Annotated in this window: 54 protein-coding genes, 1 pseudogene and 1 riboswitch; of the genes and pseudogenes, 37 read left to right on the top strand and 18 right to left on the bottom strand. The window is 40.4% G+C overall.

The features are described from left to right. Positions 1–504: 504 nt before the first annotated feature. Entirely contained in the window at positions 505–816 is a 312-nt protein-coding gene (locus tag MKY71_RS14340; protein WP_339173127.1) for a hypothetical protein, read from the top strand. Between the two features lie 103 nt (positions 817–919). On the opposite strand, the gene MKY71_RS14335 is transcribed toward MKY71_RS14340, so the two are convergent. Beyond that, a complete protein-coding gene (locus MKY71_RS14335; RefSeq protein ID WP_339199732.1) occupies positions 920–1222 on the bottom strand; it encodes a YunC family protein in 303 nt (100 codons plus the stop codon). Positions 1223–1418: 196 nt separating this feature from the next. Between MKY71_RS14335 and MKY71_RS14330 the strand changes: the two genes are divergently transcribed. The 14 genes and pseudogenes from MKY71_RS14330 (at position 1419) to MKY71_RS14265 (ending at position 13944) form a co-directional block, all read left to right on the top strand. Beyond that, positions 1419–2975 (top strand): sensor histidine kinase, encoded by a 1557-nt coding sequence (locus MKY71_RS14330; protein WP_340733062.1) that lies wholly within the window; start codon positions 1419–1421, stop codon positions 2973–2975. 4 nt (positions 2976–2979) lie between these two features. Further along, positions 2980–3675 carry a response regulator gene (locus MKY71_RS14325; RefSeq protein ID WP_340733061.1) on the top strand — a complete coding sequence of 232 codons (696 nt, stop codon included), beginning with the start codon at positions 2980–2982 and terminating at the stop codon, positions 3673–3675. A 94-nt stretch (positions 3676–3769) separates the two neighbouring features. Next, positions 3770–5083, top strand: a complete 1314-nt coding sequence (locus MKY71_RS14320) for a CitMHS family transporter (RefSeq protein WP_340733059.1) — start codon at positions 3770–3772, stop codon at positions 5081–5083. Positions 5084–5203: 120 nt separating this feature from the next. Next, positions 5204–5503, top strand: a pseudogene (locus tag MKY71_RS14315) (peptide ABC transporter ATP-binding protein); the annotation flags it as partial. 126 nt (positions 5504–5629) lie between these two features. Next, positions 5630–6469, top strand: a complete 840-nt coding sequence (locus tag MKY71_RS14310) for an NERD domain-containing protein (RefSeq protein ID WP_340733058.1) — start codon at positions 5630–5632, stop codon at positions 6467–6469. A 63-nt stretch (positions 6470–6532) separates the two neighbouring features. Beyond that, positions 6533–8173 (top strand): DUF2075 domain-containing protein, encoded by a 1641-nt coding sequence (locus MKY71_RS14305; protein WP_340733057.1) that lies wholly within the window; start codon positions 6533–6535, stop codon positions 8171–8173. A 188-nt stretch (positions 8174–8361) separates the two neighbouring features. Continuing rightward, entirely contained in the window at positions 8362–8832 is a 471-nt protein-coding gene (locus MKY71_RS14300) for a peptide-methionine (S)-S-oxide reductase (RefSeq protein WP_340733056.1), read from the top strand. A gap of 156 nt (positions 8833–8988) precedes the next feature. After that, positions 8989–9180, top strand: coding sequence for a hypothetical protein (locus MKY71_RS14295; RefSeq protein ID WP_340718477.1), 192 nt, complete (start codon positions 8989–8991; stop codon positions 9178–9180). Next, positions 9177–9530 (top strand): IS66 family insertion sequence element accessory protein TnpB, encoded by a 354-nt coding sequence (gene tnpB, locus MKY71_RS14290; RefSeq protein WP_340732394.1) that lies wholly within the window; start codon positions 9177–9179, stop codon positions 9528–9530. The genes MKY71_RS14295 and tnpB overlap by 4 nt, the downstream gene beginning before the upstream one ends. A gap of 53 nt (positions 9531–9583) precedes the next feature. After that, positions 9584–11146, top strand: coding sequence for an IS66 family transposase (gene tnpC / locus MKY71_RS14285; protein WP_340732393.1), 1563 nt, complete (start codon positions 9584–9586; stop codon positions 11144–11146). 221 nt (positions 11147–11367) lie between these two features. Further along, complete coding sequence (locus tag MKY71_RS14280; protein ID WP_340733055.1) at positions 11368–12531, top strand: endonuclease; 1164 nt, start codon at positions 11368–11370, stop codon at positions 12529–12531. Positions 12532–12623: 92 nt separating this feature from the next. Then, on the top strand, positions 12624–12836 hold the full coding sequence (locus tag MKY71_RS14275; RefSeq protein WP_339173103.1) for a phosphoglycerate mutase: 213 nt from the start codon (positions 12624–12626) through the stop codon (positions 12834–12836). A 97-nt stretch (positions 12837–12933) separates the two neighbouring features. After that, a complete protein-coding gene (locus MKY71_RS14270; protein WP_339173101.1) occupies positions 12934–13248 on the top strand; it encodes an excinuclease in 315 nt (104 codons plus the stop codon). Positions 13249–13323: 75 nt separating this feature from the next. Further along, positions 13324–13944, top strand: a complete 621-nt coding sequence (locus MKY71_RS14265) for an NAD(P)-dependent oxidoreductase (RefSeq protein ID WP_340733054.1) — start codon at positions 13324–13326, stop codon at positions 13942–13944. Here MKY71_RS14265 and MKY71_RS14260 read toward each other — a convergent pair. Together MKY71_RS14260 and MKY71_RS14255 are read right to left on the bottom strand one after the other, a co-directional pair. Next, positions 13941–14216, bottom strand: coding sequence for a CC/Se motif family (seleno)protein (locus MKY71_RS14260; RefSeq protein WP_340733053.1), 276 nt, complete (start codon positions 14214–14216; stop codon positions 13941–13943). The genes MKY71_RS14265 and MKY71_RS14260 overlap by 4 nt on opposite strands. A gap of 446 nt (positions 14217–14662) precedes the next feature. After that, the gene (locus tag MKY71_RS14255; RefSeq protein ID WP_339195763.1) at positions 14663–15043 is read right to left on the bottom strand and encodes a PH domain-containing protein; all 381 of its coding nucleotides are present in this window, start codon (positions 15041–15043) and stop codon (positions 14663–14665) included. A gap of 174 nt (positions 15044–15217) precedes the next feature. Between MKY71_RS14255 and MKY71_RS14250 the strand changes: the two genes are divergently transcribed. Further along, positions 15218–15622, top strand: a complete 405-nt coding sequence (locus tag MKY71_RS14250; protein WP_339173090.1) for a DUF2512 family protein — start codon at positions 15218–15220, stop codon at positions 15620–15622. Positions 15623–15705: 83 nt separating this feature from the next. Here the strand turns inward: MKY71_RS14250 and MKY71_RS14245 are convergent, their stop codons facing one another. Next, entirely contained in the window at positions 15706–16158 is a 453-nt protein-coding gene (locus MKY71_RS14245) for a HEAT repeat domain-containing protein (RefSeq protein WP_340733052.1), read from the bottom strand. Between the two features lie 201 nt (positions 16159–16359). Beyond that, positions 16360–16599 carry a hypothetical protein gene (locus MKY71_RS14240; RefSeq protein WP_340733051.1) on the bottom strand — a complete coding sequence of 80 codons (240 nt, stop codon included), beginning with the start codon at positions 16597–16599 and terminating at the stop codon, positions 16360–16362. A gap of 83 nt (positions 16600–16682) precedes the next feature. Between MKY71_RS14240 and MKY71_RS14235 the strand changes: the two genes are divergently transcribed. The 7 genes from MKY71_RS14235 (at position 16683) to MKY71_RS14205 (ending at position 23509) form a co-directional block, all read left to right on the top strand. Further along, positions 16683–17420 (top strand): SDR family NAD(P)-dependent oxidoreductase, encoded by a 738-nt coding sequence (locus tag MKY71_RS14235; RefSeq protein WP_340733050.1) that lies wholly within the window; start codon positions 16683–16685, stop codon positions 17418–17420. A gap of 247 nt (positions 17421–17667) precedes the next feature. Then, positions 17668–18468, top strand: coding sequence for a transporter substrate-binding domain-containing protein (locus MKY71_RS14230; protein WP_339173086.1), 801 nt, complete (start codon positions 17668–17670; stop codon positions 18466–18468). Between the two features lie 62 nt (positions 18469–18530). Next, positions 18531–19190: an amino acid ABC transporter permease gene (locus MKY71_RS14225; protein ID WP_339173084.1), complete on the top strand. Its 660-nt coding sequence runs from the start codon at positions 18531–18533 to the stop codon at positions 19188–19190. 54 nt (positions 19191–19244) lie between these two features. Next, positions 19245–19967, top strand: a complete 723-nt coding sequence (locus MKY71_RS14220) for an amino acid ABC transporter ATP-binding protein (RefSeq protein ID WP_340733048.1) — start codon at positions 19245–19247, stop codon at positions 19965–19967. 15 nt (positions 19968–19982) lie between these two features. After that, positions 19983–20453, top strand: a complete 471-nt coding sequence (locus MKY71_RS14215) for an S-ribosylhomocysteine lyase (RefSeq protein WP_079524304.1) — start codon at positions 19983–19985, stop codon at positions 20451–20453. Between the two features lie 605 nt (positions 20454–21058). Beyond that, entirely contained in the window at positions 21059–22996 is a 1938-nt protein-coding gene (locus tag MKY71_RS14210; RefSeq protein ID WP_340733046.1) for a methyl-accepting chemotaxis protein, read from the top strand. A gap of 117 nt (positions 22997–23113) precedes the next feature. Then, the gene (locus tag MKY71_RS14205; protein ID WP_339195738.1) at positions 23114–23509 is read left to right on the top strand and encodes a VOC family protein; all 396 of its coding nucleotides are present in this window, start codon (positions 23114–23116) and stop codon (positions 23507–23509) included. 447 nt (positions 23510–23956) lie between these two features. Here MKY71_RS14205 and thiW read toward each other — a convergent pair whose 3' ends face one another. The 4 genes from thiW to MKY71_RS14185 all read right to left on the bottom strand — a co-directional run bounded on the left by thiW (position 23957) and on the right by MKY71_RS14185 (position 27186). After that, entirely contained in the window at positions 23957–24457 is a 501-nt protein-coding gene (thiW, locus tag MKY71_RS14200; protein ID WP_339173071.1) for an energy coupling factor transporter S component ThiW, read from the bottom strand. A 93-nt stretch (positions 24458–24550) separates the two neighbouring features. After that, positions 24551–24639: riboswitch (TPP riboswitch) on the bottom strand. Positions 24640–24748: 109 nt separating this feature from the next. Beyond that, positions 24749–25321, bottom strand: a complete 573-nt coding sequence (locus MKY71_RS14195) for a cupin domain-containing protein (RefSeq protein WP_340733045.1) — start codon at positions 25319–25321, stop codon at positions 24749–24751. Between the two features lie 56 nt (positions 25322–25377). Further along, positions 25378–26160, bottom strand: coding sequence for a nucleotidyltransferase (locus MKY71_RS14190; RefSeq protein WP_340733043.1), 783 nt, complete (start codon positions 26158–26160; stop codon positions 25378–25380). Between the two features lie 270 nt (positions 26161–26430). Then, positions 26431–27186, bottom strand: a complete 756-nt coding sequence (locus MKY71_RS14185) for a 3'-5' exonuclease (protein WP_340733041.1) — start codon at positions 27184–27186, stop codon at positions 26431–26433. A gap of 205 nt (positions 27187–27391) precedes the next feature. Between MKY71_RS14185 and MKY71_RS14180 the strand changes: the two genes are divergently transcribed. From MKY71_RS14180 to MKY71_RS14140, 9 genes are all read left to right on the top strand, one after another. Then, positions 27392–28642, top strand: a complete 1251-nt coding sequence (locus MKY71_RS14180; protein ID WP_340733040.1) for a cytochrome P450 — start codon at positions 27392–27394, stop codon at positions 28640–28642. A gap of 177 nt (positions 28643–28819) precedes the next feature. Then, positions 28820–30067: an FG-GAP repeat domain-containing protein gene (locus MKY71_RS14175; RefSeq protein ID WP_340733039.1), complete on the top strand. Its 1248-nt coding sequence runs from the start codon at positions 28820–28822 to the stop codon at positions 30065–30067. A 12-nt stretch (positions 30068–30079) separates the two neighbouring features. Continuing rightward, positions 30080–30778, top strand: a complete 699-nt coding sequence (locus tag MKY71_RS14170) for a response regulator transcription factor (protein WP_339173051.1) — start codon at positions 30080–30082, stop codon at positions 30776–30778. Next, positions 30775–32157: a sensor histidine kinase gene (locus MKY71_RS14165; RefSeq protein WP_340733038.1), complete on the top strand. Its 1383-nt coding sequence runs from the start codon at positions 30775–30777 to the stop codon at positions 32155–32157. Before MKY71_RS14170 ends, MKY71_RS14165 begins: the two co-directional genes overlap by 4 nt. Positions 32158–32173: 16 nt before the next feature. Next, positions 32174–32962 carry a lysozyme inhibitor LprI family protein gene (locus MKY71_RS14160; RefSeq protein WP_340733037.1) on the top strand — a complete coding sequence of 263 codons (789 nt, stop codon included), beginning with the start codon at positions 32174–32176 and terminating at the stop codon, positions 32960–32962. Between the two features lie 539 nt (positions 32963–33501). Further along, on the top strand, positions 33502–34020 hold the full coding sequence (locus MKY71_RS14155) for an acyl-CoA thioesterase (protein WP_340733036.1): 519 nt from the start codon (positions 33502–33504) through the stop codon (positions 34018–34020). A gap of 227 nt (positions 34021–34247) precedes the next feature. Continuing rightward, the gene (locus MKY71_RS14150; RefSeq protein WP_340733035.1) at positions 34248–34994 is read left to right on the top strand and encodes an amidohydrolase family protein; all 747 of its coding nucleotides are present in this window, start codon (positions 34248–34250) and stop codon (positions 34992–34994) included. Positions 34995–35127: 133 nt separating this feature from the next. After that, positions 35128–36708, top strand: a complete 1581-nt coding sequence (locus MKY71_RS14145; protein ID WP_339173040.1) for a BCCT family transporter — start codon at positions 35128–35130, stop codon at positions 36706–36708. Positions 36709–36877: 169 nt separating this feature from the next. Then, the gene (locus MKY71_RS14140) at positions 36878–37183 is read left to right on the top strand and encodes a DUF3243 domain-containing protein (RefSeq protein ID WP_079524255.1); all 306 of its coding nucleotides are present in this window, start codon (positions 36878–36880) and stop codon (positions 37181–37183) included. 83 nt (positions 37184–37266) lie between these two features. On the opposite strand, the gene MKY71_RS14135 is transcribed toward MKY71_RS14140, so the two are convergent. From MKY71_RS14135 to MKY71_RS14125, 3 genes are all read right to left on the bottom strand, one after another. After that, positions 37267–38952 (bottom strand): methyl-accepting chemotaxis protein, encoded by a 1686-nt coding sequence (locus MKY71_RS14135; protein ID WP_340733034.1) that lies wholly within the window; start codon positions 38950–38952, stop codon positions 37267–37269. A 595-nt stretch (positions 38953–39547) separates the two neighbouring features. Continuing rightward, positions 39548–41197 carry a methyl-accepting chemotaxis protein gene (locus MKY71_RS14130; RefSeq protein WP_340733033.1) on the bottom strand — a complete coding sequence of 550 codons (1650 nt, stop codon included), beginning with the start codon at positions 41195–41197 and terminating at the stop codon, positions 39548–39550. 19 nt (positions 41198–41216) lie between these two features. Continuing rightward, entirely contained in the window at positions 41217–42191 is a 975-nt protein-coding gene (locus MKY71_RS14125) for a BMP family lipoprotein (RefSeq protein WP_340733032.1), read from the bottom strand. Positions 42192–42785: 594 nt separating this feature from the next. Between MKY71_RS14125 and MKY71_RS14120 the strand changes: the two genes are divergently transcribed. From MKY71_RS14120 to MKY71_RS14105, 4 genes are all read left to right on the top strand, one after another. Continuing rightward, a complete protein-coding gene (locus MKY71_RS14120; RefSeq protein ID WP_340733031.1) occupies positions 42786–44054 on the top strand; it encodes a histidine--tRNA ligase in 1269 nt (422 codons plus the stop codon). Between the two features lie 20 nt (positions 44055–44074). Next, positions 44075–44596 carry a GNAT family N-acetyltransferase gene (locus MKY71_RS14115; RefSeq protein ID WP_340733030.1) on the top strand — a complete coding sequence of 174 codons (522 nt, stop codon included), beginning with the start codon at positions 44075–44077 and terminating at the stop codon, positions 44594–44596. Positions 44597–44810: 214 nt separating this feature from the next. Further along, on the top strand, positions 44811–46514 hold the full coding sequence (locus MKY71_RS14110; protein WP_340733029.1) for a sensor domain-containing diguanylate cyclase: 1704 nt from the start codon (positions 44811–44813) through the stop codon (positions 46512–46514). A gap of 156 nt (positions 46515–46670) precedes the next feature. Further along, positions 46671–47627 carry an ATP-grasp domain-containing protein gene (locus MKY71_RS14105; RefSeq protein ID WP_340733028.1) on the top strand — a complete coding sequence of 319 codons (957 nt, stop codon included), beginning with the start codon at positions 46671–46673 and terminating at the stop codon, positions 47625–47627. 55 nt (positions 47628–47682) lie between these two features. On the opposite strand, the gene MKY71_RS14100 is transcribed toward MKY71_RS14105, so the two are convergent. After that, positions 47683–48210: a DUF2179 domain-containing protein gene (locus MKY71_RS14100; RefSeq protein WP_340733027.1), complete on the bottom strand. Its 528-nt coding sequence runs from the start codon at positions 48208–48210 to the stop codon at positions 47683–47685. 458 nt (positions 48211–48668) lie between these two features. On the opposite strand from MKY71_RS14100, the gene MKY71_RS14095 reads away from it, so the two are divergent. After that, positions 48669–49802 (top strand): fused response regulator/phosphatase, encoded by a 1134-nt coding sequence (locus MKY71_RS14095; protein WP_340733026.1) that lies wholly within the window; start codon positions 48669–48671, stop codon positions 49800–49802. Between the two features lie 131 nt (positions 49803–49933). On the opposite strand, the gene MKY71_RS14090 is transcribed toward MKY71_RS14095, so the two are convergent. From MKY71_RS14090 to MKY71_RS14070, 5 genes are all read right to left on the bottom strand, one after another. After that, positions 49934–50749 (bottom strand): CheR family methyltransferase, encoded by an 816-nt coding sequence (locus MKY71_RS14090; protein ID WP_340733025.1) that lies wholly within the window; start codon positions 50747–50749, stop codon positions 49934–49936. After that, the gene (locus MKY71_RS14085) at positions 50742–53447 is read right to left on the bottom strand and encodes an ATP-binding protein (RefSeq protein ID WP_340733023.1); all 2706 of its coding nucleotides are present in this window, start codon (positions 53445–53447) and stop codon (positions 50742–50744) included. The genes MKY71_RS14090 and MKY71_RS14085 overlap by 8 nt, the downstream gene beginning before the upstream one ends. A 121-nt stretch (positions 53448–53568) precedes the next feature. Beyond that, complete coding sequence (locus MKY71_RS14080; protein ID WP_340733022.1) at positions 53569–54741, bottom strand: endonuclease Q family protein; 1173 nt, start codon at positions 54739–54741, stop codon at positions 53569–53571. Between the two features lie 195 nt (positions 54742–54936). After that, the gene (locus MKY71_RS14075) at positions 54937–55392 is read right to left on the bottom strand and encodes a helix-turn-helix transcriptional regulator (RefSeq protein ID WP_340733021.1); all 456 of its coding nucleotides are present in this window, start codon (positions 55390–55392) and stop codon (positions 54937–54939) included. Between the two features lie 114 nt (positions 55393–55506). Next, on the bottom strand, positions 55507–57594 hold the full coding sequence (locus tag MKY71_RS14070) for a DUF2339 domain-containing protein (RefSeq protein ID WP_340733020.1): 2088 nt from the start codon (positions 57592–57594) through the stop codon (positions 55507–55509). Positions 57595–57671: the final 77 nt, after the last annotated feature.

The following is a 57671-nucleotide window of genomic DNA, read 5'->3' as shown; positions in this document are numbered from 1 at the left end:
ACTACTTTTGATGGGGCCTTTTTCTATGAATAAAGGACTGACAGAAAATAAGTACAATTTTTCAGTCTATTCCATTTGTTTTACCAGTAAAATACCAATAAGCGGAACTTTATCGTTTCTTCTGGTAAAGACAGTAACGATAAAGAAAAGCCCTGAACACAACGCGTAAATGTAATGTGCAATGATAACATTACAGGTAGGGAATGAATCTGATTTAATTTTACAGAAAATTCAGTGAAATTCAAGCGATTGTCCTGTCAAAACCCTTTACTCTGTAATATCCTATATTAACTAAATGTAAAAACATCTCCGAACTGTTAATAATCGCTAAAAAAGTGCTTATTTAATCGGTCTTGGAATAAAGTAACCGGTAAATAGGGTAAGGAAGGGTAAGACCAATAAAGAGGAGAGGCGGGAGGGGCATTAAAGGGAACGGGGTGATCACTATTTCTCCGTATGTGAAAGGTCGTTTTTGAATATATTCGAGAAAAGGATGAAGATAATATGAATCAAATTTTTAAAAAAGATGAGTTTATTATTATTCCTTTTTATAAAGGGCGAAAGCAGGAGTATATGGTCGTCAATACGAAGAAGGAATTTAAAAATGGACATACGCACTTGAAGTCATTTAAGATGGCCAAGTATTTGATCAATCTTGCGCGATGCCAAAAAATTAATTCCGGGTTAAGACCATATTTATTAACAAGCCTTACAAGAATATCAGCAGATCGTGAATATATTCAGAAATTGGAAGAGCTTCTAGCCGTGAAAAGAAGTAAAGGTTCCAAAGCGTCTTATTACAATAAAGCCATTTAATTTGTACCTAAGTATGGACAATAAAAATATAGACCGCTTTTTCAAGAAATTGAAAGAGCGGTTTTTTGCATGGAGCTCCTAATTTAAGAGCGCCCATATGGAACTAAATCATTTTAAGTAATGCTTCTTCACCAATCATACCTTCTTCAATGCCGCATGCTCTTGCCTCGTATGTGATGGATTCCAGTGGAGCTTTAAGTAAGTCATCGATCGTTCGAACCCCAACTGCACGCCCGGCAATGATTTTCCGATCAGCCAATTTTTCATTCAACAGTCCGACATCGAGTGCACCACACATAATATACCCACGCTCATTCGAAATAGTCAGCAATGTTGTTTTAGGCAAATTAACCGTTACAGCAGTAAATAAATGACCTTGAAGATCAATCGTTTCCGTATAGACGATAACCTTCTCCCCCTTTCATATAAATCATATGAAACAATTGAAAAATGGTACTTGTTTTCGGGGAAATTGTGGGGGATGTTTTGAAATTTAGATGGGGAGGCTTAAGATTGGATTGAAAAACCTTTAATTTTCAAAGCTCTCCGCCAAACTCCCATGTTAAACTAATAAAAAACCACATCCAAAAGGAGGTCCTCCGATGCTAACCCGCCTAAAACAATCACTTACTTTCCGTCTTCTTATCACAATCAGTGGGATCGTTTTTACGATTTGTGTGATGTTTTTATTGTTGATCAATCATTATTTGGATGAATCGGTTCTGGAAGAGATGGGAGAAAAGGCGTTGTCGAGTGCGTACTTGATTGCGGATCGGCCGGACGTCGTCGCTGCATTTTCTGCAGAAGATCCGACATCCATTCTTCAGCCGATTGCAGAACATATCCGTGTCCAGACCGGTGCGAATTTCGTCGTCATCGGAAATGAGCAGGGAATCCGCTACACCCATCCGAACCCTGAAAAGATTGGTCTGTCGATGGTCGGCGGGGATAATGATTCGGCGCTTATAAACAAAGAGTCCATTGTTTCTGTTACGACCGGTTCACTTGGGGAATCGATCCGCGGGAAAGTTCCGGTCCTCGTTGACGGCAATGTAGTCGGGGTAGTTTCGGTCGGATTTTTAACAAAAGATATACAAAGAACAATTGATACCGCCTTTTTCGGCTGGCTTCAAATCACGCTCCTGCTCGCGGTTTTCGGGATTGTCTGTGCGGTGCTGTTATCGCTTTATGTAAAAGATCAGCTGCTCGGTATGCAGCCGGCACAAATCGCCAAACTTTATTCGGCGTATCATACAATCCTCGAGGAAACGACAGATGGGGTCATCTTGACGACATTGAATAATGAAGTGGTAATCTCCAATTCACGTGCAAACGAACTCCTTTCACCACTGGCAGAAGGTATCTCATTACATAAGCTGTTACCGGAACGGCTCTTTAAAGAAGAGGTCATCCAGGCACTGGAAATTCCGTTACAGCAGCAGGAAATGATTATTTCCAAAACACCTTTGAAGCTCGAGAAGCAGCTCGGTTATTTATATATTTTACGGGCTAAGCTTGAGTACGAAACGGTCATTAATGAGCTGACACTGGTGAAGCAGCAGGCACGGATGCAGCGGGCAAAAACACATGAGTTTGCCAATAAATTGCACGTGATTCTAGGCTTGTTAAAGCAATCCCATATTGATGAGGCCATTGCTTTCATTAGGCAGGAGCAGCAAGATTCATCAAAACAGCAGCAGGCACTGGCCACACAGCCTTCAATATTGCTGCAGGCGTTACTCGAAGGGAAAATATCCGAAGCGAAAGAGCGCGGCATTACGATTATGATTGAAACAGAGGACGTCTTAATCGATTATAATGATGAAGAAGTGGATGCACTGCTGACCGCATTAGGGAATGTCCTGCAAAATGCGATGGATGCATTGGATCAAACAAATACACAAGACAAGCAAATTAAGCTGTTTATTCATCAATACCGCCATGAACTGATCATTGAAGTGCATGACAATGGACCAGGAATCGATGAAGAAACGGCAAATCATATATTTACCCTCGGATATACGACAAAGGATGGGTATGATCGGGGTTACGGCCTGGCAATTAGTGAACAGGCACTTGAAAAAGTCGGAGGTTCCCTGTTGATAGAAGAAAGCGATTTAGGCGGGGCCTGCTTTTTAATTATTTTACAAAGGAAGTGATTCAATGGATATTTGGTTACTGGAAGATGATTTCCGCATTGCGGCGATTCATGCAGACTATATTAAAACGCTTTTGCCGAATGCACAAGTACAGCAATTTCTTACGGGTGCTTCTTTAAAGGAAGCACTCCAACAGCAAACACCACCAGCCATTCTGTTGATGGATTTATATATTCCGGATGTTAAAGGCTATGAACTGGTTGCCTATGTGCGGACACACTTCCCGAATATCCGTATCATTATGGTGACGGCAGCGGCCGAACGTAGTCATGTGGAAGCATTGTATGCATATGGGGTGTTCGACTATATTGTAAAACCGTTTGAGGAAGCGCGACTGCAAAAATCATTTCAGCGCTATCATCACATGCAATCTGCATTTCATAAGAAAACACACTTCTCGCAGCAAGACGTGGATATGCTGTTTTACCGGCAAAATCATCAGGCGACAAATGAAAAGGCACTGCCGAAAGGAATCGATACGTTTACGCTCGATCAGGTCATTCACATATTTAAGGACCAAAAGTACACTACGTTGACGGCGACACAGTTAAGTGAAGTGATAGGGACAAGCCGCTCGACAGCACGACGCTATTTAGAGTACTTAGTGGAAATGAATATTCTCGAGACGAAGCTGCTTTACGGAACGGTAGGTCGTCCGGAACGTAATTATGTCCTCCGTGGAACTTATGAACAAAATTAGCTTAATTGTTTTTATCCAATAAATGAGCACATTCTTCCTCCTAACATAGAATTGTCATAAGATTAGAAGAATTCTAAGCAATGGGGGTTGTTGAATGTTAAGTATTATTGGTATTATTACGATTTTAGTCATCGTCGCGCTGTTAATTAGCGGGCGTGTCTCACCAATTGTTGCGATGGTTATTCCGCCAGTAGTGGCGATGTTTATTGCAGGCTATTCGTTTGATGATTTAGGGGTATTCTTCAATGATGGAATCAGTTCTGTAATCAGTGTTGCCATCATGTTTATTTTTGCAATTATCTTCTTCGGAATTATGCAGGATGTCGGTTTATTTGAACCAATTATCAATAAAATGGTAGCGCTCTCAAAAGGGAATGTCGTGCTTGTCGCGATTGTTACGGTTATTGTCGCGGTCATTGCACAGCTTGACGGTTCAGGTGCTTCTACATTCTTAATTTCGATTACGGCTTTATTGCCATTATATGTTCGTCTAGGAATGAACCCGTATTTACTTTTACTATTAGTCGGCGGTTCTGCGGCGATTATCAATATGATTCCATGGGGCGGTCCATTAGGGCGTGTCGCTTCTGTTCTTGAAACAGATGTAACAGAGCTATGGCATCCGTTAATTAAAATTCAGGTCATCGGTGTTGTGCTGATGCTGTTACTTGCAGTCTTTATGGGCTTCCGTGAAAAACGCCTTATAGCGAAACGAGCGCAAACAGGGGAAACGTTAAAATTTGATTTAAGCAACAGTATTTTAAATGCTGAAACAGATGATACATTAAAACGTCCAAAACTTATTTGGGCGAATGCGATTTTGGCCATTGTTGTTCTTGCGGTATTAATGTCGGGACTTTTACCGGCGGGCTTGGCATTCCTAATCGGTGTCGCGATTGCTTTACCATTGAACTACCGTACACCAAAAGAGCAGATGGGACGTATTCAGGCACACGCATCGAACGCATTGACGATGGCTTCGATCATTATTGCTGCAGGTCTTTTTTTAGGAATTTTAAACGGGACAGGCATGTTAACGGCTATCGCGAATAATGCCGTAAATATTTTACCAAGCTTCTTAGCACAGTACTTACATATTATCATTGGGGTACTGGGTGTACCGTTTGACTTGCTGTTAAGTACGGATGCGTATTACTTCGCATTGTTCCCGGTTGTTGACCAGATCGGTTTAACATACGGCATCGATTCATTATCGACTGCATATGCGATGATCATCGGTAACATCGTCGGTACATTCGTATCACCACTTGCACCAGCAGTATGGCTGGCACTTGGTCTATCAGGCCTGGAAATGGGTAAACACTTGAAGTTCTCATTCTTCTGGATGTGGGGATTAAGTATTACACTACTGATCATTGCGGTTTTAATAGGTGTTGTACAAATATAGATCGCTATTTTTAAAGAAGCTCCCTTTAATAGGGGGCTTCTTTTTTGATAGATTGGCGTTGTGTTGGTTTTCGTAGCATCCTTCTCTCTATCACGGCCATATCACTTAATAAATTGGTAACAACAGCGTGTAGCGTTCGCCCGTGCGCTTGCTATGCAACCGAAAATCATGTTATTTGATGAACCAACAAGTGCACTTGACCCTGAAATGGTTGGGGATGTACTTGATGTAATGAAAGACTTGGCAAGAGAAGGTATGACGATGATTGTCGTAACGCATGAGATGGGCTTCGCGAAAGAAGTAGCAGACCGTGGTATCTTTATGGATGGCGGTTACATCGTTGAAGAAAACAACCCAATAGCGTTGTTTGAATCACCACAAGAAGAAAGAACAAAATCGTTTTTAAGTAAAGTATTATAGACAGGTGATAGAAACCGGTTCGTACAGGATTTGTACGGACCGGTTTTTGTTTGCGTTAATTTATTGATTTTATTGTAAAAAAATGGAGAATAGGATATAGATTGGGACTTTTTAAGGGGGAAGGGTATGTTAGTTTTCAGTTTATTTTCATACATAGTGTTCGGTATTATTTTTGTAGCAGGAATGATTTGTCTAGCCTATTTACCACAGCTGAAAGGATATGTTGGGGAACGGCGTATTCAAAAGTTACTGAAAAGTTTAGGGGAGGACGTGAAGGTTTATAATGATTTGTATGTCCCGAAAAAGAATGGGGAAATGACGCAGATCGATCATGTATTACTTTTGCCGAATGGCATTTTTGTGATTGAGACGAAAAATTATACGGGATGGATTTTTGGTAGTGAAAATCAAAGAAACTGGACTCAAACAATTTATAAGAAAAAATCACGTTTCTACAATCCGGTCATGCAAAATAACACGCATATTAAAGCATTGCAGAACTACTTAAATATGGAAGTGCCAATGCATTCGATAATCGTTTTTTCAAATGCGGCAACATTTAAATTTAATGAACCTTTTCAACAAGCTCATGTAATTCAAACAAAGCATTTAAAACGAACAATTAAACAATATACAACACAGGAAATTTCAGGCGAACAACTTGGTAAGATTTCGCAGATGCTTCACGCACTAATTCCTGAAACGAAACAGCAAAAGAAGGAAATTAAAAAGCGCCATCTGGAGCATGTAAAAGAGATCGCCAAACCTAAACCTTCAAAGAAAAGTGTGAGTAAGGTGAAGGTAGAGCCTGTAATTGCGGGACCAGTCATTGTCGAGCCCGTCAGTGTTACTACAGATGTTACTTGTCCGAAATGCGGCAATAATTTGGTAGTTCGCAATGGTAAGCGCGGGTCATTTTATGGGTGTCAGAGCTTTCCGAAGTGCCGGTTTACGAGGGATTTATGATTATCCTTTATGCTAATATGTAACTAATAATTAGCAATGATTCAAAACAAAGAAGGTGGCAATTTGTCAGCAATCGAAATACTATCCTGGCCGTTCAAGCAAGAAAGCATCAACAAAATTAATAACAATGAACACTATCTGAACTACCCCGTCATCTATGTATTAAATGGCAATAAGGAAGCTTACATAGGGGAGACGGTGTATTTTAAAAGCCGGATGAAAGCTCATTTAAGTGCCCGAAAAAACGTCAGTCAGATTAACCTCATCAAGCATGAAAAGTTCAACCGTTCCGCAACCTTTCATTTAGAAACGAAGCTGATCAATTATTTTCTTGGTGATGAAAAATATACACTGCAAAACAAAAGTAAAACGGCGAGCGATTTTACGCATAACTATTACGACAAACCGTATTACGATCAGCAGTTGTTTAAAGAAATCTGGCAGAAGCTGCACGAGCAAAAGCTGGTCGATCATGAACTGCATGTCATCGAAAACAAAGACATATTTAAATTGTCGCCATTTAAAGAACTATCGATCGAGCAACTTGAACTGAAAGAAAAGGTACTTGAGTTTTGTGAGAAGCAGGTCAATGCCAATCCTGAAGAATACGGCAGTTTACTGGTCATTGAAGGAGAAGCCGGTGTAGGAAAAAGTGTTGTATTAAGCTCGATTTTCAACACGATTCAAGAACGGGCGGAAGAAGCTTCGTCACCGCTTTATCAAACGGAAAATTACTTGGTTGTCAATCACGAAGAAATGTTCAAAACGTATAAGGGGATTGCAAAACAGGTGAAACACTTAATGGCGAAAAACTTTGCCAAGCCGACACCCTTAGTGAACTCATTGCAAAAAGACAATAAAAAGGCGGACATCATTTTTGTGGATGAAGCGCATTTATTACTTACAAAGCCAGATACGTATAATAACTTCCATGGCAATAATCACTTGGAGGAACTGTTAAAGCTGGCAAAAGTCGTCGTCATTATTTACGACCAAAATCAGGTGCTTAAAATGAAGAGCCTATGGGGAGCGGCAACACTTGAACAATTAAAGAAGCGAAGCACGTACAACGAAGAATATCAGCTGACAAACCAGTTCCGGATGCAGGCAAATGATGAGGTCATCAACTGGATTAATGCATTCAAAACGAAGCAGCTACTGCCTTTGCCTCTTGACGATAAATATGAATTCAAAGTGTTCGAAACGATGAAGGATATGCACGATGCTATAAAAATGCGTAACAGTGAATTCGGTTTGAGCCGGGTCGTCTCAACATTTGATTATTTGCATAAAAAAGATGGCGGAACGTATTATGTGAACGAATCCAATGGCGAATACAAAATGCCGTGGAATACGACGAGTACGAAATATACGTGGGCGGAAAAACCGGAGACGGTGCATGAGGCAGGCTCGATTTATACGATTCAAGGGTTTGATTTAAATTACGTCGGCGTTGTGCTCGGACCATCTGTTAGGTACGATGCGGTGCGGGACGAAATTGTTATTGACCCGAGCAAGTATATGGATAAAGGGGCATACTCAGGCACGGAAGGTATTGCGGATGTGAGCGAGGCGAAGGAAAAGATTGTGCTGAACTCGATTAATATTCTAATGAAGCGCGGCATTAAAGGGCTGTACATTTATGCAAGTGATGAAGCGTTAAGGAATAAGTTATTGGCCGGTCAAGTTCGCGACTTTAGATAAATCAAAGCCCGGTACACACGAGTTACTGTTGTGTGTATCGGGTTTTTATTCCTCAATCGGTATAGTCCAGTTTGTACGGAAATAGAAAAAGAGTAGTCTAAAAATAGTCACGTTAAAATGATATACTTATAGTGGAGAGTAATGAACGATATACATTTCACAGAAGTTTACATAGGGGAGTGACCGAGATGGAAACCGTGTATTTTGCAGGCGGCTGTTTATGGGGTGTACAGGCGTTTATAAAAACATTGCCAGGTGTGACGTTTACAGAAGCGGGAAGAGCGAACGGAACAACGAACACTTTGGACGGCGATTATGATGGGTATGCCGAGTGTGTCAAAACCGAATTTGATCCGAATGTTGTATCGATGCAGGAACTGATGACGTACTTCTTTGAAATCATCGATCCGTACAGTGTGAACAAACAAGGCGAGGATGTCGGCGAGAAATACCGAACAGGTGTATACAGTGAAAACGAAACACATTTGACTGAAGCAAAAGCATTCATTACAGCAAGGCCGGATGCTGGGCAAATTGTAGTCGAAGTGATGCCTTTGAAAAACTATGTAAGAAGTGCGGACGAACATCAGGACCGGTTAACAAGATGTCCGGATGATTACTGCCATATTCCAGAAGCATTATTAACGAAATATAAATGAAAAAGGAACCTTCCATCTCAAGCTTGATGGAAGGTTTTTTTCGGTCTTACTGCTGATTCAATCACATTCTTAACGTAAGCCCGTAATCAAACAACGCATATAAAACAGCAGGCACCTCCGGTACGATAAATGTATCAATCAAAGGAGGTGCCATTTATGTCTAAAAACAAATTAACCATTGTTCCCGTCAAACTCGATCCTCTTCCAGTTGAAACTTCTTCGAATCATTCTCTTCAATACACTGCTGAGCCAAGTTGTGTAATTAAAACCGCTGTGGCTGAAATTTCCTTCTTCAATGGCGTAGATGAGCGCATTATTCAAACCATTATGAAGGAGCTGAAGGGATGAAACAGGATTTTACGAGCGTGCAAAACATCTACATCATCTGCGGCAAGACAGACATGCGTAAAGGAATTGATGGTCTCGCAACGCTCATTCAAGATTCTTTCGAATTGGATCCGTATAGTGATTCTATCTTTCTGTTTTCTGGATGGAGCAAGGATCGTTATAAATGTTTGTATTTCGATGGAGATGGCTTCGCCATGCTTTATAAACGATTAGATAATGGGAAATTACAATGGCCAAAAGATGAAAATGAGGTACGCAAACTTTCGCAACAAGAGCTTCGTTGGTTATTAGAAGGATTATCTCTGCAACAGCCAAAGGCGATTGCAAAATCTACAAAAGGTATCTTTTAATAGCCCTATTTTAAGTGGTATAATCATTCATAACTTAAATTGAACGAAATGTGGTGAATGATTTGGGAAACGCTTCAAATGAAAAAGTGATTCAATTATTGGAAGAACAATTAGCCTACACAAAAGAACAAAATAAAAATTTAACCAAACAAATTGAAGCATTGACTGAACAAATTCGCCAATTAACAAAAGCTTTATACGGTTCTAAATCAGAAAAATCAAAGTATCAAGCACCAGATGGACAAGGCTCATTATTTGAAGACGATCCGTCTTTTAACGAACCTGAGCAAACAGAAGAACAAAGCACCGAAACGGTTAGTTATACGGTTACTCGTAAAAAGACAAATAAAAAACGAAATGACTCGTTTCATGAGGATATAGAAATTGAAGAAATTCATCATCACCCAGCCAACTTAGCTTGTGACTGCTGTCTTGGGGAGATGGTAGAGTTCAGTTCAACGTTGATACGTGAAGAGGCAAAATTTATTCCAGCCTCCCTGAAGCGTGTGCAACATTTTGAACATGTGTATGAGTGCAAAACGTGTAAAAACGATGCCCTACTAAAAGCTCAAATTAAACGAGGTAAAGCACCGCAAGGTCCAATCCAAAGAAGCATTGCCGGTCCTACTGTTTTGGCAAAGCTTATCTACGATAAGTTTATCCAGTACTTACCTCTTTACCGTCAGGTAAATGAATGGGAGCGCCATGGACTACATACAAATGATAAAAATCTATCCAATTGGGTAATACGTGTGGCAGAGGATTGGCTTCAACCGCTTTATAATTTGATGAACCAATTATTAACGGCAAAATCTGTGTTGCATATAGATGAAACCTATGCACAAATAATTAAGCGTTCAGATGGAAAGCCAGCTCAATCAAACGCTTATAACTGGGTATGTCGCAGTGTACAAAGTGAAGGTCCCATTATCGTTCTATTTAAGAGCGCTCTTTCTCGAGGGCGCGCTGTATTAGAAGATTTAATTAAGGGATTCAAAGGCACTGTGATCTGTGATGGGTATTCAGCTTACGGTCAATTACCTCATGTTCAATTCGCCAACTGTTGGGCTCACGTACGCCGTTATTGGCTAAAAGCCGATAGTAAAAATGGACGAATAGGCGTGCAGTATTGCGATCGGCTGTTTCATATCGAACGAAAAATCAAACATCTTTCACCGGAAGAGCGCGTGCAAGTTCGCCAACAGGAAGCAAAACCGATCGTCGATGAATTTATGGATTGGATTGATCGTTCGCCTTTCTTCGGTAAAAATGCCATTGCGAAAGCAGCTGAATATACATTAAGCCGTTCATCGGAGTTAAAGGTTTTCCTTGAAAATGGGTATGTCGCCATTGATAACAATCCCGCTGAAAATGCCATTCGTCCAAATGTCATTGGTCGCAAAAACTGGCTCTTCTCCGTGAGTGAAGCAGGTGCTAATGCGAATGCCATTTGTTTGAGTTTGGCTGAAACGGCCAAAGCAAACGGAATTGATTTTTATCAGTACTTGGTAAAGCTGATGACGGAATTACCTAATATATCGTTTCATCAACAACCTGAGATTTTACATAATTACATGCCATGGTCAGAAAATATTCAAGCCACATGTGCAAAATAGCCAGCTAACTGAAAAAAATTTCAGTTAGCTGGCCGTTCGTCGTGCGTACCGTGAAGGTGCGCTATTTTTTATATTTCGGGCTTACTTCTTAACAAGTAAATTATGAATATATCCATTTTCCGTCACATTTTTACAGAATATTAACAAAATTATGATATTATAAAAGGAAGTTGGTTAGCCTTTGCTGATTGACCATAAATTGAATGTCTAGGAGGAGAATAATGCTTAAAAATCGAAATTTACGTCTTCAGTTTTCTTGGGTACTCATTGTTTTCATTTTAATTTTACCTCTTCAATCCACTGTCACAAATGCAGCTACCGGGGACGGTTCATCGTCGGCACCATACTCGGTTTCACAGGCAATCAGCAATCAAAATAACTCCGTAAAAACAGTTCAAGGCTATATCGTAGGTCAACCGACAGCAACAACGACCGTCCTAAAAAGCAATTTTCCAAATGACTATGCATTGGCCCTAGCGGACAGTGCGAACGAAACGAATACCGCTAAAATGATCTATGTCCAAATACCAACCTCTTTCCGCACTTCTTACGGCTTAAAATCCAACCCTTCTTTAATGGGAAAAAGCATTAAAATAACAGGGTCTCTATCAGCCTACTTTTCACATCCAGGATTAAAAGATGGAACTGCCTTTACGATGGTAGGAGGAAATCCGGTCACACCGGAACCGAATCCATCAACAGATGGCTATTATGATGCGGCAATCGGAAAAACGGGTGCTGCTTTAAAAACAGCTTTGCATAATATTATTGATGATCATACAGAAATTTCGTACGCCAATGTGTGGACAGCCCTTCGCGAAACAGATGAGGATCCGAACAATCCGAACAATGTTATCCTTCTTTACACAGGGCGTTCTCAAAGCAAAATGTCAAACGGCGGAAATGCGAATGACTGGAACCGCGAGCATGTTTGGGCAAAATCCCACGGTGGGTTTGGCACATCAATGGGTGCGGGGACAGACTTGCACCATTTACGTCCAACCGATGTCAGTGTCAACAGTACGAGAAGCAATCTTGATTTTGACAACGGCGGGAACGAACATTCAGAAGCATCCGGAAACTATTATGACTCCGATTCATGGGAACCAAGAGACAGTGTGAAAGGTGATGTCGCGCGCATGCTGTTTTATATGGCAGTTCGCTATGAAGGGGACAGCGGGGAAGTGGATTTGGAACTGAACAATAAAGTGAACAACGGCACAGCGCCTTACCACGGAAAACTCTCGGTGCTGCTTCAGTGGCACAAACAAGACCCGGTCGACAATTTCGAACGGAACAGAAATGAAATAATTTATACAGATTATCAGCACAACCGCAATCCCTTTATTGATCATCCCGAGTGGGCATCAGCTATTTGGGAATAAAATAACAAACAACACTCCCCTTTAAGTAAATTGAGTAAAGGGGAGTTTTTTTCTGCTTCATGTTATATAATTTGTGGAAGGGAGTGTTATAAATGGGCGAAATAGACATAAGTAAAGAGGCGATCGAAAAGGATTTGGCGTTGATTAAAACGTGTTTAAGACTCATTAATCAAGCGGTGGTTTTACGGGAACGCAGTGGCGAAACCTTCACCCCTTCTGAAAATGAAGAGTTACATAGATTAATATCCAAAATTGCTAAGGACTTAAATGAACTGAAAGTGAACATAAATTATGATACAAGGTAATGGAAGGACTTGGAGCGGTCTGAAATCCAGTCTTTTGCCTTAACGACGGCAACCAACTATAATGAAACGATAGATGGCTTTTAAAGGAGATTTTTTAATGAATACAAAAATGAATACACGATATAAAATTACACGTCATGACCAAGAAGGGAACCCGACGCTTAGCCTGCAGGAATGCCAAAACTTCTTTGCGACAAAATCGGATTTTGTCTATAGAGATTACTACAGTGTCACTCAAGACGGCGTTAATATGAAGATTAACGGCTACTTCTTTATGTGGCAAATAGAAGGTCTGGAAATTCCATTCCGTTTTTACGAGAACGAACTCTATGTTGCCGTATCACACCCGGCAGTAATGGATAAGACGAAGGAAGTAGCGCGCGGCTTGGAAGCGAATTACATTGAGGGGTAAATTCTAAAACAGACAGTGGGGACCGGGAATACGGGACCGACTGTTTATTTTATTTTGAAAAGGTAGGTTTTACAAATGAAGTTATTAATTTTAGGCGCAACAGGCCGGGTCGGAAGTCATTTAGTTAAGAACGCGCTTCAGGACAACCATCATGTAACGGTTCTCGTTCGCACACCCGAGAAAATCCAAATCGAGCATCACAATTTAACGGTTGTCCAAGGGAATGTGCTTAATAAGGAAAGTATTGAGCAGGCGATGCATGGGGCAGATGTGGTAATGAGTGCACTGAATACTGATGGCGGAACGACGCTGACAGAAAGCATGCCGTTCATTATCGATGCGATGAAAAAGGAAGGGGTTAAACGGGTCATCACAATCGGAACTGCCGGCATACTGCAAAGTCGCGTAAGTCCTGAACTGTTGCGCTACCAGTCTAGTGAGTCAAAGCGGAAAATCACTCGCGCTGCAGAAGAACATCATAAAGTGTATGAGTTGCTGGAGCAGTCGGGACTTGACTGGACAATTGTCTGCCCTACCTATTTGCCTGACGGGGAACGGCTCGGGAACTACCGGACAGAACGAGATTTATTGCCGGTAGACGGAAGCCAAATTTCAGTCCCGGATACCGCAGACTTTGCCTATAGTTTATTGCAAAGCGGCGACTTTATAAAAGCACGTGTAGGGATTGCGTACTAACCTAATTTAGCTGAAATCATTTTGAAAATGCCGATGCCTGTAAGCTTCAATGTCATTTTTTCATTATGTGACAGGTTTTTCTCAACATAAATGGACAGGTTGTCGATTTGGAATTCCTTATAGTTGTGCACGTCTTTCGGCTTTCCTAAATGGGTCATCAATTCCTGGACGGGCGGGGCGCAGCAAGCGTTCACCGAAATAGTTTTTACGGAAACAGGCTTGCCTTTAGACTGCATCCATTTTTTCGTATTTACATCGAGTTCGATTTGCATGAAAGGTTCCTCGCTTTCGTAGAAAAGTTCTAATATCACGGTTTAATGTTCTAATAAACTTAAAAATGTTCTAATAAAACTGCGATCTTCTAATATATATGTACAATCTTCTAATAAGTGTTCCCGATGTTCAAATATGTGCGGCGGATGTTCTAATAAACCTCAGTGATGTTCTAATATAGCGAAAAATCTTCTAATATCCACCATATTCGATTCAAGTATCGCTGCTTCAATTTCTTCTAAGTTTAGGTTAAGATTAATTTGAGTCATATTAATTCCTCCTAATGTTTTGGTCGCACAATACATTTACCCAGGAATTGATATGACTTTTCACTTTTACACAATTATATATACATATTCAAAATCTTCTAATATCCACCATATCATAAATCCCAAAATATAAAAGAAACAAAAAACGAACGATTCGCACTCGTTCGTTTTAGGCTTTATGAAGACAAAATATTTTCAGCCAAAACGCGCTGCACCGCATAAATATTTGTCGCTTTGTTAAACTTCTTTTGCAGAGGAACACTATTGCCCGAAATCCAAATTTTCAGCTCTGCATCCAAATCGAATGTTCCGGCTGTTTCAATCGAAAAATTCGTAATGCTTTTATACGGAATGGACATGTACTCCGTTTTCTTGCCGGTCATCCCTTGCTTATCAACGAGGATCAAGCGTTTGTTTGTAAAAATAAACGTATCGCGAATTACTCTAAAAGCGTGCTGGACCACTTCATTACTCGTAATAATTTCGGCTACCTCTTTTTGAACATCTTCTGGCTTCAATTCACTTGCATTGCCCATCAACCCATCAAAAATACCCACTCTAATCACCTCATCTGTTTATCTCCAATATTTTTACCATTGCGTTAAAAGATATACTTAAAAACGATTGAGTTTATACCAAAATATTAATTTTGACAATTTTCTATTAAAATGAGTAAAAATATGTGAGTTGGGTATTAATGCTGTATACCAAATTTAAAGGAGGTATTCTATATGAATCACTTGAAAGCTTTGGTTATTAAATTTGTGATGATTGCGGCGGTTTTAGGTATTATTCTTGCAGGGATTTTTGATTTCGCATTTAGCGATACTTTAGTAATCAGTTTAGTGTTAACACTTTTGGCTTATGTTGTAGGGGATTTAGGAATTTTCCAAAATGCCGGTGCCCGCGCAGATCAGGATAAAAGAAATATCGTCGCAACGTTATCGGATGTACTTCTAGCAGCGATTGTTATTTACTTTATGGGGCTAAGCTTTGCTGAAAACAGTGAAAGTATTGTAGCAGCAGCGATTGTATCCGCTGTAGTCATTGGTTTAGGGGAATGGTTCTTCCACAAATATATTGATCGACATGTATTTGATCGAGCCGATGCAACAGATGCTCAAAGAGAATATTAATAGTTTTGTAGTAGCGCTTTCCAATAAGGAGAGCGCTATTTTTACATAATAAAAACACGGAAATTAATCCGTGTTCAATGGCTTTATTTTCGAGTTGTCGTTGTTTCCCACATATCTTTCAGCCAAGCGTCAAACTGTGCGCCTTTTTCGCCTTCGTATGTGTTGTAAATATCGATACGCATTTTTTCTAATTTCACTTTGAAGTCTTCGTACGTATGGTCCGCAGGTAAGCTCTTCTTAATACGTTTGAAAATTTTGCGCAAGTCTTTAAATAATTCGCCTTTAGGTGCTTCCGACGGCTCAACTTGCTGACCCATTTTCTTTAATTGTTTCGCAGCAGCATCACGAACTTTCGTTACTAAATCCGCTTTTGCCACATATTGCAATATTTTGATTGATTCATCCGCTTTAATTTTCGCAAGTTCCTGAACTGCTTCTAAACGTGCTTCCCAGTCTGCTGTACGATTTACGGCCTTCTTTAATTCACTGAAGTTCTCAGGTAATTGTTGTGCTGATTCTTGATTTTGTTGACTCATTATTTTATCTCCTTTGTCATTGCCTTACTAGCAATGATCCGCTCCGTCTATTATAGCATGAAAGCGAGGCAATTACTCGTTCTAGTAGATTGCGGATCCGATGGCAGTGAGGCTGATTTTCTAATAAAGTTCTCCATTGTTCTAATATCCTAAAAAATGTTCTAATAAAAGTAAGATGTTCTAATATAAATCTTATTTTTTCTAATAAGTGCTCCAATATTCAAATAAAGCACGCAAATGTTCTAATATCCAGTATAACTCTTCTAATAAGTACCCAAACTTTTCTAATAAAACCCGCACCCGCGTGCAAGCAAGCCAAAAAAACAGAGCTTTCCCCTCAAAAATGCCCGGCAAACCAAGATTTTCTAATAAAGCACCCCGATGTTCTAATAACCGACCCATCTCTTCTAATAAGTACCCGAACTTTTCTAATAAAACCAACCCCCCCGCAACCTCAAACACGAAATCTCAGCCCATTTCAGTTAAACTCTTACTAAGCAATAGACAAAGGAGGAGTTCAACCAATGTTCCAAAATAAAACCGTAATCGTAACAGGGGCCGCGCAAGGAATCGGGCGCGCCGTCGCAACCCATTTTGCTATGGCCGGAGCCAACGTTGTCATCGCAGATATTGGACACGACTTAGGTGTCCAGCTGGCAGGCGAACTTCAAAAAGAAGGCTACTCCGCCATTTTTGCTGAGACGGATGTGCGCAGTGAAGAGAGCGTGCGTCAATTGATGGATATGGCAGCAGCCCGTTTTGGCGAGATTCATATTCTGATCAATAATGCGGGAAAAGGAAAATGGATTTCTCCGCTGGAATTATCGCTCGAAGACTGGGATGACGTCATCAATACGAATTTGCGCAGTGTCTTTTTATGCTCGCGTGAAGCGGCAAAGCGGATGAACAATGGCGGAGCGATCATCAATCTCGCTTCAACGCGTGCGGTCATGTCCGAACCGAATTCCGAAAGCTATGCGGCATCAAAAGGCGGGATCCTCGCCCTGACACATGCATTGGCAAGTTCGTTCAGTGAGCTGAACATTACAGTAAACAGCATTTCACCGGGCTGGATTGAAACAGGGGATTATGATGCCCTTAGACCGGTCGACCATAACCAGCATTTTTCCAACCGTGTCGGCAAACCGGATGATATTGCCCGTGCCTGTCTGTATTTAGCGAATCCGGAGAATGATTTTATTACCGGAACGGATCTGACAATCGATGGCGGCATGACGAAGAAAATGATTTATGAAGAATAATAGATGAACCCTAATGGCGCTTTCCTGCAAGAAGGAACAGCGCCATTTCCATTAATAACATATTCATGTCAATTTCCAATTAAGGAAATTGGCATTTTTTATCTGCAATTTACAAGATTTCTAGCTGTTATTAACTAATAGTTCTAAATTTAAAAATAGTTCAGAAAATAAAGATTGTTTTTATAATTACCCTGTTATAATATAAAACGTATTAAATAACTAGGGATTAATAGTGGAGGCATTTAGCATGAAAAAATTATTATCAATCGTTACATTATCAGCACTTGTTTTAGCAGCATGCGGTGGCGATAAAACAGAGGAAAACGCAAGCGAGGCAAAAAATAAATTAGAGGAAATCCAGGCAGATGGCAAAATTCAAATCGGTCTTGAAGGAACATTTCCTCCATTCAGCTTCCATGATGAATCAGGTGCACTAACTGGCTTTGAATATGAAATTGCTGATCAAATCGCAAAAGACCTTGGTGTTGAAGCAGAATATGTGGAAACAAAATGGGATTCATTGATTGCAGGTTTAGATACGGATAAATACGATTTCGTTATTAACAATGTATCGATTACAGATGAGCGTAAAGAAAAGTACGATTTCTCAACGCCGTATATGAAATCAGAAGCGGTTGTTGCGGTACATACAGACAACACGGAAATTAAAGAGCCGGCTGACATGGACGGCAAAAAATCTTCACAAACAATTACAAGTAACTTTGCCCGCGATGCAGAAGCGCTTGGTGCAGAAGTTGTTGCAACAAATGATTTGATGAGTTCAATCGAGCTTGTTGTACAAGGCCGTGCAGATGGAACAATCCATGACCGCGTGACATTCCTGACATACTTGCAGGAACAGCCGGATACAAAATTGAAAGTGCTGGACGGTGCGATCAATTCAACTGATATCGCATTAATTTTAAATAAAGAAAACGATGAGTTCCGTGAGAAGTTAAATGAAATTATTAAAGAACGTACAGAAGACGGTACATTCGAAGCAATTTCGGAAAAATATTTTGGTGAAAATGTTATTTCAAACAACTAATGGAAAGGTCGTTTCGGCGGCCTTTTTTACATGGATTGAACTTTAGAAAGGGGTGTTAGTGGATGAGTAGAGAAATGGATATATTACTGAACTCGATCTGGCCGATTTTAAAAGCAGGACTTCTTGTTACCATTCCGCTATCGCTCATTGCCTTTGCCATCGCATTAGTCATCGCAGTCGTAACGGCACTGGCGAGAATCTCGAACTACAAAGTATTGCGCTGGATTTTCGGTACGTATGTCTGGGTATTCCGTGGTACGCCACTATTGGTGACATTGTTTATCGTATTCTTCGGGCTTCCGAAAGTGGGGATTACCCTTGATGCATGGACAGCGGCGATTATTACTTTCTCACTGAATACAGGTGCCTATGCATCCGAATCGATCCGGGCTTCGATTTTGGCTATTCCAAAAGGACAATGGGAAGCAGCGGAATCTCTCGGGATGACGTACTGGCAAATGATGCGACGAGTAATCGCACCGCAGACCGTCCGAATTTCATTGCCGTCAGTGGCCAATGATTTTATCGATTTGGTGAAAGGGACATCTTTAGTTGCAAGTATCACACTTGCCGATCTATTCATGGTCGGACAGCAAATTACCGCACGTACATATGAGCCGCTTATGATTTATTCACTTTGTGCGGTCATCTATTTAATTTTCATTAGTATTCTGATGGTCATTCAAAGCCGCCTGGAAAAATACGCATCGAAGTATGTGTAAGAGTGGCAAATGAAGCGCTAGAAGGGAGGGCTTATTATCGTACAATTTCAGCAAATGTCGAAATTCTTTGGTGAGAACGAGGCATTAAAAAATATCAATTTAACATTTCATGAAGGCGAAACAACGGTTATTTTAGGTCCATCCGGTTCAGGGAAATCAACGCTGCTGCGCTGTATCAATTTATTGGAGCGACCTGAAAAGGGAATTTTGACAGTCGGCAACCAGACAGTGGATCTGAGTAAGCCGATTTCCCAAAAGAACCTGCTTTCGATTCGCCAAAATACGGCGATGGTATTCCAAAGCTTCAATCTGTTCCCGCATATGAAAGTGCTTGAAAATGTGATGGAAGGGCCGGTTACCGTTTTAAGAAAAGACAAAGCGGCCGCAAGACAAAAGGCACAGCAATTATTGGAGAAGGTTGGCCTGAGCCATAAAACGGACCAGTACCCATCACAACTTTCCGGCGGGCAGCAGCAGCGTGTCGCCATCGCACGGGCATTGGCAATGGAGCCTCAGTTTTTACTGTTCGATGAGCCGACGAGTGCACTGGATCCCGAGCTTGAGGGGGAAGTGCTGAAGGTGCTGAAAAATTTGGCCGAAGAAGGCAAGTCGATGATTATCGTGACGCACAACCTGAATTTTGCGCGCGAAGTGGCAGACCGGATTTTATTTCTGGAAAACGGTGAAATCGGCTATGACGGCGTAACCGAAAACTTCTTTACAGCGAACAACAATGATCGGATTCAACAATTTATCAAATCTATGCAATTTATCTAACTAGGGGGATTCAACATGACAACAGAGAAAACGAATGTAGAGAGCTTTGATTTAGACCATACGAAAGTAGTGGCACCATACGTACGACTTGCCGGTACGAAAACAGGAGCGAAAGGCGATGTCGTAACAAAATACGATATCCGCTTCAAACAGCCGAACAAAGCACATATGGAAATGCCGTCATTGCACTCTTTAGAGCATTTAATGGCTGACCGTATCCGCAATCATAGTGAAGATGTCGTTGATTTATCACCGATGGGCTGTCAAACAGGCTTCTACTTGGCATTACTGAACTACAATGACTATGACGGTGTCTTAACAATTATCGAAAATACGTTGCAAGATGTGCTGAAGGCAGAGTCTGTTCCGGCATGTAATGAAGTGCAATGCGGCTGGGCAGCAAGCCATAGCTTGGAAGGCGCAAAAGCATTGGCTGAAGAATTTTTAGCCGGCCGCGCTGAGTGGCATATCGTGTTCGGTGAATAATTGATGAAGCAAGTCTCCTGTGAGCGTAATCTCGCGGGAGGCTTTTTAATGTTCTAATAAAAGGTCAAATTGTTCTAATATATCTTGGAAACTTCTAATAAAAGTGCGATCTTCTAATATAACGGATAGATGTGCTAATAAGTCCTCCAGTTGTTCTAATATCCCCCGCAGAAGTTCGAATACTTTCCCCGAAGTTCTAATATATGTCCCAACTGTTCTAATAAAATCCAAAACCGCCCCCAGGCAACCGGAAAAGCATCCACCTAACTCGGGTTATTCTAATAAACCCCGCCAAAGTTCTAATAACCGATCTAACTCTTCTAATATCCATCCCTAATCTTCTAATAAAACCAGCAACCCGAACCCGACCTATGAATTTCAGGAATGTAACGTATTCTTTTTCACTATTTTATTTAATGAAAGGAAAATTGTATACTGACATAGGAAATTTGTATCTGAATTTTGTTTATTTTAGTGAGTATTATTTCATGGGAATTTTATAAAACTGAACGAGTCTTTAGTAATTACTTGAAAGGATGATTTAAGAAACAGTCTGCAAAAAATGAAATACATTTTACAAACTTAATAAGGAAGGAACATGTAATTTGTTTAACTTTAAAAATCTCAAACCAAAACTCATATTTGCATTTGCATTATTTTTATTAGTACCATCCATTGCGATTGGTGCGACTGCCGCATTTATAGCAAAAGGTACTATCAAGGAAGAGTATTACAATACGATCGACAAAAACTTAGGATTACTCAATACAACGATTAACAGTTTAATGGAAGATAAAATGGAGAATGTCGACTTTTTATCGAACGAAATCCGAAGCAGTGAAGAGATTGAAAAAATCTTGAATCAATATGTTGAACTGAACGGAGACGTGGAATCAGCCTTTCTTGGCAGAGGAGATGGATCGGTGACAATTGCGCCGTACATGGCAATGGATAAAGACTTTGATGTTACGGACCGCGCCTGGTATCAGGATGCCATCGCCAACAATGGACAGGCGGTAATTTCAGATCCCTACATTTCTACGAGCAGTAATAATGTAGTTGTAACAATTTCGAAAAGCGTTGCCGGCGGGGTAGTCGGTATTAACTTGAAATTGAGCCATATTGCCGAAATTACAGGCCAGATTAATGTCGGTGAAGAGGGCTATGCAGTACTGCTTGATAGAAACGGAGAATATATCGTTCACCCGGAAGAGGAGACAGGTACTGCCTTAGGTGAATCGTTTTACGAAGTATTTTACAATAATGACGCAAGTATGATTGAGTACGATTATTTCGGTGATGAAAAAGTAGTCCGCTTTATTACGAATGAACTGACGGGCTGGAAATTAGGCGGCAACATGTATCTTCAGGAAATTGATGATGCCGCAGCCCCGATTGTTAAAGCAACCATTATCGTTATTATAATAACGGTTATTGTCGGTGTGCTATTCATCTTTATTCTGATCCGTTCGATTATTAAACCGATTGCGGAATTAAAAGAAAAAGCGATGATGATCAGTGACGGCGATCTGACGCAAACGATTGAAGTGAAAACGACTGACGAAATTGGACAGTTGGGACAAGCGTTCGCGGATATGCAGGAAAGCCTGAAATCCCTCATCCAAAAAATTGAGCAAAATGCGGAACTTGTCGCTGCCTCAGCAGAACAGTTGTCGGCGAACTCTGAAGAGACGACTGCTGTGACACAGGAAGTTTCTACTTCGATTCAGCAAGTATCGGTAAGCGCGGAAAAGCAAAAGGACAGTGTCGATACAAGTGTCCATGCATTCGAGGAAATAACGGAGGGTGCGGTACAAATCGCGAATTACTCGGCGCAAGTTTCAGCCCTGACAAACGAAACGACGAAACAGGCCTATGATGGCGGTCAGTCTGTTGAAAATATCGTCAATCAGATGAAATCGATCCATCAGTCGGTCATTGCATCCCATCAAACGATCCAGTCATTAAATGAACGTTCAAAACAGGTAAATTCGATTTTAAATATTATTACAGGAATTGCTGAACAGACAAACTTGCTTTCATTAAATGCCTCGATTGAAGCGGCACGAGCAGGCGAACACGGGAAAGGTTTTGCGGTTGTCGCCAATGAAGTGAAACAACTGGCAAACCAGTCCCATCAGTCAACGAAGGATATTTATGAAATCATTTCAGCAATTCAGAATGACACGGGAAATACGGTCTCGATTATGGACCGCATTTCGCACGAAGTAGAAAACGGTGTGGAAGTTTCCAACGAAGCATTGGCGAAGTTCTCTACGATTATCGAAAGCATGGAGCAAGTAACACCGCAAATAGAGGAAGTATCGGCAACAGCACAGCAAGTGTCTGCGTCGATTCTCGAAACATCTTCCAGCGTAAAAGAAATGGCATTATTTGCGCAAGACAATGCTGCGATTTCAGAAGAAGTAGCCGCATCTTCGGAACAGCAGCTCATCGCCATTGAAGAAATTTCATCATCAGCACAAGCTTTAACGGAACTGGCACAGGAATTACAGCTCGTTATCGCGAAATTTAAATATTAAACAAAAGGCATCTTCTAGTTGGGAGATGCCTTTAAATAGGTAGAAAAGTTCGCGGAAAAGGTTAAAATAGGCTAAATTGAAGTGGAGTAAATTTGATTTCAGAAGGGGAAGGGTACAATGAAAAGCGCAAAACCATTTTTAATGTTTCAAGGCGGTGTTGCAGAAGAAGCAATGAACTTCTACACATCCGTGATCGAGGACGCGGAAATTACGAGCATTGTCCGCTATGGAGCAAATGAAGGCGGAGACGAAGGAACAGTCATGCAAGCGACTTTTTCGATTAAAGGCCAGGAATTTATGTGCATTGACAGTAATTTGAAACATGAATTTGACTTCACACCGTCATTTTCTATTTTTATTACATGTGATACAGAAGAGGAAACCGACTATCTGTATGAAAAACTGCTTGAAGGCGGCCATCCGCTAATGCCAATCGGGGATTACGGGTTCAGTAAGAAGTTCGGCTGGCTCAATGACCGTTACGGCGTGTCATGGCAGATTAATTTAGCTTAATGAAATGAGCCGGGTGTCATGCGTTGATTGATACCCGGCTTTTCATTTTCTAATAAAGGTCTGAGTTGTTCTAATATATTTTAAAATCTTCTAATAAAAGTGAGATGTTCTAATATAAGTATCGGTTGTTCTAATAAGTCTGTCATATGTTCTAATATCGTCCACTGATCTTCAAATATCCTGCCCGGATGTTCTAATAAACGCTCAAATCTTCTAATAAAATCGGTAAGCCGGTGAAAACAGTTCTATATAAATAAATTGTTCTAATATAACCCGCGAAAGTTCTAATATCCGCACCAATTCTTCTAATAAAATCGATATACCAATACAAAAAATTCTCTAGCAAAAAATTGTTCTAATAACCACCCCAGAAGTTCTAATAACCCGCCCAAATGTTCTAATAACTACCGAAAATCTTCTAATAAAACCGCCCCCAACCCCAGCGACTCACCCCGCATTAAGCATCCCGCCAAACGCCCGGTTTCTCACCATCACTTTCAGCAAACCATAGCCTAAAATTGCACCCGCAAACGAACTCATCATAAAGGCCGGGACAAAACCGAACAGCGCCGCTTCCTGACCTAAAAATAATATCGCAATCGGATAAGTAGCCATTGCACCAAGCAACCCTGTCCCGACTACTTCACCCAAAGCGGCAAACGCCAGCTTCTTCGTTTTCGCAAACAACAATGCCGCGAGAAGAGCACCAATCATGCTTCCAGGGTAAGCAAATAGACTGCCTGTCCCCATCAAGTTTCTTAACGTCGATGTAAGAAACGCCTGCAATACCGCATACCATGGACCGAGAAGTACGGCCGAGACGACATTGGCAAAATGCTGTATCGGAAAAATTTTCGCGAATCCTAATGGGATATACACCATACTGCTGAGAATCGTTGTAATCGCTGCTATAATCGCGGAGTATGTAAGCTTTCTCGTTTTATTCATTTCAACCATCCACCCTTTACAAATAAATTTTTGCAACAAAAAAACCACTTTCAATGAAGAAAGTGGTATCGTAGCCTATAAAAAAATAAAAATAGGGAATCGACACTACTTTCCTACGCTAGTATTACCTAGATCAGGTGCAAAGGGTACTTCTCAGCCAAAAGGCGCCCCTAGTAGTTTGACGAGCAGATTATCTGCTTCCAATATTAGGTTAATTTCACAATAATCATAACATGACCACTTCACAATGCAAGCACTTTTTTGAAACTTACTCCCTTTGACCGAGTGCATTCACTGCTCATATCCGCCGCCATAATTAGCGGGCTGGGCGTGCTGCCAAGGGTTTGGCGGACCGATGAAAGTATTAGGTCGGACAGGTGCAACTGCCTGCTGCCACAGATTTTCATTCATGCCATAAGTATGGGCCATAATATTTGCCGGTGTCAGCTTAAGCAGGTCGGAACCTAAAATCACTTCCGGTGTCGGAGCATTAAAAATGGCTAGCAGATGCGTATTATTTTGCGTAGCAACTTCATAATGCCACCAGCCTTGAGGAACGTTTGCCACTTGACCGGGGCCAATCGGAAAATGCAACAGCTGTTTCGTGAATGGATTCAAGATCGAAACAATCGCCCTTCCCGTAATACAGTAAACAAGTTCCGCCGCATTTTGATGATAGTGCGGCTCAATGACATTATTGGCACTCAAATAAATATCGAGCAGCGATATATTATCCAGCGTATTCAACTGGTTCACGCCAAGCAGGTTGATAAAATTATGCTGATCTTTAACAAACAATGCATTTTTATTAATATCGAATGTAAACTGCGGTTGCGCCGCTGTATAATCATGATTCGAATTCAATCGTTCACCTCTTTTATTATTGCTGTTAAAGTATGCAAAAAATTACCTTTTCGTGCCTATAAGGAAATAATCCAAGTGAAAATTAACAGACACAATGTAGGACCACACATAAAAATTTCTCCAAAGTGGGCAGCCATGACTCGTTCATAACTTAGCTCAGCTTTACGGAAACCGAAGAAATCCCCATGATTAATTATATAAATAAACGTACTCATCACCATGAGTGCGGACATAACAGATGCACTGATCGGCAAAGTAGTGACGTAGTACGGATTGCCGCCAACATCCATATGGAGTGGAATATTCCACTGCTTACTCAAAATAAAACTTCCGATGACGAGAATAAAAAGAATAAGCGAAATATTAAACGGATGTTTCCGGTAATCGATCAGCTCCAGCATTTTCTTTGTTTTCCCTTTATACTGCCAATCTGCATCATCTTCTACCCGTTCACCTTGCAGAATGAAAATGATGCCGGCTATCATGCTCCCCGCAAGTATATACCACTTCAATAACTTAAAAAGCAGCGACCAGCTATAAAACGGTGCAAGCAAAAGAGGAAGAATGATGAGGACGATTAACCATTTATTAACCGGATAATTCGCCATAAGCCATCTGTTCAAAGCGTCTCGATTATCAACTGTCCGTGAAGTTTCACGGTACGCAGTGAAACGGCTCATGACAAATGCGCCTGCTACAATGACTAACCCGATTGCGAAAATTACATAAGAAGCCTTCGGATAAATCGTGACATTATCATAATTAAAGATGATCCAGTTCCCGCTGATGGCGGTAATCAATATCCCGATAAACATCATATATAAAGCGAAGTTCCTCATCCATCCACCTCCAATTTATATATTCTACGACGACAGGCTGGAAATAGTTTCAATACAATGCATCTCGAAAACTTCTAATATCGTCCTGCATTGTTCTAATAAATAAAAAAATGTGCTAATAAAAGTGCGAACTTCTAATAAATCAGTGAGTAGTTCTAATAAACAGCCGCCATCTTCAAATAAAGCACTCCGATGTTCTAATACCCTGCGAACATTTTCTAATAACCATCTCAACGATTCTAATAAAAGCACAAAAGCGACCACACACTCCTACTGTGCAGTCGCTTTTTTCAAAATAAGCTGCAGTATTTCATTGGCACAAATCGCATCCGCATCAGCTGTATGATGGTTAAGGAGCGGAATGTTATACGTTTCGGCAATGACATTCAAATTATTTTTCGGGCTGTCCAAATACTTGCGTGCAAGCAGTACCGTACAGGCAGCCGGATTCGTTGGACGAATGCCATTCCTGAAAAACTCGAGCGCGAGAAAGCTGTACCAGTCAAACCCGATATGGTGACTGACAATCGGCATATCACCTAAAAAATCTTTAAAGGCGCGAATGACTGGGGAAATCGTTTGCTCATCTTTCACGCGTTCATTCGTAATCCCGTGAATATGTGAATTTTTGATCGGTTTTTCTGGATTCACAAACCGGTGAAAAAGGTCCACCGTCTCTCCGTTACGTATTTTCAGCGCAGCGATTTCCACGATTTTATCACCCCTGGCAGCAGAGCCTCCCGTTGTTTCAATATCGACGACAACATATTCAGGTGAATGCTCCAACAATTCCACCATCTCCGCAACCTTTAAGCGCGGGCTGTATGTTGTAATAAACTTTCTCAAATACTGCGCCGCGAGCTTCGTATTGTAATAATGACCATAGCGTGTTCGAGCAATATAACCGTGCTGCTCCAGTTCATCAATTGCTTCTGGCACATAACTTGCGGCCAATTCTTCCCGTTTGGCAAAGCCCACAATCGAGCATGTAATCATGATGCGAATATGCAGTCGTTCAATGTCCATAAACTTCACCTCTCCACTGGAACGTTTGTTCTATAATTGAACCATACTTAAACGTAATAATAAATAAAAAGCTGACTACTGCCGTAACAGCAATCAATTATCAGTCGATATCCTTCATTACCCCAAATAGGAAGGAAGTTTTTCCTGCGAATAAACAGGGAACGGATTACCAACAATGTTACTCATATAAAAGGAGATGGATGGAATGACAAACTCGGTACCGAAGGAAGAAGGGCTAGACAACAGCTTGAGCCTTTTGAGGGAAGGTTATCTTTATATTTTAAACAGGCGTCAAAGCTTCCAGTCAGACGTATTTGAAACGAGGCTGCTAGGAAAAAAGGCGATTTGTATGGGCGGGAAAGAAGCAGCGGCTGTTTTTTACGACAACAGCAAATTCAAAAGAGAAGGTGTTGCGCCAAACCGTGTAGCCGAAACATTGTTTGGGAAAAAGGGTGTGCAAACATTGGATGGCGATGCCCATAAGCACCGTAAACAAATGTTCATGTCGCTCATGTCCCGAGAGCGACTTCAAATACTGAATGAAATCCATGCGAAACAATGGGAATACGCATTAGACAAGTGGCAGCAGATGGACGAAATCGAACTATACGAAGAAACTTTGGAAATTATGTGCCGTACTGCCTGTGAGTGGGCGGGTGTGCCGGTGGAAGAAGAGGAAATCAAGAAACTGGCGGACGATTTACGGGCAATGTTCGAATCGGCAACGGCTGTCGGACCGTCACATTGGGCGGGAAGACATGCGCGCAACCGGGTGGAAAAATGGATAGGTGAACTGATCGACGAAGTACGCGATGGGAAATTAAGTCCCGAAGAAGGAACAGCATTGCACGAATTTTCGTGGCATCGGGATCTGGAGGGGAATCTCCTGGACACAAAAGTCGCAGCTGTGGAAGTCATCAATATTTTACGGCCGATCGTCGCGATTTCTGTTTACATCAACTTTTCGGCGCTTGCTGTTCATCATTACCCGGAAGAGCGTGAGAAGCTGAAATCCGGTGACGGGAAGCTGGCGCAGATGTTTGTGCAGGAAGTGCGGCGTTTTTATCCGTTCTTCCCATTTGCCGCAGCAGAAGTGAAGGAGCAGTTTACATGGAACGATTACACGTTTGAAGAAGGAACATTAACATTGTTGGACCTGTACGGCACAAATCATGACACGAAGATTTGGGAGAACCCTGACGTATTTGCGCCGAGCCGATTTGAAAACTGGGATGACAGCCCGTTCAGCTTTATCCCGCAAGGTGGTGGTGACCACTATTTAGGCCACCGCTGTGCTGGGGAATGGGTAACGATCGAAGTGATGAAAGTGAGCCTCGATTTTTTAGTGAACCGAATGACGTATGATGTGCCGGAGCAGGATTTGAGCTACAGTAAAGTAAGCATTCCAAGTCTCCCAAGCAGCAAAGTAATCATCAAAAATGTTCAGCGTCAATAAAATAACTTCGGTAAAACTTGCAGCCAATCGATACAACGGCTGCAAGTTTTTTATTTGTTTACAATGCAGAAATTTGAACTGTAACTTTTTTGTAACGCTTTCCATAGGAGTTGGCTATATAATAAACTTATTCCAGAAAACGGTTAAAGCCAGCGTTAGTTAGGGGTGCGTATGCACATGAGAAAAGGCATTGGATGGATAACGATTTGTATGATCACATTGCTTGCGGGATGCGATCTTGTAAAATCTCCAAATGAGTTGATTACTTCACCACAGCAGCAAGACGAGCAAAAAAGAAATCTGGAACAACAGCTAAAAGTACTGTTGCCACCTTCCAGTGAACTCGTCACACCGGTGCAAAACGACCAAAATCAATCTGTTTTTATCGAGGATCTGGATGGTGATGGACAGCAAGAGGCCATTGTCTTATACAAAAATCCGCAACAGAAATCGCAAGTACATGTCATGGTTTTACAAGAAGAAGATAATGAATGGCACGAAACGGCGAAGGTTGAACCAAATGGGCAGGCAATCGATTATTTTGGTCTCCATGACTTGGATAAAGACGGTGTAATGGAAGTAGTAGTCGGTTTAGGCGACAGTGAGTTTGAAACGAAAAAACAGATGATGATTTATGTTTGGCAGGACAGGACCTTGAAAAAGACGGTCGAACGCAGTTATGAAGGGCTTGATATTTCACATTACAATACGGATGAAAGATTGGAACTTCTACTTGTGGATGGGGAAAGAAGAGCTTCGTATACCGCTGAATTATTTCACTATGAATTGGGCGATTTAGTGTCCTTATCTGCAGTTTCTTTAAACAGCTATGCATTTCATCAGCAGATAAAGAGTGGAAAACTAAATGACGGGAATCATGCATTATATATCGATAGCGCAATCGGCGTGAACGCGATGCTAACTGAAATTATTGCTTATGACGGAACAACACTGATAAAAGTAGGTGCTAAACATGGCGATCTCGCATTCAAAGCGCTGCCATTATACAGTACGGATTTGAATAATGACGGCATAATGGAAGTCGGTGAAACCTATTTGCCGGAAGGATGGGGAGAAGAGGATTCAACTGAAACCCCGTACATCGTGCGCTACGTTACCTATTCCATCAACGGTACTTCTAAAAAAGTAACAGAACGGGCTACCAACCTTGAACATACTTTTTATATAGATATTCCGGAAAAATGGCACGGAAAACTGACCATTAAGTCGATAGAAAACGGCATACAACTTGTATCAATTGCAAACAATGATCTGCTGTTTGAAGTGAAGTGGGTGAATAAAGAAACACCCAATTCCGCTCATACAATAGTAGAAGAAACGAAAGACATGATTTATTATACGACGATAGAAGAACACCCGGATTTTCCTGTTGAATCATTTCATTTGGAACAATACGAGTTGTAAGCGAGGGCAAATATGACAAACATCCTAGTAGTTGAAGATGAACTATCCATTCGCAGTTTTGTCTCATTAAGTTTAAGAAAGAAAGGCTACGAAGTGACGGAAGCCGAATCAGGCGAACAAGCATTACAGTTATTTCAAAATAGAAGTTTCGATGTTGTATTGCTCGATTTAATGTTGCCGGGAATCGATGGATTTACAGTCTGCCAGGAGATCAGGAAAGTAAATCAAAAAGTAGGCATCATTATGATTACGGCCAAAACACAAGAGAAGGATAAACTAGAGGGCCTTGTAATAGGGGCAGATGATTATTTATGTAAACCATTTAGTCTGCAGGAATTGGAAGTGAGAATTTTTTCGCTTCTACGGAGAATAAATGTCGCTGACGTGGCAACACCCAATCTGACCGATTTGCTGATTTCCGGACACTTTAAAATGGATGTGAAAAACAATCAATTTTACTGTTCTGATGAGGTAGTGAAGCTTACACCGACTGAGTTCTCTCTTCTGCATTTTCTAATGGCACATCCAAACGAATTGTTTACAAGGGATGAGTTATTGGATGCGGTATGGGGCGAAAACTATGTAGGCGAGTTAAAAGTAGTGGATGTCAATATAAGACGGATTCGCCAGAAAGTCGAAAAAGATCCCTCCTCCCCAATGTATTTATGTACTGAATGGGGACGCGGATACCTTTGGAAGGTTAACGAATGAAACGGAAAGTCATTCTTTATTTCATGATTATCATCATTTTGACGTTAAGTCTTGTGATGGCGGTATTTTGGGGTGCCATGACAAAGTATTATTACCAAGGAATCGCCAATACGTTTGAACAGCATGTGGAAACGATCCATCCTAGATGGGCCAATGAAATGGAGCTGACATCTGACAGAATAAAAGATTTCAGTGACTTCATTATAAAAAGCTTTGCGTTTGATGGTGCGGAACTGCAGCTTTTAAATAGAGATGGTGAACGGATTCAATCTTCTACAGGATTTTATGAAGACATTAGCTATCCGGTTGATTCGAATCTCTTTTCTTCCTTTAGCCCCTATTATGAAAAGGAAGAGTTCGAGCAGACGGAAGAGAAAATTTTAGCCACGTATATCCCGCTGATTCTGGAAGGGAAAGTAATAGGCGTACTCCGTTATTCTACATCCTTAACAGAGACCGATCTTCTCATTCAAAGCCTGTTAGGATACGGCATCTTACTTTGTCTCGGGGTTGCGGCAATTGTTTTTCTTGTAGCCCTCCAGCTTGCCCAGTCAATTGTGAAGCCATTTAATGAAATCATTCAATTTACAGAGACAATGGCGAAAGGTCACTTCGAGAAAAGAATTAAGGAAGAGTATCCGGATGAATTAGGCGAAATGTCAAAAACGCTGAATTATATGGCGGATGAGATTGTTAAAACGGATCAGCTGAAAAATGATTTCATCTCTTCAATTTCGCATGAACTTCGGACACCGCTTACTGGAATAAAAGGGTGGGCTGAAATGCTGGAGTCCCCGGAAGGATTAACGGAAAAGGAAATCAACTTTGGTTTACGGATGATCAACAGTGAATCCGACCGCCTCATCAAATTGGTGGAGGATCTACTGAACTTCTCACGGTATGAGTCCAATCGCATTGAGCTGCACCCGACAAAGTTTGCCTATGCGACACTGGTCGAAGAAGTGGCATTACAGATGCAAAGTAAAGCGAATGAAAAAAATATCAGCATGGTGCTTAACACTGCGCCAGTTTCAATTTACGCCGATGTGGATAAAATCAGGCAAGTTTTATTGAATACTCTTGAAAATGCAATTAAATTTTCGCCTCATGACAGCAAAATCGTGATCAAACAGTACGAGTCGAACGGGAAGGCGATTTGCATGATTCGGGATAAAGGAATTGGAATAAAGGAAGAGCAGTTACAGCATATTATGAATTCTTTTTATAAAGCTGATGTGAAATCCGTTGGTGCCGGCCTTGGGTTAGCGATTTCACGCACGATCATTTTAAAACATGTCGGGACAATTGAAGTAAACAGTGCATACGGAAAAGGTACGGAAGTTTGTATTGAATTGCCGTTGAAAAGTAGCCTGGAATAGAGAGAAGGAAAACAACATGAAGAAACTTGTAGGAATGTTTACGGCCTGCTTATTGCTGGCCGGCTGCGGTACCGAAAGTGAGGAGCAAATAAAAGACAAGGTCATTGTAGCGATAGAAAATGGGGAATATGAAGAAGCGTTAACATTGATCGAGGAAAATAGCATAACCGATGAAAAGACGAAAGCTTTATCTACACAACTTCAGGAATTTGAAGAAGTGAAGGATGCAAAGAACCAGGCCGATTGGGACCGTGTTTTGGAAAAAGCACACCCGCTGCTGGATAATCCTGAATTGGACAACAGTTTGAAAAAAGAGCTGGAAAACATGATTGCTGAAGCCGAAACGGAAATTAATAATAGCATCAGAGAAAGCTTTGAACAAAATTCCGCAAACGGGGATGAAGAGGGAAACCCACCTCCTGGAAAACCCGAAGATCCTACTGCCAGCTTGAAGGAAAAATACCTCGCTAAATTAGCGGAAGTAGAAAAAAGTGTGAAAGAATATGATGGAGTTTTTGATCAAGGGATTCAAGTCGAAATGACAGCAGCCCAGGGAGAAATATTCTCGAAATGGGATCAGCTTTTAAATGAAATTTATTCTGATTTAAAGAAGACTTTGCCACCGACAGACATGAGTAAACTAAAAGAAGAGCAGCGTGACTGGCTCGAATATCGCGACGAAAAGGCAACAGAGGATGCTTTACAATATAAAGGCGGATCGATGGAAACTTTGCAGTACGTAAGCACTCAAGCACAGTTAACAAAAGAGCGTTGTTATGAATTGGTCGATTTATATATGAAATAGGGCTGTAAGGTGAACTCTTTACAGTCTTTTTCTCTTGGAAGTTCTAATAAAATCTAATAAGTTCTAATATCCGATAAAATCTTCTAATATAATGCGGAAGTGCTAATATAATAGCCAGATGTTCTAATAACCCGGTCAGAAGTTCAAATAAACCTCTCGAATCTTCTAATAAGCCACCGCGATTTTCTAAAATCCACTACAAAACTTCTAATAAAAACCGCACACTTCAAAGCAATTTACCAATAATCCAGAGAAAATGAAGTCTGTTCCCTCTAACACCCGAAAGTTCTAATAACCTGACCAGATCTTCAAATAAACTCCGCGAATCTTCTAATAACCCACCACCATTTTCTAATATCCACCCCAAACCTTCTAATAAAATTCCACCCTTCATTCGAATTAATTAATCATCCACCGAACATAATAAGCAGTATACAATAATCCAAATTAACATTGATTCTTCAAATAGAATGATTTAATATGATGTACAAATAAAATTTAGAATATTTAGAATAATAAATGTTGGAGATGATAAAAAAATGGAAGAGTCCAAGCCTTGTAATGCATCGAGAGTTATTCGTTCAAGTCGGGTATTCCCGAATGATTTCAATAATCATAATACGTTGTTTGGCGGCAGGCTGTTGAGCGATATGGATCAAGTCGCCTCCATATCTGCGGCAAAGCACAGCAGGCGGGAATGTGTCACGGCATCGGTTGATACTGTAGAGTTTTTAACCCCAATCCGTCCTGAAGAAGCTGTTACATTTGAGTCATTTGTCGTTTGGACAGGGACGAGCTCGATGGAAGTGTTCATCAAAGTACATGCTGAAAATATGCGTACAGGGGAAAGCAAGATTGCGGCGATTTCCTATTTTACATTTATAGCGCTTGATTCGGCAGGGAAACCTACTAAAGTTCCACAAGTTTATCCGGAAACAATTGAAGAACGCTATTTATATGAAAAATCCAAACAGCGCACGAATTTCCGTAATGACAAGCGGGTTTTCAATAAAGAAACAGTGAGCTATCTCCGAAAAAATCATGAATGGATGCCATAACCCTATTCATTCAAAGGAATCACCAAGAAAATTACATTTTTGACGCTTTCATACATTACTTCAAAATAAGCGACTTCTTATTCAGTCATCCGTATTGGTTTGCTGCTTCTTTAGGATAGCCTACTTTATTATTTAATAACCCCATCAGAAGTAACAGCCATCTTTTATCTCCACGATCCCCCTCACGTCACATGAGCCATCTATTAAAAAACAAAGGGGAGAGCAGAATGAAAATTTTCGATGCGCATTTTCATATTATTGATTACAACTTTCCGATAATCGAAAGTCAAGGATATATGCCGCCAAGCTTTGACACAGCAGCTTACAATAAGGAAACAAAAGATTTACCGATTCAAGGCGGGGCTATTGTTTCCGGCTCATTTCAAGGATTTGATCAGACGTACTTACAGCATTCACTGAAGCAACTCGGTCCCGAATTTTGTGGGGTTACGCAATTGCCCTATACGGTGACGGACGAAGAAATTGAAGCACTGCATAAAAGTGGAATCAGAGCATTGCGCTTTAACATTAAACGCGGAGGTTCAGAGGATTTATCGAAGCTCGATTATTTTGCAAGACGCGTGCATGAACTCGTCGGCTGGCATAGTGAGCTGTATATTGATGCGAAAGAGCTGCCTGAAATTGCTGCAACGATCGAGAAATTACCGGCAATCTCTATTGACCATTTAGGGCTGTCCGAAGAAGGGCTGCCGTATTTACTGAAGCTGGTCGATCGAGGAGTTCGTGTGAAAGCGACCGGGTTTGGCCGGGTTGAATTGGATGTAAAAAAAGCGTTGAAAGAAATATACAGCATTAACCCGGATGCACTAATGTTTGGCACCGACTTGCCATCTACCCGTGCAAACAGGCCGTTTGAAGTTGCCGACATTGCACTCATCCAGCAACTTTTTGATGAACAGGCCAGCGATAAAATTTTATATGGGAATGCGCATAGCTGGTATTTTGGCCATTAAATAATTTTTCGAACTAAATCATGAAACACATATTCTATTCATTATACAGAAATAGTAAAAATATGAATTAAAATGTTTTAATGTAGCAAAATAAGGGTATATACTACTCAATGTATTCTAATGAGGTGAACTTATGAAGGGAAAATATTTTTCCAATATTGTATTTAGTATTTCTGCAATATTTATTTTAATTTGTGTTATTTTGGGGATTGTGGCACCCGAAGCTTTTAGTAATGTTGCTACATATTTATTTGGTTTAACAACCGATTATTTCGGTTGGTTTTATTTACTGTCTGTATTTATTATTATTGTATTCCTTTTAGTACTGGCTATTTCCAAGTACGGGAAAATCCGTTTAGGCGGGAAAGATGCAAGACCGGAGTTTAAATTCCATACGTGGATTGCATTGTTATTTGCGGCAGGTTTAGGGATAGGCCTTGTATTCTGGGGTGTAGCCGAGCCGATGAGTCACTTTTTTAATACGCCATTCAACAATGTAGAAGCGCAGACTACCGAGGCTGCACGACTTGCAATGGGCTATGCTTTTTTCCATTGGGGCATTAGTCAATGGTCCGTATTCGCAGTGATTGGACTAGTTATGGCATACATGCAATATAATAAAAAGAAGAACTTATTAATTTCTACAGCGTTAGAGCCTGTCACAGGAACAAATCGCGGAATTAAGAATACCATTGATATTTTAGCCGTAATCGCTACTGTCATGGGTGTTGCCACATCAATCGGTTTAGGGGTATTACAAACAAACGGTGGTTTGAATGCCGTATTTAATGTTCCAATTTCGATTTGGGTGCAGGTAGCAATCATTATTGTAGTATTTGTCGGTTATATGGCGTCTTCTTTAACCGGTTTACAGAAGGGGATTCGCATACTAAGTAATCTCAATATGTATCTGGCATTTATTTTATTACTATTTGTTTTTGTTACAGGCCCTACAGTATTTATATTAGAAAGTTTTGTATTGGCAATCAGTGATTATATTACGAACTTTGTACAGTACAGCTTACGTTTACAGCCATACGCTGGCGGGACATGGGTGAAGGATTGGACGATTTTCTACTGGGCATGGGCCATTGCTTGGTCGCCATTTGTAGGTTCATTTGTGGCACGTGTATCAAAAGGCCGTACTATCCGTGAACTTATTGTTGGTGTATTAATCATTCCACCGCTAATTTCTTGTCTCTGGATTGCAGTATTTGGCGGTTCTGCACTTTACTTTGATTTAAATAAAGGTACAACGATTGCCGAAGCGGTTGATACAGACTTAACGGTCGCATTATTTATGATGCTCGATCAGTTGCCGTTAACGACAATCGCATCGATTCTTGGGATTGCCTTGATCTTCATCTTCTTGATCACATCTTCTGACACGGCAACATTTATTATGGCAAGTATGACTTCAAACGGAACAATGGATCCTAGTAATAGGTTAAAGGTTATCTGGGGTGTATTAATTGCTGCGATAGCAGGGGTTCTGTTGTTTTCCGGAGGACTTGAAGCATTACAGACAGCATCGCTTATATCAGCACTGCCGTTTACAGTCGTCATGCTATTACTAATTGTTTCATTCATTAAAATGATCCGACATGAGGTGCCCCCCGTTACAAAACGGGATGCACGTCGCTATAAACGCATCATGGAACAAATAGAAGAATTTGACGAAAAAGACTCGAAAAAAATTAACGATAAAAAATAATTCATAAAGGACCGTGCGCAACTTACTTCTATAGGCTGCGTACGGTTTTTTTAAAATTTCTTCGGATTTCGAAAAAAATTGAATAGTTTTTTAAAATATAGTTTAAATAAAAATGGTGCGGGTAATTGTTAGGTGAACGCCAAAACACAATCGTAGGAGGAATTACAAAATGAGTGAAATGAATAACATTAACAAGAAACTTGATGAATTATCTCCAGAAAAAAAAGATCAGATTTTAGAAAGCTTTTCAACGTTCAAAAGCTATTTGAACGACCAGCTTGCTAAAGGTGAACGACTAGGTTTGAGCGATGACATGTTGGCAAAAGGCGCCAAGTTTGTAGCGGATCATTTAGCTAAAAACGAAGAACCTCGAAACAGTGAAGAAAAAGTGCTGCAGGAATTATGGAAAGTAGCAGACGAAAGCGAAAAGAAAGCATTGGCAAGTGTGTTAGTGAAAATGGTACAAGCAGATTAATTCATTGGACCTGAGTTTAATAGAATCCAATGTTACAAATAAACGCAAAAGCTGATGTTACAGCTTTTGCGTTTTCATGTTTTCTACACTTTAAATTGATTGATCTGTTCTTGGACTCCGACAGCGCCTTCGCTCAATGATTGGGCGACATCGTTAATTTCCTGCATGGTAGCAGTCTGTTCTTCAACTGCCGATAGAACAATGCCAATCTCACCTGCAGCACCGTTAGCTGCATGGGCCATCTCAGCGACAGATGCCGCAACTTCCTCAGTACTTGCAGAGATTTGTTCGGACGATGCAGAGACTTCCTGAATTTGAGCAGTCATATCTGTGATCGACCCGACAATATGATTAAATGAAACTTGCGCATTTTGTAAGTAGATAACACCTTGATCAACGTTTTGAACCGTTGCATTGACGCTTTCTTCAACTTCTCTCGTATCTTCCTGAATCGTCGATGTTAAGCCGGCAATTTGTGATGCCGAGTTTTTCGACTGCTCAGCCAGTTTGCGCACTTCGTCAGCGACAACGGCAAACCCTTTACCATGTTCTCCGGCACGGGCCGCTTCAATTGCCGCATTAAGAGCAAGCAGGTTTGTCTGGTCTGTAATATCCGTAATCACTTTCGTAATGTTTTCGATTTCGGCAGATTGTCTGCTCAGCTGCTTAATTTTTTCTTTTGTTTCATAAGAAGACTGCTGAATGACTGACATTTGCTGTTCAGCTGTGTGTAGCGTGTGACCGCCTTCTCCTGCGATTGTCTGCATATCCATTGCATGTGAGTTCAATACTTGCGCGGCTTCAGCGATTCGGCTTACACCTTGAGCTGTTTCATCCATTGCGATTGCACAATCATTTCCGATTGCTGCCGCATGACTACCGCCTTCAGCAACGGTTTCCACACGTTTTGCGATATCAGCGGAAGCAGCCGACACTTCATCGGTACTGCTCGCAAGCTGTTCAGAAGCTGCTGTTGTACTAGAAACATTCAGCGATACATTATTGATTAAGTTGGCAAGATTGGCTTTCATTGCATTAAAGGCAGTCGCAAGCTCCTTAATCTCATCTTTTGATTTGACCTGAACATCTTCCTCGCGTAAATCACCGTTCGCAATCACATTTGCCGCATGTGTTAATCTGCGTAACGGGCGGGTAATGCTGGCTGTAATTAAAACACCTAAGCATGATGCCAGTAAAATCCCAATTACAGAAACGGTAATCATCATCGTTTTACTAATACCTGCACTTGCTGTAGTTTCATCACTTGTCGTATTCATTTGTTCCTTTTGAAAATCAACCATATTGTTGATAGTTTGCAGGATATTGCGGTTTGTTGGTACAGCAAACTCAAATAGCATATTAGTGGCTTTTTCGATCTCATCGCTATCCACATAGTCAATAATTTGAGATACATAATCATTATATAAAACTTGATTTTCTTTTAGAGTAGCGATTTGTTCCTGCATTTCAGCGGTTCTGAATAATCCTTCGATGGCGCTGACTGTATTTGAAATCGTCTCTCTTTGAGTAGTAAGGCTTTCTAAATCAGCTGGGTCCTGGCGTAAAACATAAGAGCGGACATACAGCCCTTGTAATGATGTTGCATTTTGAATTGCCGAAAGTTCCGTTACTTTATATACTCGATCTTCTATTACGAACGAATAATCCTCATCAATTTCAGTCATTTTCATGACAGAAAAAGCTGAGAGAAAAATAAGAATCAAAACAACGATACCAAAGCTCCCGAACAATTTCTTTCCAATTTTCATAATTTAATTTTCCTCCGAATGTCATAGTTGATATATATTTATAACTTCGGTTTAAATCTAAAGTACTTAAGACTAATTTATAGTTAGATTTTGTAGTTATTTAGACTAAAAAAGAAGTTTGCAGAATAAGGGTTGTTTATGATGCATTAAGCACAATATTTTGACATATGACAGTTTTGGGTATGGGGTGGATTTTCTAATAAAGTGCCGGGATGTTCTAATAAAGTGAAAAGTTTTCTAATAAAAGCCGGAAGTTCTAATATAAGTGCCGATTGTGCTAATAAGTATCCGGAATGTGCAAATAAAATCAGTGAAAGTTCTAATATCATGTTGTGATGTTCTAATATCAGGTACAACTCTTCTAATAAAACATGAAAGCGTATCCCGCAACGTACTAAATAAGCAAAGAACCTCTCTACCGGAAGACAATGTAAAGGAAACTTCTAATAAACGTAACCGATGTTCTAATAACGAACCGTGAACTTCTAATAACGGTAGCTATTCTTCTAATAACCCCGAGCATCACCACCCTAACCCCAAACCAACAAAAAAACCGAAACCCCCTAAAAGGATTTCGGTTAGCATATACATATTATCAAGTTCTAAACTTCGCCACGATACCTTGCAGCTCTTCGGCAAGGTGGGCAAGGGAACCAGCTGCGGTATTCACTTCGGACATCGATGCAAGCTGCTCTTCAGAAGCGGATGCGACCGACACAGCATTGTCAGCCGTAGTTTCAGAAACCGCCGCCATCTCAAGTGATTGCTCTGATACCGATTCCATTTTCGAATGGATGCTGTCAGATACAGCGGTAATTTCATTTACCTGATTTTGTACTTGCCCAATAATAGCAAGAATTTCGTCAAACGTTGCCTTCGTATCATGCGAAATTGTAATCCCGGCATTGACGCGGTCTTTCACTTGCTGAATCGATGAAACGGTTGTCGTCGTATCATTTTCAATTTCAGCGGCAATGCGTGAAATGTCGGATACGGACTGCTTCGTCTGTTCGGAAAGCTTTTTCACTTCATCCGCAACAACGGCAAAGCCTTTACCCGCTTCACCCGCACGCGCTGCTTCAATTGCAGCATTCAGTGCAAGCAGATTCGTCTGGTCGGAAATATCTTGTACAAGCTTTAATATTTTGACGATCTCTGTTGTACGGTTAGCAAGATGAGTTAAAGACTGCGCTGTTTCTTCAACTGTTGATTGAATGAGGTTCATCTGGGATACGGTGTTTTCAACATATACCGAACCTTTTTCGATTTTTTCATTTGTTGAATTGGACAGTGCTGTCGCCTGATTTGCCTGATTCGCGATTTCTTCAGCTTCTTCCAATACTTTTTGTGCAAAGGCGGCAGAGGAGCTCGACATTTCCTTTTGCTTATCCGCTGCGTCCGATACATTTTGAATAGAAGTGGAAATCAGCTCTGTACCAAGCATTGTTTCATCGGCACTGGCCATCAGCTCCTCGGCAGATGCAGCAACCTGATCGGAACTGTCCGATACATGCGTGATGATTTCCTTTAAGTTAACGGTCATTTGGCGGAATGAAGTTTGCAGTTCACCAACTTCATCGTCAGACGCTTTATCTTCAAACTGCACATTTAAATTCCCGGCAGCAATTTCTTTCGCACCAGTTGTTAATCGACCGATGCGGCCAACAATTTTGTTTGTGAAATACAGGGCAGACACGACACTTACGAGAATAAGTGCGATCGCTGAAATAATCGAAATCCATGTAATCGCGTTGATTTTATTTCCAAGCTCTTGCTGCATTGCCGAATAGTTTGCACTCACATCGCGTTTCAGCTCGATTACATCATTGACGATTCCTCGTGTTCGCTGGGATTGACGCTTAATTTCCGCAACATTTGATTCCTGCAGGGAAGCGGCACTCGCTTCGGCAATTTTTGCGAATTTTTCTTCAAACTGTGCACTGACTTGACGTTGGCGTTCTGTTGAAAAACTGCCTTTTAAACTGTTATAAACTTCTTCAGTTCGAGCTAAATCCATCTCAATATTATATTTATTATTCTCGGATACATTGATCGAATAGACGCTCAATGATTTTTGCAGGCTTTGAACCGAGCTGTTTAATTCCTCAACGGCAACTAAGGAATCCACGACTTCTTCCGTCGATGCGTTCAGGCTCATAAGCTGGCTAATATTATAGCCGATAATACAGACAGCCAACAGCAGCGGTAACAATGCGAGCATTAATATTTTCTGTTTTAGTTTCACTATTGTACGATCCTTTCTTCTACTTAATCGTTACTTGACCGTCCGCAAGCTCCTGCTGTAACTGTTCAATTTTCTTTTGTTCCTGCGCAGTTAAATTTACGACACGGATTGGTGCAAGACTTACACCATTTTCTTTAATGCCAAGTACTTTATCTTTTTCCGAAAGTGTTCCGGTTTCTGCAATTTCTTCAATTGCTTCATACACAGCAGTATCAACCTGTTTTAGCATCGAAGAAACAATCGTATCTTCAGCAAGGAAAAACTGATCGCTGTCCACACCGAATGCATGGACACCGGCTTCCTGTGCCGCCAAAATAGAGCCGACCCCTGTAAAGCCGGCAGCGGGATAAATATAATCCGCACCTTGCTTAATCATATCGCGTGCAATCGAAGCACCTAGCTGATCATTCCCGAAATCACCTGCGAATTCGGATAACACTTCTATGTCAGGATTTATTTGTTTGGCACCAGCTATAAACCCGGTTTTAAAACGCTCGATTACTTCATTTTCAACACCACCGATAAATCCGACCTTATTGCTGTCTGTCTTCATCGCAGCGAGTGCACCAAGCAAATAGGAACCTTCATCTTCTTTGAAAGTGATATTATGAACATTCGGCAGTTCAGACACTGCGTCGATTAATATAAATTGCTGGTCCGGATGTGCAGCAGCCACTGTTTCCATATCTTCCTGGACTGTAAACCCGATGCCAATGATCAAATCCTGTCCTTCCGCAGCGAGTTCTTCCAAACCTTGCTTATATGTACCGGTAAATTCAAGTTCACGGTAATCAAACGTAATATCTAGTTCGTCGCGTGCTTTCTCAAGGCCTTCAAAAGCAAGATCTGAAAACGACTGATCACCAAGACCTGCATCTGACAGCATGACACCGATTTTCACCCGTTCCTTTACATCTTCCTCTGACTTCTGAGAACAGGCAGAGAGCACGACTACAACGAGAAGACTCATTAAAAACAACCATCTTCTATTCATTCCATCAATCCTTTACAATAAATACATTATGTAGAAGTTCGACCTCCAACATTTACAATTTTAACGTATACTTGTCATTTAATAAATGAAAGAATTAAATTTTGTAGATAATTAATAATTATTAGGTATTTCTCTCTGAAGCTGGATTTTATTAGAAAATTTCCGTGGGATATTAGAAGAGGTGTATGTAATATTAGATAATCGGACAAGTATATTAGTACAAAGTGCCCCCATATTAGTACATCAGTCAAATATATTAGAAAACCGTAGCTTTATTGGAAGAAATAAAAATATATTAGAACTTCTCCGGATATATAAGAACTTAAAACGCCGAAAATTCAGAAACTTAAGTTGACACATTATGGAAGCATTCGGTATAGTGTAGTAATTAAAAAGGGGGAGCGCGTTATGAAAGGGATTATATATTCTCAGCAGTTTGCACAATTACATCATCATATGAAGTAGTCTTGCTATCTTTATTAATTTTTTAATAATGAATAGGAAGACTTTTTCTCATTGAATCGTATAATAAAGCCGTTTTGGAGCTTTATCATTATACGATTTTTTTATTTCTCAAAAAATAGGAGGATTCATATGAAAAAGATGGACTATCAAAACGTAAGAGGAACACAGGATTATTTGCCAGACCAGGAAACGATCAGACGCACTATTCGGCGTACTTTGGAAGATACGTTTATATTGTATGGGTGCAAGCCTTTGGAGACACCAATCTTAAACTATACAAAGCTAATGGCTTCCAAATATGCAGGAGGTGCTGAAATTTTAAAGGAAATGTACACATTAACAGATCGAGGGGAACGTGATTTAGCACTCCGATATGATTTAACGATCCCTTTTGCAAAAGTAATGGCGATGAATCCGCAATTATCCATGCCATTTAAGCGCTACGAAATCGGGAAAGTGTTTCGGGATGGGCCGATTAAAGCAGGAAGGTTTAGAGAGTTTACGCAATGCGATGTGGATGTTGTCGGCATCGAATCCCAGTCTGCAGAAGCCGAACTGATGATGATGACAATCGATGCTTTTAACAAGCTGAACATTGATATGGTCATTCAATACAATAACCGCAAGCTGTTGGCAGGATTACTGCAATTTTTTGAAGTGCCTCTATCAAAGATAAACAGCGTTATTCTCATACTCGATAAGATGGAGAAAATCGATTCAATCACTTTATTGAAAGAACTGGAGGAACAGGACCTTATACCTGCCACAATTGAACGGATCAAACAGTTTTTAAACGCCAAACCGACACTCGCATATTTTGAACAGTACCGAATGGAAAACGAGTTTATTCAGCAAGGTTATGAAGAATTGACCGAGCTTCTGGATTACTTACAAGCGTTAAATATTAGTGAACGCTGTGTGTTTAATCCGTTTTTAGCACGCGGGCTGGAAATATATACAGGAACGATTTATGAGCTGTTTCTAAAAGACGGTGCCATTAAATCTAGTATTGGAGGCGGCGGTCGGTACGATAATGCCATTGGGGGATTGATCGGTTCAGAGGAAAAAATATCAACTGTCGGCATCTCATTTGGTTTGGATGTTATCTATACAGCATTGGAGCAAAGAGAAAATAATGCCGCCCAAGCGTTGGTGGATATTTTTATTATTCCATTAAATACGGAAAAAGAAGCCATGCGTTTAGCATGGCAATTACGCCAGCAAGGAAATCGTGTAGAAGTCGAATTAAGCGGAAAGAAATTGCGAAAAGCAATGGAAAAAGCAAATCGTGAAAATATCCGGAAAGTAATTATTCTAGGAGAAAATGAAATTCAGAGCGGACGATATGAGTTGAAAGATATGCTAACAGGTGAAGTTGAGCAATTTGAAATACTGTAATTAGGAAGGGAAGAGAAGGCATGATTATTCGCAAAGCAACTATAAGTGATGCAACAGGGATAGCCAAAGTCCACGTTGATAGTTGGCGAACTACCTATAAAGACATTATTCCTCAGAGCTTTCTGGACGGGCTAAGCTATGAGGGGCGCACAAAACTTTGGGAAAACCATCTTTCAGATAAAACGTATACGATCTATGTTGCAGAAAATGAGGGAGAAATTATTGGTTTTGTCACAGGGGGTAAACGTGAAACAAATAAAGACTCAGGAGCAAGTGATTTAACATCCATTTATTTACTTGAAGAATGGCAAGGCAAAGGTGTCGGAAAAAAACTATTGAATCAAATGATGATCGCCTTTTTACAACAAGGCGATCAAAAGGTCTATGTCGAAGTATTGGCAGACAATAAGACAAGACAGTTTTATCAATATTATGGGGCTGAGTACGTCAAAACAGTTCAAATAAAGATAGCAGGCAAGACATTGGACGAAGAGATTTATGTTTGGAACAATGTAGAACAAGTAATTCAAAGCTCCAAATAAATATTGGAATATTTTGTGTTATTTCAAATAATATTATTGAATAATTGTATAATTATGTTATTATTTTACAGTGTGATGTAGCTAATAACCTATCAATTATTAAATCGTTAGGATAATAGAAATAAAAAATTAGGAACTAAAACATGCTACATTCCTTAGTAGTCATGTTATACTAAATGTTGTCAGATATTTCAGTAAAAGAGGAGGCCCCGGTATGGAATTTAATCGAAGGACAAAACAGAATGTATTATTGCTTTGGTTAGCTACTGGGCTACCCCTTATGTACGGGTTATATTTTCTGTTTCCTAGTCAGCCGATCAACTGGGAAATCTTCTTATATTTATCTATATTTGCACTCATTACAACAGCGATCCCATTTCAAATCGGCAATACGACGATTATTCTTTCGCAATGGGTAACATTGGCGGCCTTTTTGCTGTATGGTGTCGGGGCAGAAATGCTGATCGTTCAGTTAAGTATTTTGCCGATTATTTACCAGATGAGAAATCATAAAGATGCGTTTTACCGCATTATTTTTACTTCATGGATGTTTGCCTATACTTCATTTTTCGCCGCGGGCATTGTGCATTTAGCAGGCTTTGAAGTGGGGAATTCGAATTTAACACATTTACTCCTATACGGAACCGTATTTGTCATCCTGCATTTATTTATCAATCATACGATTCTCTATGTACGTGACCGTTTTACAGGAGAAAATGAAAAGTTTTTCAGTGAGCATATTTTCTGGGATTATGGCAGTGCGACCATTACGATTCCATTTGCTGTTACATTAGTTATTCTGATAAATAGTATAGGATCACCGGCAATCTTCCTGCTCGGTATTCCGTTTTTTGCAATCACGTTTATTGCAAAAATGTACAATATTTCAGAACGGGTCAACCATTCGCTCAGCAAAGCAAGCGAGTTTGGGCATGAGCTGGCAGACCGATTAAGCGCACAGCAAATTATTGAGCTGTTTATGCACCGGGTAAGTCAGCTGTTTGCACATGACGCAATGTATCTTGTCGATCATATTCAGGGAAAATACGTGATATTGCGTGCACGAGTAGATGGAAAGGATATCGAAATTCAGGCTGATTCCGATTCAATCCGCGATTCTTTTATTCATATTTGTTTCCAGACGGAAGACAAGAAAGTGTTCTCCAGTGCAAAAGAATGGGAAAAAGATGCACCTGATTTTATTCCTCTTGATATGAACAGTGTCATGATTGTTCCTATACACCGTAACCAGAAAACAGAAGGAACACTCGTCTTAACAGCGCGTAAAAAGAATGCATTTGAAAAGTATCAGATGGATATCGTTCACTTACTGTCCACGTATTTTGCCGTGTCACTCGAAAAAGCAAAATATTTCAGCGCGGCAGTTGAGAAAAGTGAAACATGTGCATTAACTGGCCTCTATAATTATCATTATTTAGATAAAAGACTAGTGATGGAGCAGGAGCGGATTAAAGCGAACCCCCATCTGCAGTTTTCATTGTTAATGATGGATATCGATTATTTCAAACGAATTAATGACACGTATGGCCATCATGCGGGTAATATTATCCTTCAAAATTTTGCTAAGCTGCTGGAAAACTTTGTTCCGGAAGAAGCGGTTTTGGCAAGGTATGGGGGAGAAGAGTTTGTCATGCTCCTACCGCATATGACGAAGGAAGAAGCAGTCCAGTTAGGTGAAGAGATTCGTCAATGTGTAGAAGTAACCCCATTTTTAATTGAATCCGATTTAGCCGAAGAGGGTCAAAGAGAGCTGGTTTTCGTTACAGTAAGTATCGGTGTTTCGAATGTACCGGACGATACGGATGAAACGAAAGGGCTTTTACGCAATGCCGACCGTGCCCTTTATATCGGAGCCAAACAGGCCGGACGCAATAAAGTAGCAGAGTATTCACGTTAAAAGAACTCCGTAGTTAACGCTATGGAGTTCTTTTATTATTTTCATACCGGGTAACAAATCATACTAATTCCATATGGATTAATGTATGATAGAACTATAATCTTTAAAGTTGAAAAATTCTGTGTAAAAGCTTGCAACATATCGGAGGAATGACAGATGGCAAAAATCTACGTAATCCATGAAAATGATGATTGGACGCGTCACTTAGTAAATCGATTAGAAGAATTAAAATTACCATATGAAACTTGGCATTTGGATGAGGGGATCGTCAACTTAACAGAGGCCCCACCGGAAGGCGTATTCTACAACCGTATGAGTGCTTCATCACATACGCGTGATCACCGTTATGCACCTGAACTGACAGGCGCGGTACTGGACTGGCTTGAATTCCACGGAAGAAAAGTACTGAACGGCAGCAATGCACTTCGCTTGGAGTTAAGCAAAGTAAAACAATACACGGCGCTGGAAAAGCACGGGATCAAAACACCGAAAACAATTGCGGCTGTTGGAAAACAGCAAATTGTTGAAGCTGCAAAAGCGCTGAATATTGTACCGTTTATTACGAAACATAATCGCGCAGGAAAAGGCTTGGGTGTACAGCTGTTCTATTCAATCGCCGCGCTTGAAGAGCATTTGGCTAAACCGGATTACGAAGAGCCGGTTGATGGGATTGTGCTGATCCAGGAATATATCGAATCACCTGAATCGTATATTACACGTGTTGAATTTATCGGCGGCGAGTATTTCTACTCAGTGCAAGTCGATACATCGGAAGGCTTCGAGCTTTGTCCTGCAGATGTATGCCAAATTGGCGATCTGTTCTGTCCGGTAGGGGAAGAGCCGAAAGAACAGCGGGCAAAATTTGAAATCGTCGAAAACAATGAAACAAAGCTGCTTGAAAACTACGCAAATTTCCTGAAAGACAGTGGAATTGATGTAGCGGGCATTGAATTTATCCGCAATGCAAAAGGCGAAGTATTTACGTATGATGTCAACACAAATACGAACTACAATCCAGATGCAGAGGCAAAAGAAGAAAAGTATGCGATGCTGCAGCTTGCGAAGTTTTTAGGTCAGGAACTTGAAAAAGTAACGGCTCAAAAAGTGAAATAATAGAAAAAGTCCAATGAAGCGGCGCAAAGTACTGCACATTCTTCATGGGACTTTTTTATTTATATTTCTTATGCTGCTTCATTCGTTTTACTAAGAAGCCGCCTTTAAACGATTTCGGTTCATAGGAAATAATGAATGCGGATGGCTCATGATGCTGAACAAGCATAAATAATTCCTTTTCACGGTTTCGTTTTGTTAAAATTTCATATTTATAGCGCTGGCTGTCACGGCCTTCACCAACGTATGTCGTTAACGCAAATCCTTCATTACGTATAACCTTGATCAGATCGTCATTACGGTTTTGCGTATTGATCGTTACATAAATATAGCCAATCGCAAGCTTTTGTTCGATGCGCGTCCCGATAATAATCCCTAGACCAAAACCGACCGCATAAACGACCATTGCAAGAAAACCTTGATCGCCGCTGAAAACAAGAGACAGACCGAACACATAGATAAGCATTTCAACGATCCCGATTACGGAAGCGAGCGTTGTAATATTTTTAACTAAAAAGATGGTACGCAGTGTAAATAAAGGAACGTAAAGTAGCTGCAATAATAGTATAAGCAAAATTTCTTTCATCAAATCGAATCCTTTTCATTAAATAATATGCTCATCATAATATGTATACTCTTACAAATGCAATAGATAAGATTATACAGTGTAGCGAGATGTCAGCATATTATTTATCTTGTTTACTACCACTTTTCCCAATAAAGAAGAGTCTATGCAAAATTTCTCAAAAAAAACATAAATTATATGTTTACCCATCCATCTTTTGTGGGAAACATATATGAGGATAATTCGTGATAAATTATTCGCTATTAAATATTGCCCCTCTTGCAGAAAAGATCATGTAAGCATTTTTCTGGAACAAGTCTATATATTTAATATGAATGATGCTAAACGTATAAGACTTATAGACTGAAATTGTAACATGAAAGCCTTCGCATTTCTTTTACCTGTTGTTTTCTGTATAATTATGTAGAACGGGCAATGAATTTAATGCTTTATCTAAAAAATAGAGAGAAGTTGATGTAATGACCATTCTTGTTGTAGACGATAACCAAGTTAACCTCTTCGTTATTGAAAAAATATTGAAAAGTGATGGTTATGAGAAGTTTGTTTCCGTACAATCTGCAAAAGAAATGTTTGACTACCTAGATCCATCCAATGCTCCTAAGTGCTATGACATTAATGTTATTTTATTGGATGTTATGATGCCAGAGATGGACGGAATTGAAGCTTGTCGTATTTTAAAACAAAATCCTCAATGGAAAGATATCCAGGTGATTTTCGTCACTGCACTTGAAGACAAGGTGAAGTTGTCGGAAGCTTTAGATGTTGGCGGCATTGATTACATAACAAAACCAATTAATCGAATAGAGTTATTAGCCCGTATCCGTGTCGGGAAAAGGCTGAAAAAAGAACTGGACTGGCATACAAATCAGGAAAAGATTATCCAAAGAGAGTTGGATCTGGCTGCACGTGTCCAACAAAGCCTTTTAAGCCCACCTGTTCATGAACCGAATATTTCGATTACCGCTTCTTATTTGCCATCGTCGAATCTGGCAGGCGATTTATATTATTGGGACAAGCTCGATGAAGACCGCTATGCTGTCATGTTATTGGATATGATGGGGCATGGTGTCTCTGCATCGCTTGTTTGTATGTATATTTCTTCTGTTTTGCGTGAGGCCATTAAAAAGCTGACAGACCCTAAGCTTGTTATAGCTGAGTTGAATCGTTATATGAATTTACTGCAAAATGAAAAAGAAAATATATTGTATTACTTCACCGGCGTGTATTTTATTATCGACACGAAGAAAAAAACAGTAGAATATGTCAATGCCGGTCATCCAAATGGCTATGCTTTAGTTGATGGCGAAAAGACGGTACCGATTACGTCGACAAGCTATGCGGTAGGATTTGTTGAAGATATCAAAATTGAGAAGGCGATTATTCCATATGATTCGTCTATTCAAATTGTTCTCTTTACAGATGGGGTATTGGAAGCGATGGGTCCGTGTGAGCTGGAGTCTGATAAAGAGCTATGCAAAATTGCGAGTAATCACTGGTCGACGGATATTCCACCGATTGATTATTTAGTGAAATGTGAACAGCAGCATAATCAGCCGGATGATATGTGTGTCTTATTATTAAGTGCCAAATAGCGAATAACAGTATTTAAATAGTAAACCCGATTTTTCTTAAATAGAAAAGTTGGGTTTTTTACTGTTTCTTCAAAATAAAAATGGCACATCTGTGATAGATGTACCATTCCTTACATATTTCAATTCAGTTACTAAAACCTCTTTTGATAAATACGCTCTGTAGAATTAACGGTGCGGTATTTGGAAACGAGCGGAGTAAACTGCAATGTTTCTTTATCGCCTAATCCCAGATATCCGCTTCTTGTTAAGCTATCGTAAAAGAGATGATGCACTTCATGCTGCAGCTCAGGTGTAAAATAAATGAGCACATTACGGCAGATGATCACATCAAATTCCTGAAACGATTTATCTGTAGCCAGATTGTGCTGGGCAAACATGATATTTTCCCTTAAGCAAGGATGGAAAGAAGCAAAACTGTCATCCGTTTTATAGTATTGGGAAAAGCTTTCTGTCCCGCCAGCTAAAATATAATTCTTCGTATAGGCTTGCATTTTATGAAGAGGGAAGGCCCCATGCTGTGCCTTTTTCAGCACATCTTCGTTCATATCGGTCGCATACATCATCGTACGATCCAGCAGACCTTCTTCATGCAGCATGATGGCCATTGAATAAACTTCTTCGCCTGTTGCACAGCCTGCATGCCATATCCGAATTTTATCGAGCTGTTTCAGTTGTGGAATAATCTCTTCCCGGAACGCCCTGAAAAACGAGGGGTCCCGGAACATTTCAGTTACATTAATCGAAAAATCATTAAGCAGCACTTTCAATAACTCTTTATCATAAATAATCGCTTCGGTTAATTGAGAGATTGAAGAAAAATTGTTAAGCCGCATGCGATGTTCAATGCGTCGTAATATTGATTGTTGATTATACTTTCGGAAATCATATCCAGATAATGAGTAAATCGCTTCTAATAACAAGCGTATCTCTAACTTCTTTCTATACATTTCGTAAACGTTCCCCACTTGTGAGCCATACCGTTAGTACGGAGAATAGTTGTTCCAAGTTTAGAGGCTTACTTATATAATCGGAAGCCCCTGCTTCAAATGCACGATCTTGGTCTTGTTTCATCGCTTTTGCTGTTAATGCAATAATCGGCAGCTCATGTAATTGTAAATCTTTACGGATACGCTCCATTGCTTCGTAACCGTCCATTTCAGGCATCATAATATCCATCAGAACAGCATCCACGCGTGTCGCCGTCTGTAAAATGTTCAGACATTCCACACCGTTAGAAGCTTCTATAATGTGAACACCTTTGTGTTGCAATGCCTGACGTAGCGCATAAATATTACGGTAATCATCATCAACAATCAAAATATGCTTATCTTCAAATATTGATTTAGGTTCCCCCATTGGAAGCGCAGGAGTCTCTTCTGTATAAACCGCTTCCTGTTCAGCAATGCTCAAATGTACAGCATTCCCTTCAGGTAAGCTTGGCAAGTACACTGTAAACGTACTGCCTTTACCTTCAGTACTTGATAATGTAATCCAGCCACCAAGAAGTTTTGTAACTTCACGGCAAATCGATAAACCTAAGCCTGTTCCGCCATATTTACGAACAGTTGCGCCGTCCGCTTGCTGGAACGATTCAAAGACAAGGCTTTGTTTGTTTTTCGGAATACCGATACCTGTATCTGTCACACTAACTGCAATCCATGTGTCGCTAAGGTGTCTCATGTCAGGTGTTAGACGTGCTTTATCCACCTTCACCGTTACCGAACCTTCCTCAGTAAACTTCAGTGCATTGGAAAGCAGATTATTTAATACTTGATGGAATCGTTTTACATCCGTATGGAAAATTTCAGCAAGATCGTTTGCAACTTCCACAGATAATTCCAGGCCTTTTTGGTTCGCTACAGGCTGGAATAAACTTTGAATGTGCTGTGGAATTTCATATACATCCATCTCTCTGAACCATAAATCCATTTTTCCGGCTTCAACTTTTGATAGATCCAGAATGTCATTAATCAGGTTCAGCAAATCTTCACCTGAATCATGGATCACTTTTGCATATTCCAATTCATCATCAGACAAATGATGTTCATGGTTTTCCGCCAGCATTTCAGACAAGATTAAAATACTGTTAAGCGGTGTACGCAATTCATGGGACATATTCGCAAGGAACTCGGATTTGTAATTTGAGCTTTGACGCAGCTGTTCTGCACTCTGTCTTAACTCAACCTGTACTTTTTCCAGTTCATGCGTTTTCTGTTCCGCATCACGTGTACGTTCTTCTAAACGTTCATTAATCGTAGTCAATTCTTCAGTTTGCATTTTCAGTTCTTCAGATTGTGTTTGAAGCTCTTCTGACTGAACTTGCAATTCTTCTGTCATTGCCTGTGACTCATTTAATAGACGAACAACTTCCATACGACCAATAATACTGTTAATCGTTACACCTAAATGTACAACAACTTCTTTAATAAGATCACGATGTTGTTGGCTATAAGGCTTAAGTGAAGCTAATTCAAAAACAGCGACAACTTCTTTTCCGAAAAGTACAGGAACGATAATACCGTTCGAAATCGGAATATTTCCAAGTGATGTTTCCAAGTAGTGGAAGCTGTTATCTTTGTTGTCATAGCTTAATACGCGTTTTTCTTTTACACTCTGACCGATGAAGCCTTGTCCAACTTCAAAGCTGTCACGACCTACATCATCGCCAGTTTCCGCGAAGGCAGAAATTTTATTGAACTTGTTACGGTTGCGAATATCCTGAATGAAAAATGCACCGTATACCGAATGTGTACGAGTCGTCAACGATTTCAGTAATACGTCGCCCAATTCATCAAGTGTATCGACACCTTGGTAGGCTGTTACAACTTCGGCCAAGTTCGTTTGGTACCACTGACGGTTTTCCATTGTCGTAAGGAGCGAATTCGTCGCCATAACCAGATCTCTTACTTCATCGTTCGTTTTGACTGTAATACGTTTCCGTACCCGACCGTCAGACGCATTCATATCCTGAATGGCTTCCGTTACTTCGTTGATCGACCCGGCAATATTACGTGAAATAATTGTGAAAATAACGATCGTTACTGTCGCAATTAGCGTTAAAATTGCAAAAAGACTATAAGTTAATGCCGTGTTTTGATCATTAAGCTCTGTAACTTTAGCTTGAATCGCTTCTGTTTCAAACGTACGGAAAGCGGTGAAATCCTGCTGCAATTCACTAATGGTCATGCTGCTTTGTGTACCGTTGAACATGGAAAGGATTTCTTCATTATCATTAGCAACTATTGCGTTCATTAGAGGTTGTCCGATATTTTGAATCCAATCTTCGATACCGCTATGAACTACTTCCAGCTGTTGCTGACCGCTTGAAAAGCTATTAACAATGGTGTTTAACTCATCATAGGATGCTTTCCATGTTGCAATTTCTTCATTATATTTATTTAAATGCGTTTCATCGTCTGTAATTAAATAGCGATGTAAGGAGGATTCCATATTTAGAATTTGGCGTTCCAGATTATTTGACATCATACGCATTTGAGAATCATATTTAATAATGTCATTTCGTTCTTTTTGTAAACTTGTTATTTGGTTATTTAAGACAAGAGCCGCAACGATTAAACATATTATGAGAATAATATATCCACTCGTAATTTTGAAGCCAATGCCCAATTTACGTTTTTTCTGCATTATGTTCCTACCCTGCCTTTATATAAAATTTCTATCAACTAAGTATACTATAACTTAGTAGAGTGTACGAATATGATGATTTAAAAATTGGAAAGAATACGATGTTTAATCGGTGAATGAATCAATTCGTATTAATTTTCCCGTAAATTCCGCCTCCGCCTCCCGTTATGGCAATTTGTCCTTTTCTTGATAAGTCGATCAGCACGGCGAGTTTTTCCGGAATGATGTTTTTCAGTTCTTCCAATGAAGCCTCATGCAAAATATTCATCTCGGTTCCAAAAGCATCCAGCATCTTTTCGATTGTTTTCGATCCGATACCCGGAATGAAGTCTAGCGGAACTTGATGAATATACGGAGGTCTGCTAATTTCCATCTGCGGGTTATCCGTTAATTCCACAATTCTTTTTGCAACGCCTTTGATCAGCTGTTCCTTTCCGCAATGAGGGCAGCGGCTATGACCTTCTTCTATTAATTGTTCACCACAGTTGGCACATACGGTCTCATGATATTTGCCAAGAAGGGGATTAAGTCCGTAATTAGCGATAATTTCTCTGCCCTCAATTTGGTGGAGTGCTTTTCTCAGCTCTTCAAAATTTGCATCCTTTACCCGGATTTTCTGATATTCACGGGCAAGTTTTCCTAAAGAATGCGCATCCGAATTAGTCACAAAGCTATACGGGGCCAATTCACTGATCCCCTTGACCATCATCGTGTCCGAACTTAAACCAAGTTCGATTCCATCAATCAGATTCGGATCAAATACTTCTGTTAAGCTGCTTTTAACTCCTTTTCCAAAAAGACTTTTAAATGGCGTAAATACATGTGCCGGGATAAACAGCCCGCCAAGCTCACGAACTTTTTCCTGCAGTGTCCGGGCATCAAGACGTGTCCGCTGTGTGCTCAAATGAATATTCTTCTGATGAAGCTGGAGCCAGCCGGAAAACTCCTTCATCTTCGTAAGTGTTGGGATATAACAAAGAACATGGATCGGTCCATGACAATTCACATCATTAATCTCGATTTCCGTTCCTAAAATGAGCGTTGTTTTTTTATAACGAATGCCGCCTTCAGCCAATTCTGTTGCTTTTTGTTCTTGAAGGAGCTGTTCTACTTCTTCGATGACTTCCGGTGAATGACAATCGATAATGCCGATTAAATCCAATCCTTTTCTAGATGTAGCGGTTTCCAAAATATTGGTCAGCGTCAAGTTTTTACTCCCGGTAATTTTGACTGCCCGCCCTTTATAAGTACGCCCAATATGTATATGTAAATCCGCATAAATTTCCTTCCACAAAGTACACACATCCTTAAAAGATTCGTTTAATCAAATATACCCGAAATTCGAAGATTATTTACAGGGGAGGGGGAGTTTATTTACAGGAAATTGTTTTAAGAGGGGTTCATCCGAAATAAATCAGTTCCGGGTACAGTAAAAAATCCTGCTGACAGGGGAAATTCCAATCAGCAGGACAGTCTCAATATAGTTTAGTTAAATAATGGATTTTATCGCTTGCCATTTTTCCATTACGACAGCTTCCTCAAATGTACTGATGATTCGATAGTTTTCATCGTCTAAAATGCGGTAATGCTTACTTAGCAGGTTTTGCTGAAGACGGTGATTTTTAAATTCATCGATGTTCTTCCACCAAATATAGCCGCCCATCGTTTTTTCACGTGGGGTAATGATAACATTGTGCGCGGTAAGTTCAATGACTTCCATCGGATCGCCGCCAATGCGGTTTTGCAATGTTTCACTGTGCCGGAACAGGGCGCAGATTGCAATTGTCGTTGTCCAGTTTGCATATGTGCGTTCTTTTTCAATCTGTACGAGTGTCTTTTTCGAAATGCCCAAAATTTCGGCCATTTTATCTTGCGTATAATTATTTTCAGTACGGATAAGTTTCAAACTTTCCGATGTTATTTGTATGATAAAATCTCGATCCATCGAATCACCTCGTGTAATAATACACTAAATATAACATAATGCCATTTTCATTTCGACGGGTTGAAATAAAAAATAGCCTGAGCACAATCGCCCAGACTACTTTAGCTAACAATTCTATTCGTCTTTTCCTTTTCCGAGAAGCTTGTTTGAAATGACAAGTCCGATTGCACCGATAATGATGAATGAAATCGAACGGATCAGAATGTCGAGCTCGGATAAATCGAAGAAAATCATTTTTATTATCCCGAAGAACAGTAAGCCGATACCGACCATTTTCAAATTCGAGAAGCTGCGTTTTGCTGCAAGGAACAGCGAGAAGCAGGCGATGATGAAAATGAATACCGTATTTAGAATAACCGCTGAGCTCCAATTGATGAGATCATGGAAATTCATGAAATTCGTAATACTGAAGATCCATATAATCGAAATAATCATACTGGCAATCGTCAGCTTCTCTATATTTTGGCTGAAAAACGTTTTGTAGTTTTTATAAATCCATCCTTGTTCCCAAGCATCTGCAACAATTGCCCACAGAATCGCAAAGTAAAGAATGCGGACGATAATTGCGACAAGAACTGCCTGGTCGTCAACCCATACAGTAGAAAGTAAAACAAGTCCCGCAAATCCGTAAAACCCAGTAGCAAGCCAAGGCAGGAATTTGCCGACAATACCACGTTTAATAACTAAAACAGCGGCAAAAGCAAACGAGATGACACTAAATGCTAAAAACGTTGTATAATGCTGCGGCATATACGCCCAGTCCAGCTTCCAAACATAGAGCAGTCCAACTAAATATAGCAGGCAAGGATAAATATCTTCCAGTTTGAAAAGTCTCTTTTTCTCTTCAGCCGGTGCAGCTTTATACTGAAGCAGTACTTTATAAAGAACGACAAGCATGGCAATGACAAGAACCATGTTCAAATGCCTTAATGAGAAGAACGGCTCCACTTCATAAAACATTAAAACGAAAAAGGCGAGTAAAGAAAACGTAATACCCTTAACCCATTTCATGAAGACAATCGCATGCTTTAACGCAACGACCAGTCCGCCAAATGCCACGACAATCATCAGCAGCAGTGACATTTCACTTGAAATATTAAGCTGGGTAATAATATTCAGCAGCACAATAGCGGACAATGTGCCGAACATATCAACCATCAGTCGGTCCGCACGTTTAAATACGATATATAAAGCACCAGCTACAATCGCCAAGAACAATACAAGAGCGATAAGTAACGGTGTCTCTTCACTAGGAAGAATTCCGTTTATCAATGATAAAATGATGACTGTAAAGGTGAATAGTAAACTAGCATGCAATTTACTATTGTTAGAATACAACCTTAAAAAACTTACGAGAAACAGACTGAAGACCGCAATGATCGCAAATGCAAAAAAGATGAGTCGTTCATCATGGAATATCGAAACAACCGCCAGTGCTAAAACCGAAAAAGCGGTCCCGATATAAAGGGCTCTGCTCTGTTTATGCTTCAAAATCACGATTTGCACAACGGCGAACAGCAGCACGACGAAAATGCCGATAATCACTCCGCTAAACTGCATGTATTCCAGTAAATACGGCAGTAATAATGACGTAAACACAACGAGTGCCGTCAATGCTTCATTTCCTTTAACATAGCTGATGAAAACTCCGTAAACAATGTAGATCAGTGCAAAAACGAGTGCGACATATAAACTGAGCACGTCATATAATATGGCGCCCGCAGCCGTTGTTAAAATCCCGACAATGAAGGCACCGCCGTATAGCGATAACGCAACAACCTGCGATCCTTTTTTCTTTTTCTCCATATAATAGGCACATGCGCCAAGACCGATCGATAATACAAAGCCGGCAATAATTTTGATGCTGTCTGATAAAAATCCGTAATCACTCACGAGTTTCAAGCCCCAAAGGACACCGAGCACTAAAATGACGGTAAAGATGCGCGGCAATGCACGAGTAAACAGTTCTTCCAGTGACCGCTTTTCCTTTTTGGGGATCGGGTCTTCTTTCGGAACAGCAACGGTATCTGGTACGGGTAGTTTTTTCCGGACAAATGGTTTTACTGGTTCTTTTTTGACAGGTGCAACTTCAACTTGTTCAATTTTCACATGCTGCTTTAAATGCCGTACTTCTGTTTTCAAGGAGCGTACTTCCTGTTCCAAAGCCGCGATCCGTTCCAGCATTTCTGTATCTCTTTCCACACAATCACCTCTTTCAACAAAAGTAATGATACTCTATTAGTGTAATTTTACACTTTTACATTGTGGAAGTAAATCGT

Source organism: Solibacillus sp. FSL W7-1324, assembly GCF_038008025.1.
In the GTDB taxonomy this organism is placed as follows: Bacteria; Bacillota; Bacilli; order Bacillales_A; family Planococcaceae; genus Solibacillus.
This window is presented reverse-complemented; position numbering and strand designations above follow the sequence as displayed.

Bases quoted from the DNA above. Each gene is read 5' to 3' on its own strand.
- MKY71_RS14095 (WP_340733026.1), top strand. From the start codon at position 48,669: ATGACCATTCTTGTTGTAGACGATAACCAAGTTAACCTCTTCGTTATT.
- MKY71_RS14300 (WP_340733056.1), top strand. From the start codon at position 8,362: ATGGAAACCGTGTATTTTGCAGGCGGCTGTTTATGGGGTGTACAGGCG.
- MKY71_RS14120 (WP_340733031.1), top strand. From the start codon at position 42,786: ATGAAAAAGATGGACTATCAAAACGTAAGAGGAACACAGGATTATTTG.
- MKY71_RS14125 (WP_340733032.1), bottom strand. From the start codon at position 42,191: ATGAATAGAAGATGGTTGTTTTTAATGAGTCTTCTCGTTGTAGTCGTG.
- MKY71_RS14235 (WP_340733050.1), top strand. From the start codon at position 16,683: ATGTTCCAAAATAAAACCGTAATCGTAACAGGGGCCGCGCAAGGAATC.
- MKY71_RS14135 (WP_340733034.1), bottom strand. From the start codon at position 38,952: ATGAAAATTGGAAAGAAATTGTTCGGGAGCTTTGGTATCGTTGTTTTG.
- MKY71_RS14085 (WP_340733023.1), bottom strand. From the start codon at position 53,447: ATGCAGAAAAAACGTAAATTGGGCATTGGCTTCAAAATTACGAGTGGA.
- MKY71_RS14115 (WP_340733030.1), top strand. From the start codon at position 44,075: ATGATTATTCGCAAAGCAACTATAAGTGATGCAACAGGGATAGCCAAA.
- MKY71_RS14110 (WP_340733029.1), top strand. From the start codon at position 44,811: ATGGAATTTAATCGAAGGACAAAACAGAATGTATTATTGCTTTGGTTA.
- MKY71_RS14265 (WP_340733054.1), top strand. From the start codon at position 13,324: ATGAAGTTATTAATTTTAGGCGCAACAGGCCGGGTCGGAAGTCATTTA.
- MKY71_RS14140 (WP_079524255.1), top strand. From the start codon at position 36,878: ATGAGTGAAATGAATAACATTAACAAGAAACTTGATGAATTATCTCCA.
- MKY71_RS14225 (WP_339173084.1), top strand. From the start codon at position 18,531: ATGAGTAGAGAAATGGATATATTACTGAACTCGATCTGGCCGATTTTA.
- MKY71_RS14100 (WP_340733027.1), bottom strand. From the start codon at position 48,210: ATGAAAGAAATTTTGCTTATACTATTATTGCAGCTACTTTACGTTCCT.
- MKY71_RS14260 (WP_340733053.1), bottom strand. From the start codon at position 14,216: ATGCAAATCGAACTCGATGTAAATACGAAAAAATGGATGCAGTCTAAA.
- tnpB (WP_340732394.1), top strand. From the start codon at position 9,177: ATGAAACAGGATTTTACGAGCGTGCAAAACATCTACATCATCTGCGGC.
- MKY71_RS14180 (WP_340733040.1), top strand. From the start codon at position 27,392: ATGACAAACTCGGTACCGAAGGAAGAAGGGCTAGACAACAGCTTGAGC.
- MKY71_RS14150 (WP_340733035.1), top strand. From the start codon at position 34,248: ATGAAAATTTTCGATGCGCATTTTCATATTATTGATTACAACTTTCCG.
- MKY71_RS14145 (WP_339173040.1), top strand. From the start codon at position 35,128: ATGAAGGGAAAATATTTTTCCAATATTGTATTTAGTATTTCTGCAATA.
- MKY71_RS14170 (WP_339173051.1), top strand. From the start codon at position 30,080: ATGACAAACATCCTAGTAGTTGAAGATGAACTATCCATTCGCAGTTTT.
- MKY71_RS14325 (WP_340733061.1), top strand. From the start codon at position 2,980: ATGGATATTTGGTTACTGGAAGATGATTTCCGCATTGCGGCGATTCAT.
- MKY71_RS14275 (WP_339173103.1), top strand. From the start codon at position 12,624: ATGGGCGAAATAGACATAAGTAAAGAGGCGATCGAAAAGGATTTGGCG.
- thiW (WP_339173071.1), bottom strand. From the start codon at position 24,457: ATGAATAAAACGAGAAAGCTTACATACTCCGCGATTATAGCAGCGATT.
- MKY71_RS14175 (WP_340733039.1), top strand. From the start codon at position 28,820: ATGAGAAAAGGCATTGGATGGATAACGATTTGTATGATCACATTGCTT.
- MKY71_RS14215 (WP_079524304.1), top strand. From the start codon at position 19,983: ATGACAACAGAGAAAACGAATGTAGAGAGCTTTGATTTAGACCATACG.
- MKY71_RS14340 (WP_339173127.1), top strand. From the start codon at position 505: ATGAATCAAATTTTTAAAAAAGATGAGTTTATTATTATTCCTTTTTAT.
- MKY71_RS14310 (WP_340733058.1), top strand. From the start codon at position 5,630: ATGTTAGTTTTCAGTTTATTTTCATACATAGTGTTCGGTATTATTTTT.
- MKY71_RS14295 (WP_340718477.1), top strand. From the start codon at position 8,989: ATGTCTAAAAACAAATTAACCATTGTTCCCGTCAAACTCGATCCTCTT.
- MKY71_RS14090 (WP_340733025.1), bottom strand. From the start codon at position 50,749: ATGTATAGAAAGAAGTTAGAGATACGCTTGTTATTAGAAGCGATTTAC.
- MKY71_RS14105 (WP_340733028.1), top strand. From the start codon at position 46,671: ATGGCAAAAATCTACGTAATCCATGAAAATGATGATTGGACGCGTCAC.
- MKY71_RS14280 (WP_340733055.1), top strand. From the start codon at position 11,368: ATGCTTAAAAATCGAAATTTACGTCTTCAGTTTTCTTGGGTACTCATT.
- MKY71_RS14320 (WP_340733059.1), top strand. From the start codon at position 3,770: ATGTTAAGTATTATTGGTATTATTACGATTTTAGTCATCGTCGCGCTG.
- MKY71_RS14220 (WP_340733048.1), top strand. From the start codon at position 19,245: ATGTCGAAATTCTTTGGTGAGAACGAGGCATTAAAAAATATCAATTTA.
- MKY71_RS14160 (WP_340733037.1), top strand. From the start codon at position 32,174: ATGAAGAAACTTGTAGGAATGTTTACGGCCTGCTTATTGCTGGCCGGC.
- MKY71_RS14155 (WP_340733036.1), top strand. From the start codon at position 33,502: ATGGAAGAGTCCAAGCCTTGTAATGCATCGAGAGTTATTCGTTCAAGT.
- MKY71_RS14185 (WP_340733041.1), bottom strand. From the start codon at position 27,186: ATGGACATTGAACGACTGCATATTCGCATCATGATTACATGCTCGATT.
- MKY71_RS14245 (WP_340733052.1), bottom strand. From the start codon at position 16,158: ATGAGTCAACAAAATCAAGAATCAGCACAACAATTACCTGAGAACTTC.
- MKY71_RS14190 (WP_340733043.1), bottom strand. From the start codon at position 26,160: ATGAGGAACTTCGCTTTATATATGATGTTTATCGGGATATTGATTACC.
- MKY71_RS14270 (WP_339173101.1), top strand. From the start codon at position 12,934: ATGAATACAAAAATGAATACACGATATAAAATTACACGTCATGACCAA.
- MKY71_RS14330 (WP_340733062.1), top strand. From the start codon at position 1,419: ATGCTAACCCGCCTAAAACAATCACTTACTTTCCGTCTTCTTATCACA.
- MKY71_RS14250 (WP_339173090.1), top strand. From the start codon at position 15,218: ATGAATCACTTGAAAGCTTTGGTTATTAAATTTGTGATGATTGCGGCG.
- MKY71_RS14205 (WP_339195738.1), top strand. From the start codon at position 23,114: ATGAAAAGCGCAAAACCATTTTTAATGTTTCAAGGCGGTGTTGCAGAA.
- MKY71_RS14165 (WP_340733038.1), top strand. From the start codon at position 30,775: ATGAAACGGAAAGTCATTCTTTATTTCATGATTATCATCATTTTGACG.
- MKY71_RS14075 (WP_340733021.1), bottom strand. From the start codon at position 55,392: ATGGATCGAGATTTTATCATACAAATAACATCGGAAAGTTTGAAACTT.
- MKY71_RS14230 (WP_339173086.1), top strand. From the start codon at position 17,668: ATGAAAAAATTATTATCAATCGTTACATTATCAGCACTTGTTTTAGCA.